39 protein-coding genes and 2 pseudogenes (1 of these 41 cut by a window edge) are annotated in these 45,911 nt (G+C 74.5%); 19 read left to right on the forward strand and 22 right to left on the reverse strand.

Going from position 1 to position 45,911, the window contains the following annotated elements; translation table 11 throughout:
- Nucleotides 1–861, forward strand: partial view of a D-mannonate dehydratase ManD gene (gene manD / locus IF27_RS09720; protein WP_052849027.1) — the 3' portion only. The gene continues 357 nt to the left of window position 1, outside the view; 861 of the gene's 1,218 nt are visible here — the last part of the coding sequence; the start codon falls outside the window, past its left edge; the stop codon is at nucleotides 859–861.
- Nucleotides 862–891: 30 nt separating this feature from the next.
- Here manD and IF27_RS09725 read toward each other — a convergent pair whose 3' ends face one another.
- Nucleotides 892–1,695 carry an IclR family transcriptional regulator gene (locus IF27_RS09725; protein WP_052849028.1) on the reverse strand — a complete coding sequence of 268 codons (804 nt, stop codon included), beginning with the start codon at nucleotides 1,693–1,695 and terminating at the stop codon, nucleotides 892–894.
- A gap of 75 nt (nucleotides 1,696–1,770) precedes the next feature.
- Between IF27_RS09725 and IF27_RS09730 the strand changes: the two genes are divergently transcribed.
- A complete protein-coding gene (locus tag IF27_RS09730; protein ID WP_052849029.1) occupies nucleotides 1,771–2,364 on the forward strand; it encodes a bifunctional 4-hydroxy-2-oxoglutarate aldolase/2-dehydro-3-deoxy-phosphogluconate aldolase in 594 nt (197 codons plus the stop codon).
- Nucleotides 2,364–3,311, forward strand: coding sequence for a sugar kinase (locus tag IF27_RS09735; RefSeq protein ID WP_052849085.1), 948 nt, complete (start codon nucleotides 2,364–2,366; stop codon nucleotides 3,309–3,311). The genes IF27_RS09730 and IF27_RS09735 overlap by 1 nt, the downstream gene beginning before the upstream one ends.
- 10 nt (nucleotides 3,312–3,321) lie before the next feature.
- Here IF27_RS09735 and IF27_RS09740 read toward each other — a convergent pair whose 3' ends face one another.
- Both IF27_RS09740 and IF27_RS09745 read right to left on the reverse strand, forming a co-directional pair.
- On the reverse strand, nucleotides 3,322–4,119 hold the full coding sequence (locus IF27_RS09740; RefSeq protein ID WP_190232886.1) for a HEAT repeat domain-containing protein: 798 nt from the start codon (nucleotides 4,117–4,119) through the stop codon (nucleotides 3,322–3,324).
- Between the two features lie 40 nt (nucleotides 4,120–4,159).
- A complete protein-coding gene (locus IF27_RS09745) occupies nucleotides 4,160–4,696 on the reverse strand; it encodes an AAA family ATPase (protein ID WP_223290980.1) in 537 nt (178 codons plus the stop codon).
- Between the two features lie 241 nt (nucleotides 4,697–4,937).
- On the opposite strand from IF27_RS09745, the gene IF27_RS09750 reads away from it, so the two are divergent.
- Nucleotides 4,938–5,171, forward strand: a complete 234-nt coding sequence (locus IF27_RS09750; protein WP_052849031.1) for a DUF5133 domain-containing protein — start codon at nucleotides 4,938–4,940, stop codon at nucleotides 5,169–5,171.
- Between the two features lie 85 nt (nucleotides 5,172–5,256).
- Here IF27_RS09750 and IF27_RS09755 read toward each other — a convergent pair whose 3' ends face one another.
- Nucleotides 5,257–6,864 (reverse strand): MDR family MFS transporter, encoded by a 1,608-nt coding sequence (locus tag IF27_RS09755; RefSeq protein ID WP_052849032.1) that lies wholly within the window; start codon nucleotides 6,862–6,864, stop codon nucleotides 5,257–5,259.
- 149 nt (nucleotides 6,865–7,013) lie between these two features.
- On the opposite strand from IF27_RS09755, the gene IF27_RS09760 reads away from it, so the two are divergent.
- Together IF27_RS09760 and IF27_RS09765 are read left to right on the forward strand one after the other, a co-directional pair.
- Complete coding sequence (locus tag IF27_RS09760) at nucleotides 7,014–7,604, forward strand: TetR/AcrR family transcriptional regulator (RefSeq protein ID WP_052849033.1); 591 nt, start codon at nucleotides 7,014–7,016, stop codon at nucleotides 7,602–7,604.
- 133 nt (nucleotides 7,605–7,737) lie between these two features.
- On the forward strand, nucleotides 7,738–9,132 hold the full coding sequence (locus IF27_RS09765) for an oxygenase MpaB family protein (protein WP_052849034.1): 1,395 nt from the start codon (nucleotides 7,738–7,740) through the stop codon (nucleotides 9,130–9,132).
- A 10-nt stretch (nucleotides 9,133–9,142) separates the two neighbouring features.
- Here the strand turns inward: IF27_RS09765 and IF27_RS09770 are convergent, their stop codons facing one another.
- On the reverse strand, nucleotides 9,143–9,712 hold the full coding sequence (locus IF27_RS09770; RefSeq protein ID WP_052849035.1) for a maleylpyruvate isomerase N-terminal domain-containing protein: 570 nt from the start codon (nucleotides 9,710–9,712) through the stop codon (nucleotides 9,143–9,145).
- A gap of 56 nt (nucleotides 9,713–9,768) precedes the next feature.
- Entirely contained in the window at nucleotides 9,769–10,284 is a 516-nt protein-coding gene (locus IF27_RS09775) for a hypothetical protein (protein ID WP_338058203.1), read from the reverse strand.
- Nucleotides 10,285–10,390: 106 nt separating this feature from the next.
- On the opposite strand from IF27_RS09775, the gene IF27_RS09780 reads away from it, so the two are divergent.
- Nucleotides 10,391–11,338: a GlxA family transcriptional regulator gene (locus tag IF27_RS09780; protein WP_052849037.1), complete on the forward strand. Its 948-nt coding sequence runs from the start codon at nucleotides 10,391–10,393 to the stop codon at nucleotides 11,336–11,338.
- Nucleotides 11,339–11,480: 142 nt separating this feature from the next.
- Nucleotides 11,481–12,488, forward strand: a complete 1,008-nt coding sequence (gene gap / locus IF27_RS09785) for a type I glyceraldehyde-3-phosphate dehydrogenase (RefSeq protein WP_052849038.1) — start codon at nucleotides 11,481–11,483, stop codon at nucleotides 12,486–12,488.
- Nucleotides 12,489–12,546: 58 nt separating this feature from the next.
- On the opposite strand, the gene IF27_RS09790 is transcribed toward gap, so the two are convergent.
- Entirely contained in the window at nucleotides 12,547–13,689 is a 1,143-nt protein-coding gene (locus tag IF27_RS09790) for a glycerophosphodiester phosphodiesterase (protein ID WP_052849039.1), read from the reverse strand.
- Nucleotides 13,690–13,905: 216 nt separating this feature from the next.
- Between IF27_RS09790 and IF27_RS09795 the strand changes: the two genes are divergently transcribed.
- Entirely contained in the window at nucleotides 13,906–14,838 is a 933-nt protein-coding gene (locus IF27_RS09795) for an S-4TM family putative pore-forming effector (protein WP_223290982.1), read from the forward strand.
- Nucleotides 14,839–14,845: 7 nt separating this feature from the next.
- Here IF27_RS09795 and IF27_RS09800 read toward each other — a convergent pair whose 3' ends face one another.
- The 3 genes from IF27_RS09800 to IF27_RS09810 all read right to left on the reverse strand — a co-directional run bounded on the left by IF27_RS09800 (nucleotide 14,846) and on the right by IF27_RS09810 (nucleotide 22,384).
- The gene (locus IF27_RS09800) at nucleotides 14,846–20,056 is read right to left on the reverse strand and encodes a hypothetical protein (RefSeq protein WP_190232887.1); all 5,211 of its coding nucleotides are present in this window, start codon (nucleotides 20,054–20,056) and stop codon (nucleotides 14,846–14,848) included.
- Complete coding sequence (locus tag IF27_RS31800) at nucleotides 20,053–21,789, reverse strand: hypothetical protein (RefSeq protein WP_052849042.1); 1,737 nt, start codon at nucleotides 21,787–21,789, stop codon at nucleotides 20,053–20,055. Before IF27_RS31800 ends, IF27_RS09800 begins: the two co-directional genes overlap by 4 nt.
- 148 nt (nucleotides 21,790–21,937) lie before the next feature.
- A complete protein-coding gene (locus IF27_RS09810) occupies nucleotides 21,938–22,384 on the reverse strand; it encodes an Lrp/AsnC family transcriptional regulator (RefSeq protein ID WP_052849043.1) in 447 nt (148 codons plus the stop codon).
- Between the two features lie 93 nt (nucleotides 22,385–22,477).
- On the opposite strand from IF27_RS09810, the gene IF27_RS09815 reads away from it, so the two are divergent.
- Genes IF27_RS09815 through IF27_RS09825 form a run of 3 tightly spaced genes read left to right on the forward strand, consistent with a single transcriptional unit; the run spans nucleotide 22,478 to nucleotide 24,350 of the window.
- Complete coding sequence (locus IF27_RS09815) at nucleotides 22,478–23,329, forward strand: LLM class flavin-dependent oxidoreductase (protein WP_052849044.1); 852 nt, start codon at nucleotides 22,478–22,480, stop codon at nucleotides 23,327–23,329.
- Entirely contained in the window at nucleotides 23,326–23,775 is a 450-nt protein-coding gene (locus IF27_RS09820) for a nucleoside deaminase (protein WP_052849045.1), read from the forward strand. The genes IF27_RS09815 and IF27_RS09820 overlap by 4 nt, the downstream gene beginning before the upstream one ends.
- Nucleotides 23,776–23,816: 41 nt before the next feature.
- Nucleotides 23,817–24,350: a DinB family protein gene (locus IF27_RS09825; RefSeq protein WP_052849046.1), complete on the forward strand. Its 534-nt coding sequence runs from the start codon at nucleotides 23,817–23,819 to the stop codon at nucleotides 24,348–24,350.
- 48 nt (nucleotides 24,351–24,398) lie between these two features.
- Here the strand turns inward: IF27_RS09825 and IF27_RS09830 are convergent, their stop codons facing one another.
- Nucleotides 24,399–26,297 (reverse strand): ricin-type beta-trefoil lectin domain protein, encoded by a 1,899-nt coding sequence (locus IF27_RS09830; RefSeq protein WP_052849047.1) that lies wholly within the window; start codon nucleotides 26,295–26,297, stop codon nucleotides 24,399–24,401.
- 580 nt (nucleotides 26,298–26,877) lie between these two features.
- Here IF27_RS09830 and IF27_RS09835 point away from each other — a divergent pair.
- A complete protein-coding gene (locus IF27_RS09835) occupies nucleotides 26,878–27,705 on the forward strand; it encodes an NAD(P)H-binding protein (protein WP_052849048.1) in 828 nt (275 codons plus the stop codon).
- A 106-nt stretch (nucleotides 27,706–27,811) separates the two neighbouring features.
- Here IF27_RS09835 and IF27_RS09840 read toward each other — a convergent pair.
- Together IF27_RS09840 and IF27_RS09845 are read right to left on the reverse strand one after the other, a co-directional pair.
- Nucleotides 27,812–28,996: pseudogene (locus IF27_RS09840) on the reverse strand (glycoside hydrolase family 18 protein); the annotation flags it as partial.
- A gap of 277 nt (nucleotides 28,997–29,273) precedes the next feature.
- Nucleotides 29,274–29,966, reverse strand: a complete 693-nt coding sequence (locus IF27_RS09845) for a VOC family protein (RefSeq protein WP_052849050.1) — start codon at nucleotides 29,964–29,966, stop codon at nucleotides 29,274–29,276.
- Nucleotides 29,967–30,247: 281 nt separating this feature from the next.
- Between IF27_RS09845 and thrS the strand changes: the two genes are divergently transcribed.
- Nucleotides 30,248–31,471: a threonine--tRNA ligase gene (gene thrS / locus IF27_RS09850; RefSeq protein ID WP_052849087.1), complete on the forward strand. Its 1,224-nt coding sequence runs from the start codon at nucleotides 30,248–30,250 to the stop codon at nucleotides 31,469–31,471.
- Between the two features lie 44 nt (nucleotides 31,472–31,515).
- Here the strand turns inward: thrS and IF27_RS31805 are convergent, their stop codons facing one another.
- Nucleotides 31,516–32,895 (reverse strand): sensor histidine kinase, encoded by a 1,380-nt coding sequence (locus IF27_RS31805; RefSeq protein WP_052849051.1) that lies wholly within the window; start codon nucleotides 32,893–32,895, stop codon nucleotides 31,516–31,518.
- Nucleotides 32,892–33,581 carry a response regulator transcription factor gene (locus tag IF27_RS09860; RefSeq protein ID WP_052849052.1) on the reverse strand — a complete coding sequence of 230 codons (690 nt, stop codon included), beginning with the start codon at nucleotides 33,579–33,581 and terminating at the stop codon, nucleotides 32,892–32,894. The genes IF27_RS31805 and IF27_RS09860 overlap by 4 nt, the downstream gene beginning before the upstream one ends.
- 182 nt (nucleotides 33,582–33,763) lie before the next feature.
- On the opposite strand from IF27_RS09860, the gene IF27_RS09865 reads away from it, so the two are divergent.
- The gene (locus IF27_RS09865) at nucleotides 33,764–34,498 is read left to right on the forward strand and encodes an LmeA family phospholipid-binding protein (RefSeq protein ID WP_052849053.1); all 735 of its coding nucleotides are present in this window, start codon (nucleotides 33,764–33,766) and stop codon (nucleotides 34,496–34,498) included.
- Between the two features lie 6 nt (nucleotides 34,499–34,504).
- Here the strand turns inward: IF27_RS09865 and IF27_RS09870 are convergent, their stop codons facing one another.
- From IF27_RS09870 to IF27_RS09880, 3 genes are all read right to left on the reverse strand, one after another.
- A complete protein-coding gene (locus IF27_RS09870) occupies nucleotides 34,505–36,034 on the reverse strand; it encodes a flavin monoamine oxidase family protein (RefSeq protein ID WP_110945732.1) in 1,530 nt (509 codons plus the stop codon).
- 187 nt (nucleotides 36,035–36,221) lie between these two features.
- Nucleotides 36,222–37,037: a CREC-EF hand family protein gene (locus IF27_RS09875; RefSeq protein ID WP_052849055.1), complete on the reverse strand. Its 816-nt coding sequence runs from the start codon at nucleotides 37,035–37,037 to the stop codon at nucleotides 36,222–36,224.
- Entirely contained in the window at nucleotides 37,024–37,572 is a 549-nt protein-coding gene (locus tag IF27_RS09880) for an RNA polymerase sigma factor (RefSeq protein WP_110945721.1), read from the reverse strand. The genes IF27_RS09875 and IF27_RS09880 overlap by 14 nt, the downstream gene beginning before the upstream one ends.
- Before the next feature lie 174 nt (nucleotides 37,573–37,746).
- Between IF27_RS09880 and IF27_RS09885 the strand changes: the two genes are divergently transcribed.
- Nucleotides 37,747–38,139, forward strand: coding sequence for a hypothetical protein (locus tag IF27_RS09885; protein WP_190232888.1), 393 nt, complete (start codon nucleotides 37,747–37,749; stop codon nucleotides 38,137–38,139).
- 63 nt (nucleotides 38,140–38,202) lie between these two features.
- Here IF27_RS09885 and IF27_RS09890 read toward each other — a convergent pair whose 3' ends face one another.
- Nucleotides 38,203–38,712 (reverse strand): hypothetical protein, encoded by a 510-nt coding sequence (locus IF27_RS09890; RefSeq protein WP_190232889.1) that lies wholly within the window; start codon nucleotides 38,710–38,712, stop codon nucleotides 38,203–38,205.
- Nucleotides 38,713–38,871: 159 nt separating this feature from the next.
- Here IF27_RS09890 and IF27_RS09895 point away from each other — a divergent pair, with 159 nt between their 5' ends.
- Nucleotides 38,872–39,615, forward strand: coding sequence for a class I SAM-dependent methyltransferase (locus IF27_RS09895; protein WP_052849059.1), 744 nt, complete (start codon nucleotides 38,872–38,874; stop codon nucleotides 39,613–39,615).
- An 18-nt stretch (nucleotides 39,616–39,633) separates the two neighbouring features.
- On the opposite strand, the gene IF27_RS09900 is transcribed toward IF27_RS09895, so the two are convergent.
- Together IF27_RS09900 and IF27_RS09905 are read right to left on the reverse strand one after the other, a co-directional pair.
- Nucleotides 39,634–39,951 (reverse strand): hypothetical protein, encoded by a 318-nt coding sequence (locus IF27_RS09900; RefSeq protein WP_052849060.1) that lies wholly within the window; start codon nucleotides 39,949–39,951, stop codon nucleotides 39,634–39,636.
- A 132-nt stretch (nucleotides 39,952–40,083) separates the two neighbouring features.
- Nucleotides 40,084–41,097: a multicopper oxidase domain-containing protein gene (locus tag IF27_RS09905; protein WP_052849061.1), complete on the reverse strand. Its 1,014-nt coding sequence runs from the start codon at nucleotides 41,095–41,097 to the stop codon at nucleotides 40,084–40,086.
- Nucleotides 41,098–41,304: 207 nt separating this feature from the next.
- On the opposite strand from IF27_RS09905, the gene IF27_RS09910 reads away from it, so the two are divergent.
- Both IF27_RS09910 and IF27_RS09915 read left to right on the forward strand, forming a co-directional pair.
- Nucleotides 41,305–43,713: a ThuA domain-containing protein gene (locus tag IF27_RS09910; RefSeq protein WP_110945722.1), complete on the forward strand. Its 2,409-nt coding sequence runs from the start codon at nucleotides 41,305–41,307 to the stop codon at nucleotides 43,711–43,713.
- 23 nt (nucleotides 43,714–43,736) lie between these two features.
- Nucleotides 43,737–45,674, forward strand: a complete 1,938-nt coding sequence (locus IF27_RS09915; RefSeq protein WP_052849062.1) for an OmpL47-type beta-barrel domain-containing protein — start codon at nucleotides 43,737–43,739, stop codon at nucleotides 45,672–45,674.
- 139 nt (nucleotides 45,675–45,813) lie between these two features.
- Here the strand turns inward: IF27_RS09915 and IF27_RS09920 are convergent.
- A pseudogene (locus IF27_RS09920) lies at nucleotides 45,814–45,911 on the reverse strand (transglycosylase SLT domain-containing protein); the annotation flags it as partial.

Below are 45,911 nucleotides of genomic sequence, written 5' to 3' on the forward strand. Positions count from 1 at the left end.
TACGGGCACGCCAACGGCGCCGACCTGCCCGAGCTGTTCGACTCCGTACGCGCCCGCCTCGCCGAGGGCTACACGTCGATACGTATACAGACCGGCGTCCCCGGCCTCAAGGCCGTCTACGGCGTCCACAGCCAGGCGGACGCCGCGAACCCGACGCGCCTCGACCAGCGGGTCCGCCCGCACGTGGAGGACTGGGACACCGACGCCTACCTGCGCCACATCCCCGGCGTCTTCGAGGCGGTCAGGAACGAGTTCGGCGCCGAACTTCCCCTCCTCCACGACGCCCACCACCGGCTGACCCCCGTCCAGGCCGCCAGGCTCGGCAAGGACCTCGAACCGTACAAGCTGTTCTGGCTGGAGGACTGCACCCCGGCCGAGAACCAGGACGGGCTGCGCCTCGTCCGCCGCCACACCACCACACCGCTGGCCATCGGCGAGGTGTTCAACACCGTCTTCGACTACCAGACGCTGGTGCAGGAACAGCTCATCGACTACGTGCGCTCCGCCGTCACCCACTTCGGCGGGGTCACGCCGCTGCGCAAGCTCTTCGACTACGCGGCGCAGTACCAGATCAAGAGCGCCGTCCACGGCCCCGAGGACATCTCCCCGGTCGGCATGGCCGCCGCGGTCCATCTCGACCTGGCGGTCCACAACTTCGGCATCCAGGAGTTCTCGGGCCACACCGACCTGACCAACGAGGTCTTCCGGCACGCCTACACGTTCACCGACGGCCACCTCCACCCCGGCGAGGCCCCCGGCATCGGCGTCGAGCTGGACGAGGAACTGGCCGCCGCCCACCCGTACAAGCAGGCGTACCTGCCCGTCAACCGCCTCCAGGACGGTACCGTCCACGACTGGTGACGGCCGCGTGCCGGGGCCGCCGCGCCCGTCTCAGCGCAGCCGCGCCGAGATGGCCGCGGCGGTCTCCCGTACGGTCCCGGCGAGCGCGAGCAGGTCCTCGCGCGGCACGAGGAAGGTCACCGTCGAGACGCTGACCCCGCCGATGACCGCCCCGGCCGCGTCGCGCAGCGGGGCGCCCAGGCAGCGGATCGTCGTCTCGTTCTCCTCGTCGTCCAGGGCGAAGCCGTCCGCCCGCACCCGCGCCAGCTCCCGGCGCAGCGCGCCGCCGTCCGTCAGCGTCCTGGGCGTCCTGGCCGGGAGCCCCGCGCGGCCGAGCAGCGCCGTCAGCTCGTCGTCGCCCAGCTCCGCGAGGACGCACTTCCCGATCGCCGTCGAGTGCAGCGGCATGCGCATGCCGACGTGCGACGCCATCTGCACGGCGTGCGTGCCCGACACCTTGTGCGTGTACGCCGCCCCGTCCCCGCTGCGCAGCGCGGCGTGCACGGTGTGGCCCGTGCGGTCGCGCAGGGCCGTCAGCTCGGACTGGACCAGTTCGTCACCCGCGCCGTCCGCCGTCACCTGCGCGGCCAGGGCCCGCAGCCGGGGGCCCGTCGTGTAGCCGCCGTCGCCGTCCGGCACGAGGAACGCGTCGGCGACCAGCGTGCGCAGGATGCGGTGCGCGCTGGCCTTCGGCACCCCGGCGGACGCGGCGATGGCGCCGAGGCGGTGCGGGCCGCCGGGCGCGGCGGCGGCCTCCAGCAGGCGCAGCGCCTTGGCGGTGGCGTTGCCCGCGTCGGAAGAACGGCCCCCGCGCGCGCCGGTCCCCGGGGCGGTGGCCGTGGCTGCATCCGTCATTGACAGCTCCCCGTGCGCTCGTTAGCGTCTGAAGCGTTTCACTCAACAGAACAGCATTCTACGTAACGGAACGCGATGCCTGCAACCAGCCCCCTCCTCGCCGCCCTCGGCGCCCAACGCCTCCTCCCGGTGCTCCGCTCACCGGACGTCCCGGCCGCCGTCGCCCGCGTCACGGGCCTGGTCGAGGCGGGCTGCCGGGCCGTCGAGCTGACCACGTCCACCCCCGACTGGCACCTCGCCCTCGCCGCCTGCCGCCGCGCGCTCGGCGACGGGCCGCTGCTCGGCGTCGGCACCGTCACCACCGCCGACCAGGCCGCCGCCGCCGTCGAGGCGGGCGCCTCCTTCCTCGTCTCGCCCTACCCGGCCCCCGCCGTCCGCGCGGTCGCCGCCGAGCACGGGACCGTCTTCGTCGAGGGCGGCTTCACGCCCGCCGAGGTCGCCGACGCCGCGAGCCGGGGCCCCGCCAAGGTGTTCCCCGCGCACGTCGGCGGCCCCCGCTTCCTCTCCTCGCTGCGCGCCGTCCTGCCGCACGCCGTCCTCATCCCGACCGGCGGCATCGCCGTCGAGGAGGCCCCCGCCTACCTCGCCGCCGGAGCACTCGCCGTCGGCATCGGCTCCGGCCTGCCCGAGGACCCCGCCGCGCTCGCCGCCGTCTTCGGGGGCGCGTGATGGCCCGCTTCGACGTCGTCCTGATCGGCGAGATCCTCGTCGAGCTGTACTGCGAGGGCCCCCTCGGCGACCGCACGCCCGTGCGGCTCGGCTTCTCGGGCGACACCCTCAACGCCGCCGCCGCCTCCGCGGCGGCCGGGGCCCGTACGGCGGTGCTGACCGCCGTCGCCGACGACCAGCTCGGCGACGCCCTGGTCCGCCGCGTCGCCGACCTCGGCATAGACACCTCGCTGATCCGGCGTGTGCCCGGCAGCAACGGCGCCTACATGCTGCACGGCGACCTCTCGGGCGAGCGCGAGTTCACGTACTGGCGCACCGGCAGCGTCGCCTCCCGTCTCGACGCCCCCGACGTCGAGGCGCACGCGGCCACCCTCCGCGAGGCGGGCGCCCTGGTCGTCACCGGTATCGGCAGCGCCCTGTCGGACACCAGCCGCCGGGCCGTCCTCACCGCCGCGCGCCTCGCGTCCGAGGGCGGCGCCGCCGTCGTCTACGACCCCAACTTCCGCGCCCGCCTCACCACCGAGGAGCGTGCCCGCGCCGCGCTCGCCGAGATCGCGCCGTACTGCGCGCTCGTCACGCCCTCCTGCCCCTCCGACGCCCGCGCGCTGCTCGGCACGGACGACCCGGAGACGGCGGCCCGCGCCGCGCGCGCCCTCGGCGCCGAGGCGGCGGCGGTCACGGTGGGCGCCGACCGCGTGGTCGTCGCCGGCGCCGACGCCGTGGTCACGCTCCCCGTGCCGAGAGTGGCCGAGGCCGTGGACGCCACCGGCGCGGGCGACATCCTCGCAGGGACCACCGCCGCGCGCCTCGCCCTCGGCGACCCGCTGCTCACGGCGATCAGCCTCGGCATCGGCGCGGCCTCGCTGTCCGTCGCGGGCGAGGGCGGCACCGGCCTGATCCCCACCCTCGCCGCCACCCGGGCCGCCGCTCCGACGCCGCCAGGCTGAGGCCGGACGGTCACCGCCGCGCGAACCCGACCGCCTCGCGGACGCCCCGCTCGGGGTCGTCGGCGAGGCGGTCGAGGAGCGCGTCCACCCCGGGCGTGGACCAGTCGGCCACGGCATGGACGAGCGCCGCGCGCACGGCCGCGTCCGGATGACCGGCCAGCGGCGCCAGCCGGTGGAGGGGCCCGCGCCGCCGCAGCCCGAACCAGTACAGCGCGTCACACAGCACGGCCGGATCGCCCGGATCGCCCGCCGCCTCCACCCGCGCGAGCAGCACCTGCGCCGGGGGCGCCGGGCCGTCCAGGGGGTGCAGCAGCCGCTCCCGCAGCCGCCGCGACCCGTACGCGCCGCGCACCCGGCAGCCGTCGCACGTGCAGGGGCGCGTGCCGTGGGCGCCGGGGCGGTAGCGCCAGCCGATCGCCTGGCTCACCGGGCGGACGCGGTGCACCTCCGCCGCACGGACCGCGCGGGGGACGAACACCTCCCAGCCCCGTGGGTCGTCCAGCGCGCCCACCCGCCGCACCGCCTCGCCGGCGGTGACGACCTGGTGCGCGCCCGCGCCGTGGCCCGAGTAGTGGCCGACGCGCACGGGCTCGGCGTCGGGCAGTCGCAGATGCACGGCGACCAGGTTCCCCGGCCCGCCGTGCCGCGACAGCTCGCGCAGCCAGGCATGGGTCAGCGTGTACGACGGCAGCACGGGGAAGCAGTAGACGCCGCGCGCGCCGTCCTGCGCCCAGCTCACCGCGCGTATCCCTGACCGCTTGACACGGGCCACGTTCACGGCGGGCGTGAGATGAACGAACATCGCCATGCGGCAGATGATAGGGGCGCTCCCCGGCCCCGTCCGTACCTCAGATCCCGGCCAGCACCTCGTCCGCCAGATCGGCGACGGGGCGGTGGCCGTCGAGGACCACGCCGTCGTCGCGCAGCCCGTCCGCCGCCCCGGCCCACAGCAGGTTCTGCTCCTTGCACCAGCGGCGGACGAACGCCTCACGCCCCGGGTCGCCCGGCGCCGTCGTCCGCCCGTCGATCCGGCGCTCCAGCTCGGCGGGGGAGACCCGCAGGCAGACGTGCCGCACGTCCACACCCGCCGCGCGCAGCCCCCCGAAGATCTCCCGGCCGTAGGCGGCGTCCACGAGGGTCTGCGCCGCCAGGAGGGGCCTGCCGTACTCCTCCAGGAGGCCGAGGGCGGTCGAGACGACCTGCTTGCGCCACAGCGGCAGGCGCTGGAAGTTGTCCCACGGCACCGGCACGATCTCCCGCAGCAGGTAGCCGGTCTGCTCGGGGTCGTAGACCAGTGCCTCGGGCACCCGTCGGCTCAACTCGCCGACCAGTGTGGTCTTCCCGCTGCCGAAGGCGCCGTTCACCCAGATCATGCGAAGCGTCATCGGCTGAGGGTAACCGCCCGGCCCGCCGCCGCAGGTACGGGTGTGATCCGGCCACCTGCCGTGACGCCTCACCGCCGTCCCGGACCGGCATCACACGGCTCCCATCTGCGCCGACGTGGTTCCGGGCGCACGCCCACGATCCCCGTGGATCGGCTGGAAATGACCGGGCATGCGCAGGGAAAGCGGGGGTAACCGAAGGAGCGCCGCCCCAAGAACTGGTGGCCGCGGAAGGAGAGACCCTGTGTTGATGGCACACCCCGCTGTCCTGCGGAACCTCGTCGAGCAGTACGAGATGCTTCTCGTCCTGCGGGACGGCGCAGCCGACCCGGACGCCGCCCGTCGTCTGGAGGACGTCACCTACACGCTGTGCGTGTCCACCGGCACCAGGGAGGCGGACGCCGCGCTCGCCGCCGCCCGCGCCCAGCTCGCGGCTGTCGCCCCGCCGCCGGGCGCCCCCCTGCTCAGCGGAGCCTGAGCACACACCCCACGTTCCCGCGTCCCCCCACACGGCCGGTCCGCCACCCCACGGCGGACCGGCCGTTCATCCGTCACCCGGAGGGTCAGCCGCGCGGCGGCGCGGCGCTCCCCGTCTCCCGTCCGGCGGACGCGACCGCCACCGGCGCCTCCACGGCCTCCGCCGCCTCCCGCCCCGCCGGGGGCGTGCCCGGCAGGTCCAGGCTGTCCCGCAGCGTCGCCGGGGTGAGGAACAGGACCGCGACCACGCCGATCAGCGCGATGCCCGCCGAGATCAGGAAGATGTGGCCGGTCGCGTCGCCGTACGCGGCGCGGATCACGCCCTGCACGGCCGGTGGCATCCCCGCGACGTCCAGCGTGGACCCGGCGTTCGCGCCGCCCGCCGAGGGGTCGATGCCCAGCTCGCGCAGCCCGCGGGCGATCTTCGTCGCCACCTGGTTGGCCAGCACCGCCCCGAGGATCGAGACGCCCATCGTGCCGCCCAGCGAACGGAAGAACGTGATCGCGCCGCTCGCCGCGCCGATCTCCTGGAGCGGCACCGTGTTCTGCACGACGAGCACGAGGTTCTGCATCGACATGCCGACACCGACGCCGACCGCGAACATCCCGGCGCCCACGAGCACCAGCGACGTCTCGTGGTCGATGGTGGACAGCCCGAGGAAGCCCAGCGTCAGCACGACGACCCCGGCGAGGATGTACGGCTTCACCTTGCCGGTGCGCGACACCATGCGCCCCGCCGTGGCCGAGGACAGCAGGACACCGGCCATCAGCGGGATCGTCAGCAGGCCCGCCTCCGTCGGCGAGTGGCCGCGCCCGATCTGGAAGTACTGGCCGAGGAACACCGCGCCGCCGAACATCGCCATGCCCACCGCCAGGCTCGCGACGATCGCCAGCGCCGGGTCCCTGCGCCGCACGACGTGCATCGGCACCACCGGCTCGCGCACCCGCGTCTCGACGGCCACCGCCGCGCCCAGCAGCACGACGCTGCCGCCGACCATGGCGGCCGTCTGCCAGGAGAGCCAGCCGAAGTCGGTGTCCACGAAGGTGACCCACAGCAGGAGCAGGCTCACCCCCGCCGCGATGAGGATCGCCCCGGCGTAGTCCACGCGCGCCTCCGGACGGCGCACCTCGTCCAGGTGCAGCGTCCGCGACAGCATGACGAGCGCGATCGCCGTGAACGGCACCGCGATGAAGAAGCACCAGCGCCAGCCGAGCCAGGAGATGTCGGTGATCGCGCCGCCCAGCAGCGGGCCGCCGACGGTCGCCACGGCCATGACGCCGCCGAGGTAGCCGTTGTACCGGCCGCGCTCCTTCGGGCTGATCATCGCCGCGATGATCACCTGCACCAGCACCTGGAGGGCGCCGAGCCCGAGGCCCTGGACGGCGCGGAAGGCGATCAGCTGGGCGGTGTTCTGCGCGAACCCGCAGGCCAGCGCCGAGACCGTGAAGATCACGATGGCGATCTGGAGCAGCAGCTTCTTGCTGAACAGGTCGGCCAGCTTCCCCCACACCGGGGTCGAGGCCGTCGAGGCGAGCAGCGTCGCGGTGACCACCCACGTGTACTGGGACTGCGTGCCGTTCAGCGAGCCGATGATCTGCGGCAGGGCCACCGAGACGATCGTGGAGCTGATCATCGCCATGAACAGCACGATGAGCAGGCCGCTCATCGCGCGCAGGACGTGGCGGTGGTCCATCGGCCCGCTTCCGGGGGCCGCTGCCGTGTGTGCGCTCACGCGCACCTCCTGGGGGACGGATGACGGGTGGGACGCCGTCCAGCATAACTGCACACTGGGCATCTTTGCGCACTGGGCAAGATGGTGCCCGGCTGTAGCATCATGGAGCCATGGACACGCCCACGGGACTGCGCGAACGCAAGAAGGCCGCCACGCGGCAGGCCGTGCACGAGGCCGCGCTGCGCCTCACCGTGGAGCACGGGATCGAGAACGTCACGGTCGAGGCCATCGCCGACGCGGCGGGCATCTCGCGCCGCACCTTCTCCAACTACTTCGCCAACAAGGAGGAAGCCCTCCTCTTCGGCGACACCCACCTCACCGCGCTGCTGCTCGCCGCCGTCAGGGAACGGCCCGCGCGCGAGTCCGCCTGGGCCGCCCTGCGCGCCGGGGCCCACGCGGTGTTCCTGGAGCAGGACCACCTCCCGCGCGAACCCGAGTGGGCCGTCCGCACCCGGCTCGCCATGCGCCATCCGTCCCTCCACGCCCGGCAGCTCGCCGCGCGCCTGGCGCTGGAGAACGACCTGGCGGAGGCCGTCGCGGGCCGCCCCGGCACGGAGACCGTACGGCCCCGCGTCATCGCCGCCGTCTTCCTCGCGATGCTCCGGCTGGCCACCGCCGAGTGGATCGAGCTGGAGGGCGGCCGGACGGTCATGGAGATCCTGGACGAACTCCTCGACGAGGCCGCCCGCCCGCTGCTCTGACGCCCCGTCAGCCCTCCCGATCCCGGATTCCCTCGAACGGGTGGTTTGGCCGCGACGCCCGCCGCCGGACGGCCGTCGGGCGCTTGGGTGAGGGCGTGCGCCCCGGGGGCGCGACCGTCTCCTGGAGGTGTCCGTGGCGACCCGTGACCTCACCGACCAGCCGTTCCCGTTCCGCCGCGGCCTCGGCGAGCGCCGCATCGCGCTCGTCGCCTGGCGGTTGCTCGTCCTCCAGGTCGCGCATCCCGCCGTCGCCGCGGGGATGACCGACTGGTCCACCTACCGCGCCCACCCCTGGCGCCGCGTCCGGCACACCATGGACAGCGGACGCCGCCTGTTCTTCGGCGACCAGGACACCCTGCGCCGCGAGATCGCCCGCCTCGAACGCGCCCACCGGCGCATCCACGGCGCCGACACCACGGGCCGCCCCTACACGGCCGAGGATCCCGCCGTGCGCGTCTGGGTCCTGATGACCCTCTACGAAGCGCTCACCGCGATGCGCGCGCTCTCGGGCCACCCCTACACCGCCGCAGAACTCGACGTCCTCTACGCGGAGTTCCGCGCCGCCTGCGCCGCGTTCCAGCTGCCCGACGCGCTGTGGCCGCCGTCGGCCGCCGACGTCCCCGCGTACATGGAACGCACCGTCCGCGAGACCCTGGAGGACGGCCCCGAGCTGCGCCATCTCCTCACCGGCATCCTCCGTGAGGCGCCCCTGCCCTCCGGGCTGCGGCTGCTGCGGCCCGTCTGGCCCGCGCTGCGCGTCGTCATCGCCTCCACCGTCGCCTCGCTCACCGTGGCCGACCTGCCCGCCGCGTTCCGCGAACGCCTCGCGCTCCGGCGGGGCCGCCGCGCCGCCGCGCTGTCCTGGACCGCGCACCGCGTGGCGCGGCACGTCATGACCCGGCTCCCGGACCGCTGGCGCTACCGCGTCCTGCCCTCGGGCGAGGTGCCACGGCCCGCCCGGCCGCCCCGCCACCGCCCCGCCCGCGGGCGCGACCGCCGCCCGGCGCGCCTCGACACGTTCTTCCGCCAGGTCCTCGACCAGACGGGCGACGGCCACCTCGGCCCCGCCGACCTGCGGGCCATGGCCCACAACGTCTGCTGGCCGCTGGAGCTGACCGCCGAACGCGAGGCGGAGGTCCACGCCGCCTTCGACACCTGGTGGCGGCAGATGGCCGCCACCATGGACACGGACGGCGACGGGCGGATCTCCCGCGCTGAGTTCGTGTCGGCCACGCTCCGCGGCATCGACCGCGACCCCGCCTACCTGGCCGACGGGCTGCACGTCGCCGTCCGCGCGATGTTCCGCGCCGCGGACACGGACGGCACGGGCCACCTGTGCGCCGACGAGTACCGCGCCGTCTTCGGCGGCGCCCGCGTCCACCCCGCCGAACTCGGCCAGGGCTTCCGCGAGCTGGACGCCGACGGCGACGGGCGGATCTCCGAGGACGAGTTCGTCCTCGCCTTCACCGACTACTTCTCGGCCCGCGCCGACACCACGGCGGGCAGCCGCATGCTGGGCCGCGCCTAGCCAGGCGACGTCAGTCCTGGCGCGCCGCCTCCCACCTCCACGAGGTCCGGCGGGGGAGGCCGTCGAGCTCTCCCCGGCCGGTGCACCACAGGAGCACCTGCGGGGGGTCCCCGTCAGGGGCGGTGGGGAAGAGCCGGTCGAGCACCGCCGCGCTCAGCGGCGCCGGGGGAAGCCAGTCCACGGCCAGTCCCCGCGTGATGTCGTGGGTGTGCAGCAGGATCTCGGCGACGCCCATCGCCGCGAACCCCGAGGGGTCGCACGGGCCCCAGTGCCAGGCCCGCAGGCCCGGGTCGGCCGTGGCCAGGGCGCTGCCGAGCAGCCGGCCGCAGGCGGTGACGGTCTGGAGCACCTCGGCCGGGGTGGCGGTGGGGCGGACGGTCAGGTCGATGGGGAGGTAGGCGTCGGCGGGCTGCGCCGCCAACTGCCCCGCGTAGGCCAGCAGGTCGTGACCGATGTGGGCCGCCGTCTGCCAGCAGGTCCATTCGAGCGGCCCCGCCGCCACCGTCCAGTCCTCGGCGGTGCGCGGCCCGAGCACCCGCAGCATCTCCGCCACGGCGGCGTCGATGTCCTGATGGTCCATGCGAAGCTCCTCGCGGTCCGTGTCGGGGGAGAGACGTACGGGGTGGGGCGTCGCGCTCAGGTGACCAGCCGCTGCACCAGGCCCCAGGTGAACTCGGCGACGACATGGCCCGTGCCGCCCGCGGCGGTGGGCGCCTCGAACGCCAGGCGCGACCTGCTGGGCGCCGAGCCCTCCATCGGCCGGACGGGCGGGAAGGCGCGGGCGACCTCGGCGATCGTGCACGACCAGGGCGTCACGTCCTCCACCGTGCGCGGCACGGCCGCCCGGCCGCCCGGCGCGCGGACCAACTCCTCGTTCCAGACCGTGCCGTCGGGGGCGGTCATGACCTCGAAGCACAGGTCCCGCCAGAGCGGCAGCGCCCAGCTGTGCGCCTCGACCACCAGGTCGCCGACGCGCCGCCGCGTCGTGGACTCAGGGCGTCCGAGCGCCGAGCGGTACCGCGTCAGCGGTCCTGGACCGCGCCGCGCGTGGGCCATGGCCTGCCAGTGGCGGTTGGCGTCCCGCATGCGGTCGCGCCCCACGCCGAGGGTGCGCAGCGCGTCCTCCACCAGGTGCGGCTGGAAGTCGGCCATCCGGCGCAGCAGGACCAGTTGGAAGTCGAGGGCGTCCACGCCCCGGCATTCTGCCAGGGCGGGACGGTGGCAGGATGCTCACGGGTCCCGAGCCGGAGGAGGGCCGATGAGCCGCCGGAACCACCGTGTCGCCGTCCTGGTGCTCGACGGCGCGAAGCCGCTCGACGTCGGCATCCCCGCCCAGGTCTTCACCCACCGCCCGAGCATGCCCTACGAGGTGCGGGTGTGCGGCGCCGCGCCCGGGCCGGTGACCGGGGGCGACGGCCTCTCCTACCACGTGGCGCAGGGGCTCGACGCGTTCGAGGACGCCGACACCGTCTTCATCCCCGGCTACCGCGCCCCGGCCGACACCGAGCCGCCGTCCGCCGTCGTCGCCGCGCTGCTCGCCGCCCACGCCAGGGGCACGCGGCTCGCCGCCATCTCGACCGGCGCGTTCGCGCTCGCGGCGACCGGCCTGCTCGACGGCAAGCGCGCCACGACGCACTGGCACTACACCCGGGCCCTCGCCGCCCGGCACCCGCTGGTGCGGGTGGACGAGAACGTCCTGTTCGTGGACGAGGGCGACGTGCTCACGTCGGCGGGCGCGGCGTCCGGCATCGACCTGTGCCTCCACCTGGTGCGGCGCGACCACGGGGTCGGGCTCTCGCACCACGTGGCGAGGCGCCTCGTGGCCGCCCCCTACCGCAGCGGCGGGCAGGCGCAGTACGTGCCGCGCAGCGTGCCCGAACCGCTCGGCGACCTCTTCGCGGACACCAGGGAGTGGGCGCTCGCGCACCTCTCCGAGCCGCTGACCCTGGAGACGCTGGCCCGCACCGCACGCGTGTCGGCGCGCACCTTCTCGCGGCGGTTCGTGGAGGACACCGGCTGCACGCCGATGCAGTGGGTGCTCAGGGCGCGGGTTGACCTGGCCCGTGAGCTGCTGGAGCGCACCGACCTGGGCGTCGAGCAGATCGCGGACCGCGTCGGACTCCGCAGCGGCGCCAATCTCCGGCTGCACTTCCAGCGCATCCTGGGCACCTCGCCGACCGAGTACCGGCAGACGTTCTCCGCCTGAACCGGCCCCGGCGCGCCGGGGCGCGATCCTTGCGGCCGGTGGCGCGCCTTCTGGCGTGATACTTGCGCACGCTGTCATCCAGGCCACTGTCCGCCCGTGGCCCGGCAGTCGAGCATGGAGTGAGGAACGAAAGGAGCCGTCCATGACCACCCGCATCGCCATCAACGGATTCGGCCGTATCGGACGCGGCACCCTCCGGGCGCTGCTCGCACGCGGCAGCGACCTGGAGGTCGTCGCCGTCAACGACCTGACCGCCCCCGCGGCCCTGGCGCACCTGCTGGAGTACGACAGCACGCTCGGACGTCTCGCCCAGCCGGTCACCACGGAAGGGGACACGCTCGTGGTCGGCGGACGCCGCATCGCGGTGCTGGCCGAACGGGAGCCCGCCCGCCTCCCCTGGGCGGACCTCGGCGTGGACCTCGTCCTGGAGTCCACCGGCCGCTTCACCTCGGCGGACGCCGCCAAGGCCCACCTCACCGCGGGCGCGGGCCGGGTCCTGGTCAGCGCGCCCTCCGCGGGCGCCGACGTCACCCTCGCCTACGGCGTGAACACCGACGCGTACGACCCGGCCAGGCACCGGATCGTCTCGAACGCCTCCTGCACCACCAACGCCCTGGCCCCGCTGGCCTCCGTGCTGGACGACCTGGCCGGGATCGAGCACGGCTTCATGACCACCGTCCACGCCTACACCCAGGAGCAGAACCTCCAGGACGGGCCCCACCGCGACCCCCGCCGCGCCCGCGCCGCCGCCGTGAACATCGTGCCGACCACCACCGGCGCCGCCAAGGCCATCGGCCTGGTGCTGCCGAAGCTGGACGGCAGGCTGTCGGGCGACTCGATCCGCGTCCCCGTCCCGGTCGGCTCGCTCGTGGAGCTGAACACCACGGTCGCCCGGGACGTCACCCGGGAGGCCGTCCTCGCGGCCTACCGCGCAGCCGCCGACGGCCCCCTCAAGGGCGTCCTGGAGTACTCCGAGGCGCCGCTGGTCTCCAGCGACATCACCGGCCGCCCGGCCTCCGCGGTCTTCGACTCGCCCCTGACGCGCGTCGAGGGACGGCACGTCAAGGTCGTGGCCTGGTACGACAACGAGTGGGGCTTCTCCCACCGCGTCGTGGACACGCTGGAACTGCTGGCCCGCGACACCGCCTGACCCGCCCCGCGACACCGGTGTCCGGGGCACCCGCCCCCGGACACCGGCCCACGCCGCGTCAGCGACCGGCGACCGCCGACCGGTGCCCCCACCCGTCGTGCCGGTCCCGGTACGCCCTGGGGAGCCGCAGACCGCGCTCCGCCATGACGTCGCGCAGCCGGTCCGGGTAGTCGGTGATGATGCCGTCCACCCCGTCGTCGATCAGCTTGTGCATCGTCGCCGCGTCGTTGACGGTCCACGGGACGACGCGCATCCCCGCGGCGTGCGCCTCGTCCACCAGCTCCTCGGTGACGTACGGCACGTAACCCGGGTCGCCCACCTGGCCGTTCTGCGGGTCCCCGTGCACCGGGGAGATCGCCGACGCGCCGAACGAACGCGCCGCGTCCACCAGGCTGCCGTCGAAGTCGTCGATGTCGATCCCCCCGAGCCACGGCGACGCGCCCGGCTGGCCCACCTGGAGGAACTGCTGCCCGTTCGTCAGCGCGACGACGGGCAGGCGCGGCTCGACCTCGCGCATCCGCATCAGCGCGCCCCAGTCGAAGCTCTGGACCGTCACCTGGTCGAGCAGCCGCGCCCGCCTGACCTCGCGCGCCACCACCTGGACGAACTGCTCGCGCGGCGCCGTCTCGTGCGGGGCCGCGGCCTCGACCTTCGTCTCGATGTTCAGCCGCACCCCGCGCGCCCGGTACCGGTCCACGAGCGCGAACACCTCGGTGAGCAGCGGCATCCGCGCCCCGGGGCTGGCCTCCTGCCCGGGGTACTGGGGGAGCGTCTGCGAGCCGCAGTCCAGGGTGCGCACCTGGGCCAGCGACAGGTCCACGATGTACTTGCCGACGTACGGGTACTGCGGGTCGCCGCGGAACGCCGGGCGCGTGTCGCGGCACTTGGCGGCGGCGATCCGCCGGTCGTGCGTGACGACCGCCTTGCCGTCCCGCGTGATCTGCACGTCGAGTTCGAGCGTCGTGACGCCCAGCTCCAGCGCGTTCGCGAAGGACGCCAGCGTGGATTCCACGACGAGCCCGATCCCGCCGCGGTGCGCCTGGAGGTCGAAGCCGCCACGGCCGTGGCCGTGGCCGTGCCCGGTGGCGGACGCGGGCGTCACCCCGGCCGAGGCCGCGAGCGACACGGCGGCGAGCGTGGCCGCCGCGAGCCCGTACAGGCGCGCGCGCAGGGAGCGGGTGGTCCGGGAGGAGCGGGGCATGGGACGCCTCTCTGTCGGGAGGAGGGCGGAGACGCGCACGAATATGCGGGCCGACGGTGGACGGCGGCGGCTCCTGGCGCGTTCACGCGATGACGGCCGGATGACGATTCGACACGCCCGCCGTCCCGCACCGGCGGCGGCGCGCAGGAGTAGCCGCCGGAACGGGTGGACACAAAGGGGGTGAGGGGCCCGCTCACCGCCGCGCGCCCTTCGCCGATGTGCGGGGAAGGGCGGGGAAGTACGGGGGGAACGCCGGTGGCCGGGGACATATTGAGCCGTCAGAACGAGTCCGGGATGCTCACGCTGCTGCGTGCCGCGTCCACCTCGCACCGGCAGGCGCAGCGGCTCGCGGGGCTGCATCTCACCGCGTCCGCGCTGCTGGCGGGCGGGGCGATCCTCGCCCTGCTGGTGCCGTCCACGAACAGCACCGTCAGTCTGCTCGGCGCGCTGTGGGCGGTGGTCTACACACTGTGGGCGGGGGAGTGGTCCACGAGCGCGTTCCGCCGGGCGGCGGTGCTCCAGGAGGCTTTCGACACCGAGCTGTTCGGCCTGCCGTGGAACCGTGCCGTCGCGGGCGACCAGCCGGAGCCGCAGGAGATCAGCCGCCTCGCCCGCCTGTACAAGGGCGACGAGTCGCGGCTGCGCGACTACTACGAGATCGACGCCCTGCCGCACCCGCTGGACGTGCTCGCCTGCCAGCTCCAGAACCTCGGCTGGGGCACGCGGGTGCGCCGCCGGTACGCGAACGCGATCCAGTGGGGCCTGGTGGTCTGGTGCGCGACCGGCGTGCTGGTGGGCGTCACGGCGGGCCTGAGCGTGTCGGACGTGCTGACGGCGTGGTTCGTCCCGTCGCTCGGCCTGCTGCTGCTCGGCGTCGATACCTTCCGCGCGCAGCGCGACACGACGCAGGCCCGGGAGCGGGCGCACCGCGAACTGTCCGACCGCATCGAGGCGTACGTCGCGGACGGTTCCCGCCCGGCCAGGCACGCGGAACTGCTCGACCTGTCGCGGCAGGTGCAGGACGTGCTGCTCCAGACCCGGCTGGCCCACGTGCGGGTGCCCAACTGGTTCTTCAACCGCTTCCACGGCGCCGACCGCGCCGATTTCGCGGCTGCCCTGGCCGACCTCCACCGGCGCACCGGCGTGTGACCCGCCGTCAGGCCGCCTCGCCGTCCGGCTCCCGCGCCGCCGCCCGCAGCCGGTCGAGGACGTCGGGCTCCACGCCGAGGCCCGCGCCGAACGGGTCGGCGCGGTGGGCCTCGTCCACCAGTGCCACGACCGTGCGGGCCAGTTCCGGCCCTTCGGGATCGCCGGGACGCGCCGTCAGCCAGGCGTCCACCCGCTCGGCGATCTCGCGCTTCTGCCAGGGGCTCGGACGCCGCTCCACGACGAGCCGCACGGCGGTGGGCAGCGAGCCGCGCGTGCCGTTGCGGACGCCCGACGGCTCGGCGCCGAGCCAGTCCACCAGGTCGTCCACCATCCGCTCCTCCCAGGTGCGGTGTCCGAGCCGCAGCCTCAGACGCCGGGGCCGGGCGAACATGGCCGCGGCGAGGTAGGGGGAGGACGCCAGCTCGTGGTGGTGGTTCCACCAGCCGCGCGCGTGCTCCATGACGTCCCGCTCCTGCTGCTCGTCCAGGTCGTCCCGTTCGAGCAGGGCCTGCATGAGGATGCCCGGATGCCGCTCGTAGTGGTGGTCGGCGACCAGCGACAGCGCGTCCTCCCTCGCCTGGGCGCCCGCCTGCCCGGTGACGGCCGGGCAGCGCAGCAGGCCGCTCAGGAGCTGCACCTTCCGCTGCCAGGGCGGCCCCTCCCGCAGCAGCCCCCACGCGAAGGCGGCGGCCCGGTCGTCGCCCGGGGGCGTCACCGGCAGGAGCACGGACAGGACCGGCGCCGCCTTGGCCACGCCGGGGCCGGTGGCCAGCCAGGCGGTGGCCGCGTCGATCGCGTCGTGCCGCGTCTGCGCGTCGGCGCCGTCGCGCAGGAGCAGCCTCGCGGCCAGGGAACCGGCCTCCGGGTGCTCGGGGAACGCGGCCAGCCAGACGCGCGCGGCGGCGCACACCCGGGCGAACTCCTTGGTCCCCGCCCTGATCTCCTTGCGCCGCACGAGCCCCTTCAGGGCGTAACCGGCCTGCTCCGTGCCCGCCAGCGCGTCCAGCCAGGGCAGCGCGAAGGCGACGACCCGCGCGACGAAGTCCGCCGGGAGGCTCCGGGGGCCGAGCAGCGACTGGAGCAGCATGCCGCGCTGGCCGCTCAGGGCGGTGTTGACCAGCAGCAACCAGGCGTGGTCGAGCAGCAGTTCGGTCTGCTCGGGGTCGGGCTGCCGCTCCAGGGCCGCGCGGAGCATCGGGAGGTGGACGTTGAGCGCGGCGGGGGAGACCGACCGGGCGCCCTGCAGGCGGTCGAGCAGCGCCAGGACGTGGGTGACGGCCGCCGCGAGCTGTTCGGGCTCCGGCGCCTGCCGCTTGAACGCCAGCAGCAGCCAGCGGGCCACGTGGACGTCCGTCGCGTGCCCGAAGTGGGCGTCGAGCCAGCTCAGCGTGTGCCCGTAGGCGGCCCGCGCCTCGTCCCCCTTCAGGCCGTCCACCCGCAGCAGCTTCTGGAGCACGACGGTGGCGTCCACCTGTCCGCCGTGCGCCTTCAGCCACTTCAGCGAGGTGCCCACCGCCTCGGCGGCGAGCGAGGGCTCCTGGTCCGACACGTCGAGCACGGCGCTGAGGGCGGGGAACGCCTTCTTCATCCCGGCGTACTTCCGCACCCAGACCAGCATCGCCTGGGCCAGTTCCCGCGCGGCCGGGGTGCGGCGGGTCAGGCGCAGCACCTTGGCGACGGTGTCGGGGGTGACGTCCTCCCGTTCCCAGTGCTGGAGCCACGTGACGGTCACCGCGGCGATGCGGGGACGCAGGGCGTCGGGTATCAGCTCAAGATCCAGCTCGGGATCCGTGTCGGCCGCGTGGTCCGTGTGGGCGTACATCAGGTCGGTCAGCACCCAGATCGCGGGCCGCCGCCGCCAGTGGGCCTCCAGCCAGTCCACCGCCAGCGCGGCGGCCGTCCGGCGGCGCGCCGCCGTGCCGCGCGCGTCCAGCCACACGCCGGACAGGACGTGCGCCGCGTGCGGGTGACCGCCGTTGGCGGCGAGCCAGGCGTCCGCCGTCGCCATGACCGCGCGGTGCTCGGCGGCGGGCAGTTCCTGGCGTACCAGCAGCCACTTGAGCACCTCGTTGGACGAGGGGGCCAGCGGGTGGCGCGCCAGGTGCGCCGTCGCCATGCCCAGGGCCTCGTCCAGGACCCGTTCCTCCGTGTCGCGCCGCGAGAGCAGCACGGCGAGCAGGGGCGCGTTGGTCTCCGCCCCCGGCTCCTCGCGCAGCTCCGCCAGCGCCCGCGCGGCCAGCGGACCCGTGCGCCCAGGGTCGGTGCCGTGCTGGACGAGCGCCGCCGCGAGCACGTGGTTGGGCCGTACGTCCGGGTTGGCGCGCAGGAACCTGTCCGCCAGGGCGAGCGCGCGGTCCCTGACCGTGCCGCGCGTCTCGTGGCGGCGCAGCAGCCAGCGCAGGACGGGGGCCGCCACCTGCTCCTCGGCGTGCCGCTCCAGCCATCCGAGTGCCAGGCCGATGATCCGCGAGCGGTCCTCGTTGCGGTCCTCGTACAGCGCCCGGGCCAGCAGCGTCGGATCGACGCGCGACGCGGTGGCCCGCTCGAACCAGGGACCGGCCAGGTCGCTCCAGTGCACGTAGGTGAGGTTGTGCCACGGGCGCGTGTAGAGCAGGAACTCAAGGACGCTGCCCCCGCCCGGGTCGGCCGCGGCCAGGGTCAGCCCCAGCGTCCTGACGTGCTTCTCGAGCCACAGCCCGGCCTGCTCGTCGAACCGCTCACGCGTCCTCGTGTCCGCGACCGGGTACCAACGCGCCACCGAGGCCGCCGTGTTGGCGATGGCACCGGCGTCCCCGCCCACCGCGTCGAGGACCTGGTCGAGCCCGGGGCCCTCGCCGCCGCGACGGGTCGCGTACGCCAGGAACACGTCGCACGCCAGCGGGTGCGGGACGGCCAGCACGTCGTCCGCGGACGCCCCGGCGGGGCTCAGCAGGCCGATCTCGCGCAGGCACCGCACGATCTCCGCGCCCCCGCGCGGCGCGGCCAGCTCCAGGGCGGACGCCGTCCCGTGCAGCGCGGCGTCCGCGACGGCGGCGAGGCGTGCCTCCGGCAGCGGAGCCGCCGCGAGGACGGCGGCCATGGGCAGCAGCACGAGCCGCCCGCCCGCCGCGTCCTCGCACGGTGCGCCCTGGAGCACCCGGTGCACCGCCTCTGGCAGCGGCTCCGCCACGAGCGCGGACACGCCGCCCTCCGGGCCCGCCTCCCCTGCGGCGCGCTCCAGCAGCCCTGACCACATCGCCGCCGCGCCGGGCGCGAGCGGCGCGGCGGGATCGTTGCCCAGCAGGGCCTGGAGGGCGCTGCCGCCCAGCGCCTCCATCGCACGCGGCGCCGTCGCCCGCAGGACCGCGCGCAGCAACGGCCGCCGGTGCTCGGGCGCGTACGGCAGGATCTTCTCGACGGGCAGCAGCGCCGCGGCGCCCCTGCTCTGCTGTGAGTTCCAGTGCGAGCCCTGCCGGGAGGTCGCCAGCACGGCGACGGGCCTGCCCCGGTACGCCAGTTCCACCAGGGCGTCGTGCAGCCCCGGCAGGTCGAGCCCGGGGAAGCGGTCGAGCCCGTCGATGACGAGCAGCGCCGTGCGGGACGCGGCGGGCGCGGCGCCGTCCTGCGGGGCGGCGTCCCGGTCGAGCGCCTCCGCCAGCTCCCCGACGACCATGTCGGTGGACACCGGCAGCAGTTCGGCGGGGCCGCCGTCGATCCCGCCGAGGAACAGGACGGGACCGCCCGCGCGCTCGGCCCGTTCCGCCACCTCAAGGCACCAGCGTGACCTGCCCGTCCCCGGCGGGCTCAGCAGGACCACGCCCAGCGGCAGCTGGTCGCCCTCCGGCCTGGGGACGAACTCCTCGGGCGTGAGGGTGGCCTTGCGGGTGAAGAACGGCAGCTCGTCGGGCAGCAGCGCCCGGCCGCGCACGGACGCCACGACCTCGGCCCGGGTGCGCAGCAGCGGCGCCGACGTCCGGCGGTCGCGGTCCTCCGCCGCCGTGCGCGGCCCCACGACGGGTATCGCCCCCTCCGCCGGTGGCGTGGGGAGGAGGGCGCCCGGCTCCCGCGCCGCCGCCTCCCGCAGCGCGGCGCGCGCCGCGTGGGCGGCGAGCCGCGAGTACCACCAGCGGGCACGCTCCCCCGCGGCCTCGTACGAGGTGTGCACCAGCGCCCCGGCCACCACCGACCACAGGTACTGCGCCCGCCACACGGCCCGGTCGCCCGGGAGCTCCGCCTCGCACGCCGCGTCCACCGCCCGGATCGCGTCCACCACACCGGCACCGATACCGGGACCGGCCGGATGCCGCGGATCGACGACGACGTCGATGAGCGCCCGCGCCTCACCCGCGCCGATCCCCGGGTCGGCGACGCGCCGCGCCGCCAGGGCGAGGACCAGCGCCGCCGTGTCGCGGCTGAGCGGGACGTCCTGCGCGTAGTGGGCCAGGTCGATCAGCCAGTGGTGGCCCGGCAGGGGACGGCCCAGGCGCTGGGCCACCAGCACGTTCTCCAGGTGCAGGTCCCCGTGCGTCCGCCCGGTGAAGCAGTCGAGCGCGATCCCGCCGACCGGGTTGCCCGGCGCGGTGATCAGCGCGGGGTTCGGCAGGATGACGTCCGGCTCGTCCTCGTCCCTGATCCACGGGCCCGCGCCCACGTCCGCCATGAGGACCTCGCCCGCCCACGCGCGCGCCGAGCGGCCCGGCTCCATGGCCGAGCGCAGCTCGGCGGTCAGGAACTCCCCGACCGTGGTGCTCCGCAGGGCGCGGTCGGGGTTCCACGACGCGAGCAGCGACGTCACCAACTCCCCGCAAGGAACGGCCAGTTCCCCGTTCAGCGCCGCGCCGAGCGGCATGACCTCCGCCGCGGCGGGCGGCAGCCGCTGGAACATCACCCGGCGGCCGTCGTCCGGCAGGTCGTAGGGCGGGTACGCCTGCGCCACGACGTGCGCCTCGGTGAACTCCGGCGCGTCGGCGTACGCCTCGTCGTGCCGGTCGGTCTCCCGGGTGTCGGGCCCGGCGGGCAGGACCTTCACGACGATCCGCTCGTCGCCCCGGTCGGCGTGACCGAGCACCACCAGGCCCAGCAGGGCGCCGCTGTGCCCGTAGCGCCGCCACGGCTCCGCCTGCGCCCGTACCGTGACACCCCGCCCCACCCAGTACGCGCGCAGCCCGGCGGCGACCGGGGCGTCGAACAGGTCGTCGAGGCCGTCGCGCGGGTCCGCCGCCGCGCCCTGCGGGCTCACGCGGGGTTCCCCCGTCCGCCGCCGCCTGACCGGCGGGCGCGGCGCGCCACGTCCCTGTCCCGGCTCCCGCGCCACTCCGCGACCACCTCGGCGAGCGCCCGCGCGTCCGGGTGCTCCTCGCCCACCGCGGCGCACCGGCGCGCGTGCAGCTCCGCCAGGTGCGTGATGGCCGTGTCGAACTCGCCCGCGTTGTGCTCCGCCTGCGCCAGCGAACGGAGCGCGGCCAGCGTCACGGGATGCCGCGGGCCCCGGCGCTCCTCCTCCCGCAGCCACGTCTCCCGCAGCGCGCCGAGCGCGCCCGCCCGGTCGTCCGCCGCTTCGAGGGCGAACGCGAGGCTGCGGCGGAGCGCGGTGGCCTCCGCGTTGTCCGGGCCGTGCTCGGCCGTCCACGTCGCCAGGGCCTTGCGCAGACCGCCCGCGGCCTCCGCCGGGCGCCCTGCGGCGACGAGAGCGGTGGCCAGGCGGCGGTGCAGGGCCAGCACCTGGGGCGAGTTGGCGTCCTGGATCCGCGTGGCCGCGGCGATGAGGAGGCGGAACTCCCTCGCCCCGGCCGCCGGATCGCCCGCGCGGATGTGGATGTCCGCCAGCCGGGCGCGTAACGCGAGGACGTGCGGGTGCGAGGAGTCGGAGTGCTCCAGCTGCGTGTCCAGGGCCGCCGCGACGGTCGCGGCTGCGGCCCGGTGGTCACCGGCGGCCTCCTGCCAGTGCGCCAGGCGCCGCCTGACCGCGTACAGCAGGGCGGGCGCGGGCTGTGCGGCGGCCAGCAGGACGTCCACGAGGTCCGTCAGCTCGTCGGCCGCCGCGCCCCGGTCCCCGGCCTGGCCCAGGGCCTCGGCCAGGTGCGTCCGCGCGGTGACGACCGGCGGCGCGTCGGGGGCGAGACCGGCCTGCCAGCGGGCGATCATGCCCCGGAACGCGGCGACGACGCCGGGGGAGGTGGCGCACTCCTGCGCCATGCGGCCCATGGCCTTCAGCGCGTCGGCCGCGCCGGGCGGCGCGTCGGCCAGCAGCTCCAGCCGCGGCGGCCCCGTCAACGCCTCGTACGCCGGGCCTGGGGCCCCGGCGATCCGGGCCCGCAGCAGCTCGGCCTGCCCGCGCGCGGCGGACGCGCGGGCCGCGTCGGGGGCGGCGTCGTACCCCTCGGCCAGCAGCCCCCACTGCTCGACGGCCCCCGCCAGGTCGCCCGCCGCCTCCAGCGAGTGCGCCAGCCTGCGGCGGGTCGCCAGGACCTGCCGACCGGCGGGCGCCGCCTCACCGGCCGTCGCGTCGTCCGCGGTGAGCCAGGCGAGGACGGCGCGCAGCTCCGCCACGGCGCCGCGCGCGTCACCCGTGCTGCCCCGCAGGTCCGCGATGCGCGACCGCGTGTCGAACAGCGCCTTCCGGTCGGGCCGCTCCGCGGCGAGTTGCAGCGCCAGCAGCTCCTCCATCGTCGCCAGCGCCTGGTCCGCCCGGCCGTCCGCGACCTGCCAATGGACCAGCCGCGCGCGGGCCTTGACCGCACGGGCGCCCGCCGCGCCGCCGCCCCGCGTCTCGACGTCCAGGACCTCGCGCAGCTCCGCCACCGCCCGCCACGCCGCCCCCGCCTGGCCCAGGGCGTCCGCGCGGCGTACGCGCGCCGCGAGCGTCCTGGCGTGTTCCGGGCCGTGCGCCCGGGCCGCCTCCGTCACCGCCAGGTCGTGAGCGGACGGACCGTCCGCGCCCCCCGGCGTGTCCGACAGATGGGTATCGGCCATCCCGCGCCCCCTTCGCCCTGATGCGCGCCCCCGCGCACTGCACGTGATACCCCTCGCAAGCGCGCCGTACGCGGACGGTCGGTATCGATGGGGGAGCGGTCGGGGCACGGCGCGGCACGGCGTGATCCGGCCGCCGCCCGGGCGGCCTTCAGGGGCGGGCGGGCCCCCGGTACGGGAGGGTCTGGCTGTAGACGATGTTGGTCGTGGTGCTGCCGAATCCGGCCAGCTCGTCCACCACCTTCTCCAGGTGCGCCATCGAGGTGGCGGCGACCTTCAGCACGTAGCAGTCGTCGCCCGTGGTGCGCAGGCACTCCAGGATCTCGGCGCGCTCGCCCAGCAGCGCGTGCAGCGGCTGGTGGCGGCTGCCCGGGTACTTCAGCCTGACCACCGCAAGCACCGGGTAGCCGACCCGCGTCAGGTCGAGCTGCGCCCGGTAGCCCGTGATCACCCCGAGCGCCTCCAGCCGCCGCACCCGCTCGGTCACCGCCGAGGCGCTCAGGCGCACCCGCTTCCCCAGCTCGGTCAGCGGCACACGGCCGTCCCGTTGCAGCTCCGCCAGGATCGTCCAGTCCGTCGGATCGAGAGTCTCGGCCATCCGTCCAAAATACCGGCAGATCCCTCCCCTGATCCCCGCGATGCCGTGGAGAATCCCTTCAGCCCCGCCACGCGCCCCGGATACATTCACCTGGTGCGAATCGGAGTGAACATCCCCAACTTCGGGCCGGGCACCGACCCCGGCGTCCTGCGCGACTGGGCGCGGCGCGTGGAGGGCCACGGGTTCGACCTGCTGACCCTCTCCGACCACGTCGTGCTGACGCCGGACGTCACCGAGCAGTACTCGGCGCCGTTCTACGAGCCCTTCACCACCCTCGCCTGGATGGCCGGGATCACCGAGCGGATCCGGCTCGGCACCACCGTCGTGATCCTGCCCTACCGCCACCCGCTGCTGGTCGCCCGGATGGCGGCCAACCTCAGCGACCTCAGCGGCGGCAGGCTCGTCCTCGGCGTCGCCGCGGGCTGGGCACGGCAGGAGTTCGAAGCGCTCGGCGTCCCCTTCGCCGAGCGCGGCAGGCTGTCGGACGACGCCCTGCGCACGATCCGCGCCGCCTGGGCCGACCAGGACGACTACCGCGCCGGGGACATCCCCGTCTGGGTCGGCGGCAACAGCGAGGCGGGACTGCGCCGCGCCATCCGCCTCGGCGACGCCTGGCACCCGCTGCGCAACACCCCCGACTGGCTCGACACCGCCGCCGAGCGGATGCGCACGACCGCCCGGGAACTGGGACGTCCCGCCCCCGCCTTCGCCCCCCGCATCGCCCTGCGCCTCACCGAGGAACCGGTCACGGGGCCCGACCGCCTGGCCGGTGAGGGCACCATCGAGCAGATCGTGGCCGACCTCGAACGGCTGCGGAAGCTCGACCCCGACACCGTGCTCCTCGACCCGTTCAACGGCGGGCCCGACGAGACCCTGCACCCCGAGGCGGCGTGGCGTGCCGTCGCCGAGGTCGCCCACCACCTTCCTGCACTGGAGCGTCCATGACACCGCAGACCCCCGAGGCCGTCACCGCAGCCGACGAGCCGTACCTGCGCCGCGCCGTCGAACTCGCCGCGCTGGCGCGCGAGGGCGGCGACCCGCCGTTCGGCTCGCTGCTGGTCGGCCCGGACGGCGAGATCCTGGCCGAGGCCCACAACACGACGGTCAGCGAGAAGGACATCTCCCTGCACCCCGAACTCAAGCTGGCCGTCTGGGCGGGCCGCGAGCTGGACCCCGACGCCGCCGCCCGCACCACGATGTACACGAGCTGCCAGCCGTGCGGCATGTGCGCAGGCGCGATCGAGCGGTCCTTCCTCGGCCGGGTCGTCTTCGCCCTGTCCACCGAGCAGCTGCTCACCCTCAAGCCCCCGACCCAGCCCCCCGCGCTCCGCCTGGCGGGCCCCGCGCTGCGCGACGAGGCGGGCGCCGTCGTCGAGGGCTACTACCGCTGACGGCTTCCGAGCCCGATCCGCGGCGCGGGTAGGGTGCGGCGATGACGAGAAGCGAGCGGCTGGCGGACCAGCTGGACCGGCACTGGCGCAAGAACGTGCGGCCACGGCTCCACGGTCTCGCCGACGACGAGTACTTCTGGGAGCCGGTGCGCGGCTGCTGGAGCGTCCGCCCGGTGGGCTCCGGGAGGTGGGCGATGGACTTCGCGTCCCCCGCCCCGGAGCCCGCGCCCGTGACCACGATCGCCTGGCGGCTCGCGCACCTCGTCGTCTCGTGCCTGGGCTACCGCGTCGGATGGCACTTCGGTGGCCAGGACATCGACTCCGCGTCCTTCCCCTACGCGGGGACCGCCGACGAGGCGCTCGCCCAGCTCGACGCCATGTACGAAAGATGGGACGCCGGGGTCCGCCGGCTCTCGGACGCCGACCTGGACGCTCCGCCCGCCGTGGGCCCCGAGCAGTTCCCCATGGAGGGCATCGTCCTGCACGTCAACAGGGAGCTGATCCACCACGGCGCCGAGATCTGCCTGCTGCGCGACCTCCACCGCTGGCAGGACGGCGCACGACACCCCAGGTGACCGCCCCTTCCCCCCGGGACGGATCGCCCGGGGGGAAGGGGGCCTCACTCACGCGTTGTAGGTCCACTTCTGGTTGGACGCGCCCGTGCAGGTCCAGATCTGCGCACGGGTGCCGTCAGCCGACGAATTGCCTGTCACGTCCAGGCACTTGTCAGCCGCCGAGTTGACCACGTCCCGCGTGGCCGCGTTGTACGACCACTGCTGCGCCCCTGTGCCGTTGCACGTGTAGAGCTGTAGTTGCGCCCCGTTCGCCGTCGAACCCGCGCTCACGTCCAGGCACTTGCCGAACGCGCGGATCGTGCCGTCCGTGCCGATCGTCCAGCGCTGCGCCTCCGAGCCGTTGCAGGAGTAGAGCTGGACGGGGGTGCCGTCCGCCGTCGAGGCACCCGCCACGTCGAGGCACTTCCCGGCCAGGCCGGTGAACGTGCCGCCGCCCGACGGGCCGCCGCCGTCGCCCGCCTGCGACCCCGACCAGGTGAAGGTCGCCGTCGTGCGGGCGGGGAGCGTGTAGGTGAAGGACTGGTTGCCCCAGTTGACGCGCACCGACTGCGACGAGGTGCCGCCGTTGTGCGCGATCAGTGCCTTCGTGCCGTTGCTGTTGCGCCACGCGACGTTCTGCACCGTGCCGTTGGCGGTCGAGTCGATGCGCTGCGCGCCCGGCTGCACGAACTTCGTGAGGTGACCGGTCGTGTAGTACTCGATCGTGTAGTCCACCTGACCGGCGCGCGGGCCGCCCTCCTGGACGGTGATCAGGCCGGTGCAGGTGCCGCAACCGCCGTTGTGCGGGCCCATGTTCTGGTTGAGCGCGAGGCTCCACTTGACCACACTGCCGCTCCAGTTGCGGGTGTAGTTGACGATGTCGTTCAGGTCCTCGTTGTGCTGGTTGCCGACCCACGTGCCGCCCGAGTGCTCGGTGCTGAACTGCGGGACGTTCGGGTACTGGTTGTGGACCTGCGTGCCGACGCTCGGGCTGCCGCCGTACCCGTGCCACGCGACGCCGCCGAACAACGGGTCGTTGCGGATGGCCGGGTCGGCGAGGATGGCCTGGCCGATCTGCCCCCAGTCACCGTAGTTCCAGTCGTGGATCAGGACCTTGGTGGTGATCCCGGCCGCCCGGAACGCCGGGTACAGGAAGTTCTTGGTGAACTCGGTGAGGCCCGAGGCGTTCCAGCTCATCCCCGGGTAGTTCATCGCGGTGGGGTTGCCCGCCTGGCAGCAGTTGGGCTCGTTCTGCACCGAGATGTACTCCACCGGGATACCGGCGGACTGGTAGCTCTGCACGTACCTGACCAGGTACTGGGCGTACGTCGGGTAGTGCTCCCAACGCAGCCAGCCCATCTGGTCCATGCGGCCGTTGTCCTTCATCCAGCCGGGCGCGCTCCACGGCACGCCCTTCACCCGCAGCGCCGGGTTGAGCTGCTGGGCCTGGCCCGTGAGCAGCCGGACGTTGGTGTCGTAGCCGTTGGCGCCGAAGTCGTTCAGGTCGCAGCAGGTGTCGTCGAGCGACACGTTCCCCGGGCGCGACAGGTCGGAGGCGCCGATCGGGTTGCGCACGAACGACAGGCCGATGCCGTCGGTCGGGGAGAACAGCCTGCGCATCACCTCGTCGCGGGTGGCCGCGCTGATCGCGCCGCCGCGCAGCAGGTGCGCCGTGGTGTCGGTGATGGAGGCGCCGCCGCCCTCGAAGGACTGGTAGCGGGTGTTCTCGTTGACGGTGATGGTGTGGTTGGCGGAGCCGCCCGCCGGGCCGAAGGCGAGGGGCGTCTGCTGCTGGAGGCCGCGGGTGACGTTGCGTCCGCCCGAGTCCGAGGTGGTGGTCAGCCAGACGTCCACGCGTTCCCCGGCGGCGGCGGCGCTCGGGGCCATGCCGGGGGCGATCAGGAGCATGGCGAGGGCGAGCAGCACCGCGCCGAGCGCGGCGAGCGGGTGCCGCCGGGGGAGGGACATGGGGGCCGGTCTCAAGGCGTCCTGCCTCTCTGGTGTCTCCCGTCCCGTCTCCCCGCGACGGCGGGCAGCACGGCCTCCGTCCGGTGGCGAACAGTGCGCGATGCGTTCGCGAAGTGTCCTCGGGAGAACGGCGGAGGGGGACGGGGGGCTGGGATGCGGGGGCGCGGGCGGCCCCCGCCGCTTTCCTTCAGGCGTGATTCAAGGCGCGAGACATGCCCGCGTCAAGCCTCCCGGCATCCGGAACAAGGGCTTACTGCCTGACAGATGGCGGGTCTGCGCGTTCTCTTGACGGCCATGCCGCGCGGGCTCTAGCCTCCTGGGAAGGAAAGGTCCAGACCACAGCGTGCGGCGGCGCGCTGCGCCTCACCCTTCCGCTCACCGGTGCTGTCGCACAGGTGCGTATTTGCTTATGGAAAGGTTCTGTCCGAGGTGGCGTCGCGGGGGCGCCGCCGCAGGACGGCGCCCGGCGCGCGGCGCCGGGCCACGGCGCGGGAAAACGCTTTGACGCGGCCCGCCCACCACGGTGAGGGTGCACCCGTACCTGCCACCCAGGGGGCCGGTGGCGGCCCCGAGGAGCCACGTGATCATCGTCTCCGCCGCATCAGGCGCACTCGGAGGGCTGGTCATCGACCGGCTCCTCACCCGTCTTCCCGCCGCCGAGGTCGTCGCGGCCGTCCGCGACCCGTCCGGCGCCCCGCAGCTCGCGGCGCGCGGCGTCACCCTCAGGCGCGGCGACTACGACGACGCCGACAGCCTCCGCACCGCCTTCGCGGGCGCGGACCGGCTGCTCCTCATCTCCTCACCTGAGCTCGACCCGGAGCGCCGCACCCGCCACCACCTGACGGCCGTGGACGCCGCCCGCGCCGCCGGCGTCGGCTCGGTCGTCTACACGAGCTTCCTCGGCTCCGACGCCCCACGCCCCGGCGTGCCCGACGCCCACCACGCCACCGAGCAGGCCCTGCACGACAGCGGCCTGCCCCGCACCGTGCTGCGCCACCCCTTCTACAGCGAGGCGTACCTCGACGCGCCGCTCCTGCGCGCGGCCGTCGCCGCGGGCGAGCTGATCGACGGCACCGGCGGGCGCGGCCTCAACACCGCGCTGCGCGCCGACCTGGCCGAGGCCGCCGCCGTCGTCCTCACCGAGGAGGGACACCTCGGCCGCGCCTACGACTTCACCGGCGAGCCGTGGACCCTGCCGGAGCTCGCCCTGACCCTCTCGCGCGTCAGCGGCACGCCCGTCGCGCGCGTCGAGCGGGACGAGCCCGCGCCTGGGCCGCGCGGCTGGCTCGACGGCCTCGTCCGCTCCGGCGCGCTGGAGCGGCGCACCGGCGACCTGCGGGCGGTCCTGGGCCGCCCGGCGACAGGCCTGGAGGAGGCCGTCACCCGCGCCCTGGGCGCTGCTTCCTGAACGGCCGTGCGCCCGGCGGTCGTTCGACGCCGGGCGCACGGTCACGGATGCCGGGCGTCCGGGAGGCGGCGGACGGTGCCGCCCCCCGGACGCGGTTCCTGACGGGTCAGTTCAGGCCGTCGTGGATGGCGCCCACCAGGTCGCCGTCCGCGCTGTCGCCCGAGAACTCCCAGAAGAACGCGCCACCGAGGTTCTCGGCCTTCGCGTACTCCATCTTCCCCAGCACCGTCTGCGGGGTGTCGTAGCTCCACCACTGGTTGCCGCAGTGCGCGTACGCCGTACCCGCCACGGTCCCGGTCGCCGGGCAGGCGGTCTCCAGCACGCGGTAGTCCTCGATACCGGCCTCGTACGTGCCCGGCGCCGCGCCGGTCGCCGTGCCGCCCGGCGCGCTCTGCGTCACGCCCGTCCAGCCCCGGCCGTAGAAGCCGATGCCGAGCAGGAGCTTGGACGAGGGCACGCCCTGACCGAGCAGCGCCTCGACGGCCGCGTCGCTCGTGAAGCCGTCCTGCGGGATGCCGTCGTACGTCGTCAGCGGCGAGTGCGGCGCGGTCGGCCCGGTCGCCGCCCACGCGCCGAAGAAGTCGTACGTCATCACCGCCAGGTAGTCGGCGTACTCGGCGCCATAGGCGTAGTCCACCGCCGCGATCTTGCCGCCGTCCGACGCGTCCGCCGTGATGGCGGCGGTCACCAGCTGGTCGCCGAACTCGGACCTGAACGCCTGCATCATGTCGCCGAAGACCTGCGGACCGCTGGTGTCGCAGGTCAGGCCGCAGCCGTTCGGGTACTCCCAGTCCAGGTCGATGCCGTCGAACACCCCGGCCCAGCGCGGATCGTTGACGAGGTCGTGACAGGACTGCGCGAACGCCTCGGGGTTCTGCATGGCCTCGGTGAAGCCGCCGGACCACGACCAGCCGCCGAAGGACCACAGCACCTTGATGTGCGGGTAGCGCTCCTTCAGCTGGAGCAGCTGGTTGAAGTTGCCGCGCAGCGGCTGGTCCCAGGTGTCGGCGACACCGCTCACGCTCTCGGCGGCGGAGTAGGTGCGCTCGTAGGCGGCGTACGCGTCGCCCACGGTGCACTCACCGTTCACGACGTTGCCGAACGCGTAGTTGATGTGGGTGATCTGCTCGGCCGAGCCGGAGTCCACGATGTCCTTGACGTGGTAACCCCGGTCGTAGACGCCCCATTCGGCGAAATAACCCAGGTTCACCTGGCCCGCGGCGGGCTGGGGCGCCGCCGTCTCCGTACCGGCCTGGGCCGGGGTGGAGAGGGCGGCCAACGCGGAGGCGGGCAGGACAAGCGCCGCCAGGAACGTGATCAGGCGCCGCGCGCGGCGCGGCCGTCCGGTCTGCCCGGACGAGGAGGATGATCGCAAGGAAGTACTCCCTGAATCGGTGGGACGAGCTGTGGGGGAGCCGCGCCGTCCACCTGAGCGCGGTGGGGGGATGCTTTGTCATGTTGCGCTCATCACGGCTGCCGCGAGCGTAGAATGGTCTGGACCACGGGTCAAGAGGTCTGTACCACAGCAGGATCGGCCCCCCGGCCCGGCAACTCCCGCCCGGCGCCCGTCAGTCCCCCCTTCCCTGCCACGTCGTGACACACGCCTCGTTGCCCTCCGCGTCGGCCAGCACCCAGAAGGCGGGCGCGCGCGCCGCGGACAGCAGACGGCCCCCTGCGGCGAGCGCGGCGTCGATCCGCCCGGCCGCCTCGTCGTGCGGCACACACACGTCGATGTGGAACCGGTTGCGCTGCGGACGCGGCGCGTCCATCTGCTGGAACCACATCGCCGGGCCCTCCCCGACCGGATCGACGAGCGGGTCCTCTGGGCCCTCCGCCCCCGCCTCGCCCACGTACCCGAGCACCGCGCGCCAGAACGGCCGGACCGCCCCGATGTCGAGCGCGTCGATCGCTATCTCCAGCTGCTGCACCGACCGCGCCGCGCCCGTCCCGACCTCGGGCACCGTCGTCCACCCCGCCTCACGCAGCGCCCCTGAGACCGCCAGCGCGAGCGTGACGTCCCGCGCCGTCAGCACGCCGCGCGCGAACGTCTGCACCGTGAGGACGACCCGCTCCGCCCGCACGTCCACCCGCAGATGCCCGTCCGCGTCCTCCCCGCACACCGCCGCCGCGTCCGCCGCCGCCCGTATCCCCTCGGCCAGCGACCCCACCCGCACGGACGCGCGCAGCGCCCCGAGCAGATACCGCCACCCCTCGCCGCTCACGGCGTCCGAGGTTTCCCGCCGTCCCCATGTCCTGTCCATGCGGGCCATCCTGGCAGCCGCCACTGACAATTCCCCTGGTCCGCCGTCGAGCCTCCGCCGTCACGCCGCGAAACGCCCATGCGCCCGCGCCCCGGCCGGTGTTACGGTCCTGCCATGAAGCGCATCGGGATGACGACGACGCCGGAGACCGTCCCGGCGCGCTGACCGAAGTCCACCAGTGAAGCCCCGGGGCGAGTGCCCCGGGGCTTCGCCGTGCGGTCACTCGCCTCACCGTTCCGCGAGGAGACCCCATGCACGACCACCCCATGCACGACCACCCCATGCACGACCATCACAGGCTCGGCCGCGAACTCGACCTGTTCGACACCGACCCCCTGCTCGGTGCGGGCCTGCCGTTCTGGCTCCCGGACGGCGCCGCCGTCCGCCACGCCCTGGAGGAGTACATCAGGACCGAGGAACGGCGCGCCGGATACCGGCACGTGTACTCGCCCGTCCTCGGCAAGCGCGAGCTGTACGAGATCTCAGGACACTGGTCCCACTACAGCGGCGACATGTTCCCCCCGATGACCCTCGGCGCGGAACAGATGCTCCTGCGCCCCAGCATGTGCCCGCACCACGCCGTCATCTACCGTTCGCGGCCCCGCAGCCACCGCGACCTGCCCCTGCGCCTGGCCGAACTGGGCGGCATGTACCGCTCCGAACCCTCCGGCGTCCTCGGCGGCCTGTCCCGCGTCCGGTCCATCCACCTCAACGACGGCCACGTCTTCTGCGCCCCGGAACAGGCCGCCGACGAGGCCGCCGCCGCCCTCGCCATGATCCACCGCGCCCACGCCGCGTCAGGCATCACCGCCGCCCGCCACCGCCTCTCCCTCCCCGGCCCAGGCGGGAAGTACGCCGCCTCCCCCGAGGCGTGGGAGCGGGCCGCCGCCCTGCTGGCCGACGTCCTCGACGCGTCGGGCACCGCCTACGACGAGGCGCCGGGCGAGGCCGCTTTCTACGGCCCGAAGATCGACGTCCAGGTCGAGGACGCCGCCGGACGCGAGTTCACCCTCTCCACCGTGCAGATCGACTTCCACCAGCCGGAGAGGTTCGGCCTCACCTACACCGGCCCCGACGGCGCGAAGCACCGCCCGGTCATGGTGCACCGCAGCGTCGTCGGCAGCATGGAGCGGGCCGTCGCGCACCTCATCGAGCGGCACGGCGGCGCGTTCCCCGGCTGGCTCGCGCCCGTCCAGCTCGCCGTCCTGCCGGTCTCCGACACCGAACTGCCGTACGCCGAGGCCCTCGCACGGCGCGCCACCGCCCTCGGCCTGCGCGCCGAGACCCTGGCACCCGGACGCGGCAGCCTCGGCGCGCGCGTCCGACAGGCGCGGCTGGTGCCGTACGTCGCCGTCACCGGAGCCGCCGAGGCCGCCGACGGCAGCCTCTCGCTGCGCCTGCGCGACGGACGCCGCCCCGGCCCGCTGCCCGCCGCCGACGCGCTGGCCCGCATCGGCGCGCTCGTCGCGGCGCACGGCACCGCGCTGTGGGACGACGCCGCCTGATCGGGCCCCGGGACCGGTGGTACGCGCCCGCACCCCGACGCGTACTACCGGTCCGCCGCGGCCCCCGGCAGCGTCACCGTGAACCGCGCCCCACCCTCCGGCGCGTCGCCCCGCGCCGTGATCGTCCCGCCCAGCCGCGTCGCCAGCCGCCACGCGATCGCCAGCCCCAGCCCACTCCCGCCCGGCCGCACGTCCCGGTACCGCGCGTGCAGCGCGCCCCGCACGAACGCGACCTCCGCGTCCTCCTCCGTCAACCCCGGCCCCCCGTCCCGCACCTCCACGCACCACGCGCCACCCGCCTCGTACAGCGCCAGGACGAGCGGACGGCCCGCGGGCGTGACCCGCAGCGCGTTCCCCGCCAGCCCGTCGATCAGCTGACGGACCCGCGCGCCGTCCGTCACGAGCACCACGGGACACCCCGGCCGCTCCACCCGGAAGTCCAGCCCCCGCTCCGCGCAGCGCCGCCCCCACACCCGCGCCGCGTCCCCGACCAGCGCGTCCAGATCGACGGCCACCAGGTCCAGCCCGAAGTCGTCCGCGTCCATGCGCGCGAGGTCCAGCAGATCGTTCACGAGCCGGTCCAGCCGCCGCGTCTCCGCCAGCAGCGTCCGCCCCGCCGCCGGGACCTCCCCCTCCGCCACCACCCCGTCCGCCAGCGCCTCCGCGTACCCCCGCACCGTCGTCAGCGGCGTCCGCAGCTCGTGCGACACGGACAGCAGGAAGTCGTGCTGCCGCCCCTCGCTGCGCGCCAGCGCCGCGTCCAGCGCCTCCAGCGCCTCCGCCAGCTCCGTCAACTCCGCAGGCCCGCCCGCCGGGACGCGCAGCCCCCGCTCGCCCGCCGCCAGCCGGTGCGCCGTCCCCGCCGCGACGACGATCGGCCGCGCGAGCCGCCGCGCCATGAGCGCCCCCGCGCCCGCCGCCCCCAGCAGCCCCGCCGCCAGCGGCAGCACCAGCGCGGCCCGCATCCGGTCCGTCGCCCCGTCCACCTCCGTGAACGGCTGCGTCAACACCACCGCCCCCCGCTCCCCGCCGTCCCCTGAAGGGTGCCCCGCGAGCAGGACCCGCTGCCCGTCCAGCTCGGCCGTCGTCGCGACGGCCTCCCCGTCGAGCAGCCGCCGACGCGTCCCCTCCCCGACCGCCCCGGCCGCCGGTCCCGTGACCTCCCCCGAAGGCGACACCACCGCGAGGCGGCTCCCGTCCGACCCGGCGATCCGCCGCTCACGGTCCAGCAGCAGGCCCGAGACGGCAGGCGTCCTGCTCAGCACCTCGGCCCGGCGCGCCAACTGCTCCCGCTCCAGCGCCTCCGTCGTGCCGCCTACCACCCGCCAGGCCGACAGACCGGTGAGCGCGATCGCCACGGCCGCCACCACCAGCGTGAGCAGCACGACCGCCCGCGTCAGCGAGCCGCGCCCGCGCGCCGTCACGACCGCGCGGAGCCGGTCGCGCTGTACCCGACGCCGCGCACCGTGCGGATCGGGCTCGCGTCCCCCAGCTTGGCGCGCAGCTGCGACACGTACACGTCCACCACCCGGCCGCCCCGGTAGTCCGCGTACCCCCACACCTGCGACAGCAGCTGCTCGCGCGTGAACACCTGCTCGGGATGCCGCAGCAGGTGCGCCAGCAGGTTGAACTCCGTCGCCGTGACCTCGACCGGCCGCCCGTCCCGCAGCAGCGTCCGCCGCACCGGGTCCAGCGTGATGCGCCCCACCGTGCGCAGCCGCTCACCCGGCGGCCCTGCCGCCCGCCGCAGCACCGTCTTGACGCGCGCCACCAGCTCGCGCGGCGAGAACGGCTTCGTCACGTAGTCGTCCGCGCCCAGTTCGAGCCCCAGCACCCGGTCGGTCTCCTCGTCCCGCGCCGTCACCAGCAGCACGGGCGTCCAGTCCCCGTCCTCCCGCAGCCTGCGCAGCACCTCCGCGCCGTCGAGACCCGGCAGCCCGATGTCCAGCACGACCGCCGAGGGCCGCAGCCTGCGGATCGCCGCCAGCCCGGCCGGGCCGTCACCCTCCACATGCACACCGAAGCCCTCACGCGTCAGGTAGAGCCGCTGGAGGTCGGTGATGTGCCGCTCGTCCTCCACGATCAGCACAAGGCCCTTCGCCCCGTCCACGGCACCTCCTCGTCGGCCGCCTCGATGCTACGACCGCCACCACCCCGCCGTTCGGCACCGCGGCGCGCCCTTACCTTCCCCGAACAATCGGCGAACACGATCCAGGCATCCGCACCCCAGGCTGGCAGCCGCTCCGCCGCCCCGTTCCCACCCACGAGACCCCACCCACGAGGACCGCCGCCATGACCCCAGCCGCCGCCACCCCGCACGCCCCGGCGCGCCGCCCCCGCCGCCGCACGGTCCGGGTGACCGCCGTCGTCCTCGCCGCGCTCCTGCTGCTCGCCACCGGCGCCGAGGTCCTCGCCCGCACCGTGCTCCACCGCCGGATCGCCGAGGCGGCGGAACGTTCCCTCGGCGACGGCGCCGACGTCAGCACGGGCGGCCTCGCCCTCGCCGCCGCTGTCACCGGCCGCCTCCCGTACATCGAGGTCAGCGGCGACGCCGCGACCGTCGGCCGGCTCGGCGGCGTCCGGGTCCAGGCACGCGCCGAGGACGTCCGCGCCGCGGGCCCCGGCGCCACCGCGGCCCGTACCCACGCCGAGGTGACCGTCCCCACCGCGGCGATCGGCCGGGCGGCCCGGTCGGGCGACCGTGGCCTGCCGGTCGGCGACGTCACGGCCGACCCGGCCGCCGGGACCCTGACCGTCGCCCTCGGCGACGGCGGCCTCGGCCACGTCACGCTGCGCCCCGTCCTGCGCGACGGACGCGTGTCCACCGAGGTCGCGGGCGCCGAGGTGCTCGGCATCCCCCTGCCCGCCGGGACGACCGACCGCATCGCGGACAGCATCGGCGACCTCGGCGGCGACGGCGCCTACCCCCTGGGCCTGCGCCCCACGACGGTCGGCGTCACCGACGAGGGGATCCACGTCGTCCTGGACGGCGGACCCACCCGCCTCGAAACCCCGGGCGGCGCATGACGCACCTCAGGCCAGCACCCGCGCGTGCAGCTGCGTCACGACCTTCCGCGCCGAGGCGAACGCCCCGTGCTGCCAGGCGATCGCATGGCTGAGATGGTCACCGGCGAAGTACACCCGCCCCGCAGGTTCGTTCAGCGCCGCGAACACCGGCGCGTCGGGCCCGCCCCGCAGGCTGTGCCACGCCGCCTCCACGTGCGGGGTCTGCCGCCAGTGGTGCGAGAACGACGACGCCAGCTCCGTACGGTAGACGTCCCCGTGGATGCGCACCCCGTGCGCGACCGCCCGCGCCTCCCGCTCACGCGGCGTCAGCGCCCCGTACGCGTCCGCCGCCGCCCCCGTGTTGTAGTAGCCCACGACGACGCCCCGCTCCCCGAGGAAGCCGTGCGACGGGTACCAGATGTGCGCCAGGTCGAGATCCGTCTCCGTGATGCCGCCGTAGATCCCGTGCCCGGTCTCCCACCACCGGCTGCGGTACTCCAGGCCGATCTTCCCCGCCGACGACGGCACGCACGCCTCCAGCGCCGTCTGCACCGCCGCGCCCAGGTTGTGCCCCGTGCGCGCCAGGATGTTGGGCGGCAGCGCCGCGACGCAGTAGTCCGCCGTGACGCGGCGCGTACGGCCGCCAGAACGGTAGGTCACGCTCACGCCGTCCGCGCTGCCCGTGATGTCCGTGACCTGCGCGCCCGTCCTGATCCTCCGCCCGCCGACCGCCCGCGCCAGCGCCTCCGGTATGCGGTCCATGCCCCCCACCGGCTGGAACATCAGCATCGCCTGGTCGTACCCCAGCTCGAACGAGAGGTACCGGCCCACGCCCGACGCGAACACCTCCGACACGTCCGGCACGTCCCCCAGTACCGTGCCCGGCGTGCCCGCCGCGCCGGGGTCCTCCGCGTAGCCCCGCCGCCCGCCGCCCGTGTAGCGCCAGCCGTCCGTACGGCCGCCGATGGAGCCGAAGCCGCGCAGGAACGTCAGCAGCCGCTCCCGGTCGTCCGCCGTCAGCGCCGCGTCCAGGGCGCCCTGGTCGGTCGCCTTCGCCAGCAACTCGGAGACGTACCCGTACACGTCCGCCTTCGCCGTGCGGTGGCGGACGGGCGCCGTCATGCCCGCCGCCGCGTTGAAGACGTACGCGTCGGCGTTGGCGTTGGTGAACACCTCCACCGGCACGCCCAGTTCGCGGCAGTAGTCCATCGTCAGCATCCACTGCGCGATCCGCGCCGGGCCCGCGTTCAGGTACTGGCCCCGGGAGAAGCGGGCGGTCTGGCGCTGGCCGAGCGTGTCGGTGGTCGTGTCGCCGCCGCGTACGGTGAAGTTGCGCCCTCCGGTGCGCTCCCGCGCCTCCAGGACCGTGACGTCGTAGCCCGCCTTGCCGAGTTCGTACGCGGTGGTGAGCCCGGCGATTCCCCCGCCGACGACCACGACGCTGGCCGCCGCCCTGCCGGTGAGCGAGAAGTCGCCCGGGCTCGGCGCCCGGTAGGCGGGCACCTCCGCCGCCCGCGCGGTGGGCGCGAGCCCCAGCGCGCCCATGGTCGCGAGCATCGTGCCCGCCCCGCCGGTGACGCCCACCGCCCGCAGGAACGCACGCCGGTCCGTGCCGAAGTTCTGGCCCATCTGCCGATTCCCCTTTCGCCGGTACCGCCGGGGATGCTGGCAGCGGAACGTTTCCTCCGGCCCGGAGGCGGCATTGCGAGATCGTTTCGCCTCGGGCGGGGCGCGCCTCCGGCCGTCAGCGGATGGACTCCCAGGTGAACTCGACGTACGGCTCCGCGTCCTCCACCGGCTCCCCCTCCTCGCCGGGACTCGGCATCTCGGGCAGGGCCCACGCGGTGATCTCCTTGCGGGACTCCGTGTACAGGACGCTGCCCACGCACTCCCCCTCCGTGTCGCTCGACAGCACGGCCGACCACCCGGACAACCCGTGGCGCGCCTGGAGTTCGTCCACGACGCCCTGGAGTTCCGCCATCGGCAGGCACCCGTCCTGGCGGAAGGACGCGTCGAGCGCGATGCGGAACGCGGCCAGGTCCCGCTGCTCCGGCGTCACCCCGAGGTAGGGCGCCGCCCCCTCCTCGGCGCACACACCGGCGGCGCCCGGGTAGACGATCACCGTGCCGGACGCGTCCACGCACGGCGTGAGCTGCACGTCGTCCGCCAACTCGGCGCCCACCGAGGGCAGGAGCGTGCGGCAGGTGTCCACGGGATCGGAGGAGACCGCGTTGAACTCGGAGTAGACGCCCCGCGCGGGGTCGTACCGGTCGCCCTCCACCGGGTCGAGCCCTCCGCCGGGCGCCACGCAGCCGATCACCGTCGAGTCCACCACCGTGCTGTCGTCCGTGACCAGCACCACGGCCGCCGTCGCGGTGCCCATCGACAGCATGACGGCGGCGGGCAGCACGACCAGCCGCCGCAGCCGTCCGCGCCGCGCGTCACGGCGCGCGCGTGTCAGGATGCGCAGCGCTTCGGGACCTTCGGGGTCGGGCGGCGTGGCGCCGTTCGCGGGGTCGGCCGCGCGCAGGAGCGCGTCGATCTGCTCATCGCTGTGCATGGGTCAGTTCTCCTGTGGAATAAGGGGTGTCGCGGCTCTCGCCGCCCTGCGGGGCGAGGCGCGGACGCAGCCGCTCCCTCGCCCGGTGCAGGCGGGTCGAGACGGCGCCGGGGGATATGCCGAGGACGGTGGCGATGTCGGCGTGCGCCAGGTCGTCCCAGTACGCGAGCAGCAGCACCTCGCGGTCGGCGGGGGCGAGTTCGGCCAGCGCCGCGCCGATGTCGGGATCGTTCGACGGCTGCGCGGCCGGGCCGCGGTCGGCCCGCTCGGCCGCACGCCGCAGCAGCCGGAACCACCGCCGCTGCGCGCGTGCCTGGTTCGCCAGCACGTTGCGTGCCACGCCCAGGAGCCACAGGGCCGCCCCGTGGTCCTCGTCCGGCAGGTCACGCCGACGCCGCCAGGCGACCGCGTACACCTCGGACACCACGTCGTGGACGGCCGTCGGGTCGGTCCGGCGCACGCAGTAGGCCGTCACCCGTCGATAGGTCGCCCGGAACAGCCGGTCGAATCGATCAGCCTCTTCGTCTGATGCCATACCCGGTCATGTCCGACGGCCCCGCTTTCCCTTACACGTCTTTGGGAGGAACTTCCCCTGATTCCCGCGGCGCCGGGGTGACGCCGGTGGTCGGAGTCTGACAGGGCCCGCGGGCCGCCGCGTCGCGGGGAGATTCCGGCGGCGTTGTCAGTGCGGCTCCCTATGCTCCGGGGTGTGAACGATCACCCGCTGACGCGCGCCGAGTTGACGGCCGGGTCCGACGAACCTGCCGGGGCCGCCCTCCGCAGCGTCCACGGCGGCGCCCGGACGGTCCGTGACCCGGAGGGCGACGTCCTCCTCCTGGGCGGCGCCCCGGACGGACGGCACACCGGCTCGTCGGACTTCGACGGTCATCAGGTTGACGGGTACCGGTGGGAGCGGGAGGGCGCCGGGCATCCCCGCGACGTCCGTCCCGACGGAAGCGCCTGGTGCGGCGCCGACCTGCTGCGCCCCGTGTCCCGGGTCGCCTACCCCGCCGCGTTCGCCGAGGAGACGTGGCTCGGCGACGGTACGTGGACGACGACCAGCGGCCGAGCGGGCATACCCGGCGCGCGGTTGCGCCGCTGACGCCTCGCCCCCGAGGAGTCCGGCCCACCCGCAGGGTGAGCGGGGAGCCGCGCCACGGCGCGCTCAGGCGTTCTCGTACTCCAGCGACTCGAAGGCGCGGCGCACCAGCGCGTCCGTCGCCCCCGGCCGGTCCACCGCGAGGTCGTGCAGATCCGCGAGCAGCCACAGCGTGAACCCCAGCGCGGCGGCCTCCTGCGGCGGTATCGGCCCGAGGCGGTCGCGCCAGGCCACCACGTCCTGCCCGAGCACGGCCGCCGTGAGCGCGCCCGCGACCATCGGCACGTGCGCCACGTCGAGCGTGTCGAACGCCCGCAGCCTGCCCAGCACGGCGGGCACCAGGCCGCCGAGCGGGTCCCTGTCCTCGGCGTCCTCCGCCAGGACGGCCGTCAGCACCCCCACGAGGAACGCGGCCCCGCGGTACACCTCGTCCCGCCCGTACGCCGCGACGGCCGCCTCGATGCGCCGCCGCGCGCGCCGCCGTTCCTCCGGGGTCGTGGAGTCGTCCAGGACACGGTAGGAGTCCCACGCCGCCCGCACCGCGGCGTCCGCCACGACGCCCTCGCCACTGCTCATGGCGAGACCGTAGTACGTCCCGCGCCCCCGCACGGCACTTCCCGGAAATGCCGGTGCCGGGCCTGCCCGCCGCGCCGCCTATGATCGTGCGCCGGACGCCGGGACCGCCGCCGGCGGCGTCCGCGGCGAGCGGCGACCGGCGGCGCGGATACGGACGACATGACGCTCCCCGGCCCGCCCGAACGGCTCTACGGCGACCTGGCCCCCTGGTGGCCGCTGATCTCCCCCGTCGAGGTGTACGAGGAGGACGCGGTCCTCGCCGCCGAGCTGTTCGCGCTCGCGGCCCGCCCCGTCCGCGACGTGCTCGAACTGGGCAGCGGGGGAGGGCACACGGCGTACCATCTCGCCCCGCGCCACACCCTGACGCTCGTGGACCTCTCGCCCGGCATGCTCGACCTCTCGCGCCGCCTCCTCCCCGACGCCACCCACGTGGCGGGCGACATGCGCGACGTGCGGCTCGGCCGGACGTTCGACGGCGTCCTGGTCCACGACGCCATCGACTACATGACCACCGCCGATGACCTGTCCGCCGTCTTCCGCACCGCGTTCGCCCACCTGCGCCCCGGAGGCGTCGCGGTCTTCTTCCCCGACCACGTCGCCGACACGTTCGAGCCCGGCACCGACTGCGGCGGCAGCGACGCGGACGACGGCAGCGGCGTCAGGTACCTGGAGTGGAGCCTGCCCGCCGCGCCCGGCACGACGACCGTCCGCACCGACTACACGTTCACCATCCGGGAGACGGACGGCAGCGTCCGCACCGTCCACGAGACGCACGTCACCGGCCTGTTCGCGGTCGCCGAGTGGCAACGGCTCCTCGCGGCGGCCGGGTTCGCCGTCACCACCGCGCAGGAGGACGGCGGCCACGGCCGGACGCTGTTCGCCGCCCTCCGCCAGCCGTCCTGACTCCCGCGCCCGCCGGGCTCACCGCGGTACGCCCCACACCCGCGGCGCCGCCGCCGCGACGGCCCCCGCGTCCGGCGCGCGCCGCTCCGCGTGCCACACGGCGGTGAGCGGCACGCCGAACGGGAACTCGACGGCCGTCCCGTCCTCCAGCGAGACCACGACGTGGGTGTCCGGCCCGGCCGGGTGGTCGTCGAGCCACTGCACGTGCTCGACGACGGCCGTCAGCCGCCCGTCGGGCCCGACCAGCCGGTAGCCCTCGTCCACGTCCTGCGACTCCACGGGCAGCAGCGCGGGAAGCCGCCGCGCGGCCCGCTCGTCGCGGTAGTAGGCCGTCATGCGGCCACGGTAGCGGCGTGCGGCGCCGCCGCTGAGGTGCGCGCATCCCGGGACCGGCCGTGTGCGCGCGTGGGCTCGCGCGGCACGCGGGTTCGCGCCGGTCCCGGGATGCCCGCCGGTGGCGGTGTTGGCTCAGTGGTGGCTGCCCCCGGACGCCGCGCCCGCCTGGCCCGTCCCGCCGTGCGGCATCGGGCCGCCGGGGACGTTGCCGTTGCGGTCGGTGACGGTGAAGATCCCGGCCATGCCCATGTCCGAGTGGCTCTGGACATGGCAGTGGTACATCCAGTGCCCCGGCCCGACGTTCTCCCCGGCTATCACCTGGAAGCCGAACGAGTCGGCGGGGCCGGTGATCTTGTTGTCGATGACGCGGCTGGGGTCGTTCTCGCCGGTGAGGATGCCCGTCCTGTTGTCCGCCCAGCGGTGCCCGTGCATGTGGAACGTGTGGTAGAACTCGCCGTGCGTGATCATGATGACCTCGACGCGCTCACCGGCCGTCGCCGTGAAGTGGGGGGCGTCGTCGGCGGCCCGGTTGTTGATCGTCATGTCGTTGAAGACGATGGTGAACTGCTTGTCAGGCAGGACGTCACCGCGCCGCCTGACCACCAGCGGGCCGTAGAGCCCCTGCCGCAGCCCGCCCGTGCCGTGGTCCGTGCCGACGACGTGGTCGTGGTAGTGCCAGTAACCCGCGCTGCCCGCGCGCCAGGTGCCGTCGCCGCGGCGGCCCGGCGCGTGCGTGTTCCACGTGTACGTGCGGGTGCCGCCTGGCTCGACGATGCTGTCGGTCATGCGCGTGCCGTCGTTGTCGATCGTGTAGTCCACGCCGTGGACGTGCAGACTGACCTCCACGTCCAGCGTGTTGACCAGGTCGATCACGAGGGTGTCGCCCTCGTACATCTCCAGCAGCGGTCCCGGCACGCTGGCCTCGCCGGGGGCCAGGCCGTAGCCCAGCAGCCCGCCGGGCAGTTCCTCGGCGTACAGGGTGATGCGCCTGACTTCGGCCGCCGCCGTGTCCGCGGCCTGCTCCGCGGTGGTGTCCGCCGCCTGCCGTGAGGCGAGCAGGCCAGGCGCGGCCAGCGCGGCGGGTGCGGTGAGCGCGGCGGCGGCGCCACCGGCGAAGGAGCGGCGGGAGAATCCGGGGTACCGCATGCGAGGCGTCCTCCTCGGTATCGGTCTTCGGTCTTCGGTCGTCCAGCGGGTATCGGCGTCGATGGCGCATCATGATATGGGCACGACAAGGCTTTGCCCACTGTGTGGACAAAGTTTTTTCGGTTCCGTCCATAGTCATTGGCGATACGGCGAAAGCCGTCTACCTTCCTGGGCGTCGCTGCTGTCACCTGAGAGGGCGGACGAGCCATGAAACGCAAGCCGCAGGTATTGGCAGTCGCAGGGACGCTGCTGATCACCCTGCTGGGCGGAGCCCCCGGAGCCGCGGGGGACTCCCCGTCGGCCAGGGACGCCGACCCCCAACCGGGCGGAAGGAACGCCCGTGTCCTGGTCTTCCACGGCCCCGACGCACCCGCCGAGCGCACGCAGGCGGGCATCCAGGCCGTCGAGATCCTCGGCGCCGAAGGCCCCCGCGCCGAACGGTTCCAGGTCGAGGCCACCGACGACCCGGCGGTCTTCGACCCGCTGGGCCTGCGCGACTACAACGCGATCGTCCTGCTCTCCACCGAGGGAGCGGAACTGAACGACCGCCAGGAGTCCGCGCTGGAGAACTACGTGCGCTCGGGCGGCGGATTCGTCGGCGTCCACGACGCGGCACGCGCCCTCCCCGACTCCGAGTGGTTCACCGGCCTGGTCGGCGCCCGCCCTGCGGGCGAGCCGGGCGCGCCGGAGAACGGCGTGGTCGAGGTCGGCGACCGCGCCCACCCCGCCACCGCGGGGCTGCCGCTGGAATGGAGCCGCCGGGACGTCTGGTTCGACTGGGAGGACAACCCGAGCGGCGAGGTCCACACCGTCGCCCGCCTGCGGGAACGCGGCCCGGGCGCCGCCGACGGCGGCTGGGACCACCCCGTCTCCTGGTGCCGCGACTACGACGGCGGCCGGTCGTTCTACACCGGCATGGGCGGCACCCCCGGCACGTTCACGGAGAACAACTTCCGCAAGCACCTGCGCGGCGCCCTCCTGTGGACGGCCCGCCTGACCCGCGCCGACTGCCAGGCCACCATCACCGGCAACTACGAGGCCGAGCGCGTCACCGCGCCCAACGCGCCCGACACCCTCGATCAGATCGGCGAGCCGCACGGCCTGGACATCGCCGACGACGGCCGCGTGTTCTACATCGGCCGCGGCGGACGCTGGGGAGGCGCCCCCGTCGTCACCGACTGGAACGACCCGGCCGTGGGCCTCGGCCCCGGGACCGTCCACGTCTACGACCCGGAGTCAGACGAGGTCAGCACGGCCGCGACCCTGGAGGTCTTCGGCAACAAGGGCGGCGGCCCCGAGCTGGTCAAGAACGAGGAAGGGCTCCTCGGCATCGCCCTCGACCCAGGCTTCGCCGACAACGGCTGGGTCTACCTCCATTGGAGCCCCCACGACCGCATCGACCGCGAGAACCGCATCGGCGAACGCCGCATCTCCCGCTTCACGTTCGACGAGGCCACCGGCACCCTCGACCTCGCCTCCGAAGCGGTCCTGCTGACCTGGCCGGTGCAGATCCACAGCTGCTGCCACGCGGGCGGCGGCATGGACTTCGACTCCGAGGGCAACCTCTACATCGCCACGGGCGACAACAACTCCTCCGGCTTCTCCGACGGTTACTCGGGCAACAACCCCGAACCCGCCTTCGCCGGGGTCTCGTTCGCCGACGCCCGCCGCACCGCGGGCAACACGAACAACCTCAACGGCAAGATCCTCCGCATCCACCCCGAGGACGACGGCACCTACACCGTCCCCGAAGGGAACCTCTTCACCGGCGAGGAGGAGGGCGGCGGGAAGACACGCGCCGAGATCTACGTGATGGGCGTGCGCAACCCCGCCCGTATCGCCGTCGATCCGGTCACCGACTGGCTGTACGCGGGCTGGGTCGGCCCCGACGCCGGGGAGCCGAGCACCACCTGGGGCCCGGCGAAGTACGACACGTTCGCCGTCATCACCGAGGCGGGGAACCGCGGCTGGCCCTACTGCATGGGCAACAACCAGCCCTACCGCGACCGCAACCTCCCCGACCCCGACCAGCCCCTCGGCTGGTACGACTGCGCCGCGCCCCGCAACGACTCGCCGAACAACGACGGCCTGGTCGAACTGCCGCCCGTCTCACCGAACAACATCTGGTACTCACCCCAGGGCGGCGCCCCCGACTACCCGCGCGACGCCGACGGCATCCCCACCTACCGGCCCGAGGACCAGCGCCTGCTGCTCCCCTGGCTCACCGGCGGCGGCCAGGCCACGATGAACGGCCCGCTGTACCGCCACGACGAGGGCTCGGACAGCACGGTCGCCTGGCCCGCGTACTGGGACGGCAAGTGGTTCGTCGGCGACTTCTACGACGGCACCCAGCCCCGGCACGCCGTCGTGATGGACCCGGGCTCCGCGCCGGGCGGCGGCCTGCCCGTCCACGCCGAGAGCCTCGACGCCATCATCCCGGTCGGCGACGGCGGCATCCGCAACCTCATGGACTGGAAGTTCGCCCCGGACGGCTCGCTCTACCTCCTGGACTACGGCGGCGGCTTCTTCAACGCCGACGCACGCTCCGCGCTGTGGCGCGTGACGTACCAGGGCGGTCCCGCGACCCCGGCGCCCGCCGATCTGGCCCGACCGTGACGACGAGAAGGAGGAGACGAACGATGAGGAGTCCTACGGCCCGCACCGCCGCACCACGGCGCGTGACGGTCGTGCTGCTCGCCCTCACCATGGCCGCCCTCGCCCTGGTGGCCCTGCCCGCGCAGGCCCGCGAGACGGGGTCAGTCCGGGCGGCCGCACAGGAACTGCTGTGGACCGCGGGGAACGGCATCACCGCCTACACCTCCGCGCCCACCACGGCCGTCGCCGGCGAGACGACGATCGTGTTCGAGAACAGCGCGGCCACCGGCAACACCACGGGCATGCCGCACACCCTGACGTTCGACACGTCCGACCCCGACTACAACAACGACGTGTCCGTCAACATCCTGGCGAACCCGAACGACGCCCAGGGCGGACGCCACGAGGTCAGCGTCACCCTCACCCCCGGCACGTACCGCTACTTCTGCGCCATCCCCGGCCACGGCACCATGACGGGCACCTTCACCGTCACCGAGGGCGGAGGCGGCGAGGACACCACGGCGCCCGAGGTCACGGCGTCCGTGGAGGGCGAGCAGGACGAGGCGGGCGCCTACCTCGGCAGCGCCACGGTGTCCCTGTCCGCGACGGACGAGGGCACCGGCGTCGCGGGCATCGAGTACGCCGTGGACGGCGGCGACGCCACCGCCTACGAGTCGCCCGTCGTGCTCGACGAACCGGGCGAGCACACCGTCGCCTTCAGCGCCACCGACAACGCGGGCAACGTCTCCGAGGAGCAGTCCGTGACCGTCGAGGTCGTGGAACCCTCCGGCGGTGACACGACGGCGCCGGAGGTCACGGCGTCCGTCGAGGGCGAGCAGAACGCGGACGGCGCCTACGTCACCATGGCGACGGTCTCCCTGTCGGCCACGGACGAGGGCTCGGGCGTCGCCGACGTCGAGTACGCCGTGAACGGGGGCGACTTCGCTCCGTACACGGAACCGGTGATGGTCCACGCCGTCGGCGAGCACACCCTCACCTACCGGGCGACGGACAACGCGGGCAACTCCTCGGAGGCGGACAGCGTCACCTTCGACGTCGTCGCCGACGACCCGGGCGAGCCCCAGCACGACTGCCCCGAGTCCGACGACCGCCCGCTCGTCGTGGTCGGCGACCGCGTGACGCAGGTGCCGAACCGCGCCGACGCGCACGGCTGCACCGTCAACGAGCGCATCGAGGACGAGCGCGGCTGGTCCTCGCACGCCCTGTTCGTCACCCACGTCCGCGAGGTCACCACCGCCCTCTTCCAGGAAGCCGTCATCGACGGTGAGGGCAGGCGCGCGATCCGTAACGCCGCCGAACGCTCCGACGTCGGCCAGCCCGGCAACCGCGAGGGCTACGAGCGGATCTTCACCGGCACCGCGCAGTCCCTGGACCGCTGGGGCCACGTCGGCGGCGGCGCGTTCGAGGTGAACGGCGACGGCTCCATGACCAGCAGCACCACCGCCGAGGGCATGGGCCTGCTGTGGTTCCCCGAGGTGCGCTACGAGGACTTCTCGCTGCGCCTGAAGTTCCGCGACGACTCGACCGGTTCAGGATCGGCCAACAGCGGCGTGTTCATCCGGTTCCCCCGCGTGCACAACCACCCGCTGGAGTCGCGCCCCGAATGGGTCGCCATCGAGTACGGGCACGAGATCCAGATCCTCGACGGCGCCGCCGGGGACCAGTACAAGACGGGCTCGGTGTACGGGTTCGACCTGGTGACCCGCGCGCAGGCGATGCCGGTGCCGCGTGGCGTCTGGAGCGACCTGGAGATCCGGGTCGTGGACCAGAACGTCCGCGTCTACCGCGACGGGCTGCTCATCAACGAGTTCGAGAACACGCCGGGGCAGCTCTTCTCCCCGCCGCGCTCGGACGACCCGGGCACGGACGGGCGGCAGAACGCGTCCGGGTACATCGGGCTCCAGACGCACGGCACGTCGGACACGGTGTCGTTCCGCGACATCCGCGTCCGCACGCTGTGACGCCCGCACCGTAACCGAAAGCGCCCGATCGGCCACGATGTGTGGTCGGGCCTGGGTGCGGCGCCCCATGCAGAAGCCCTGCCCCCCGCAGCGTGGCGGGGGGCAGGGCTTCGTGTGCGTGGGGTCCTGGTCGTTCTCGTCAGTAGGCGCTGTTGACGTTGTCCATGGAGCCGTAGCGGTCGGCGGCGTAGTTGGCGGCGGCGGTGATGTTGGCGACGGGGTCGTAGGGGTCGGTGC

Origin of the sequence: Streptomyces avicenniae, assembly GCF_000719135.1 — a bacterium.
In the GTDB taxonomy this organism is placed as follows: domain Bacteria; phylum Actinomycetota; class Actinomycetes; order Streptomycetales; family Streptomycetaceae; genus Streptomyces; species Streptomyces avicenniae.

What these genes read in the sequence shown, in the direction of transcription:
- IF27_RS09875 (WP_052849055.1), bottom strand. Translation starts at nt 37,037, where the DNA reads ATGCACAGCGATGAGCAGATCGACGCGCTCCTGCGCGCGGCCGACCCC.
- IF27_RS09760 (WP_052849033.1), top strand. Translation starts at nt 7,014, where the DNA reads ATGGACACGCCCACGGGACTGCGCGAACGCAAGAAGGCCGCCACGCGG.
- IF27_RS09890 (WP_190232889.1), bottom strand. Translation starts at nt 38,712, where the DNA reads ATGAGCAGTGGCGAGGGCGTCGTGGCGGACGCCGCGGTGCGGGCGGCG.
- thrS (WP_052849087.1), top strand. Translation starts at nt 30,248, where the DNA reads ATGCACGACCATCACAGGCTCGGCCGCGAACTCGACCTGTTCGACACC.
- IF27_RS09730 (WP_052849029.1), top strand. Translation starts at nt 1,771, where the DNA reads ATGCCTGCAACCAGCCCCCTCCTCGCCGCCCTCGGCGCCCAACGCCTC.
- IF27_RS09905 (WP_052849061.1), bottom strand. Translation starts at nt 41,097, where the DNA reads ATGCGGTACCCCGGATTCTCCCGCCGCTCCTTCGCCGGTGGCGCCGCC.
- IF27_RS09775 (WP_338058203.1), bottom strand. Translation starts at nt 10,284, where the DNA reads ATGGCCGACTTCCAGCCGCACCTGGTGGAGGACGCGCTGCGCACCCTC.
- IF27_RS09725 (WP_052849028.1), bottom strand. Translation starts at nt 1,695, where the DNA reads ATGACGGATGCAGCCACGGCCACCGCCCCGGGGACCGGCGCGCGCGGG.
- gap (WP_052849038.1), top strand. Translation starts at nt 11,481, where the DNA reads ATGACCACCCGCATCGCCATCAACGGATTCGGCCGTATCGGACGCGGC.
- IF27_RS09755 (WP_052849032.1), bottom strand. Translation starts at nt 6,864, where the DNA reads ATGGACCACCGCCACGTCCTGCGCGCGATGAGCGGCCTGCTCATCGTG.
- IF27_RS09870 (WP_110945732.1), bottom strand. Translation starts at nt 36,034, where the DNA reads ATGCTCGCGACCATGGGCGCGCTGGGGCTCGCGCCCACCGCGCGGGCG.
- IF27_RS09825 (WP_052849046.1), top strand. Translation starts at nt 23,817, where the DNA reads ATGACGAGAAGCGAGCGGCTGGCGGACCAGCTGGACCGGCACTGGCGC.
- IF27_RS31800 (WP_052849042.1), bottom strand. Translation starts at nt 21,789, where the DNA reads ATGGCCGATACCCATCTGTCGGACACGCCGGGGGGCGCGGACGGTCCG.
- IF27_RS09790 (WP_052849039.1), bottom strand. Translation starts at nt 13,689, where the DNA reads ATGCCCCGCTCCTCCCGGACCACCCGCTCCCTGCGCGCGCGCCTGTAC.
- IF27_RS09740 (WP_190232886.1), bottom strand. Translation starts at nt 4,119, where the DNA reads ATGGCGATGTTCGTTCATCTCACGCCCGCCGTGAACGTGGCCCGTGTC.
- IF27_RS09745 (WP_223290980.1), bottom strand. Translation starts at nt 4,696, where the DNA reads ATGACGCTTCGCATGATCTGGGTGAACGGCGCCTTCGGCAGCGGGAAG.
- IF27_RS09910 (WP_110945722.1), top strand. Translation starts at nt 41,305, where the DNA reads ATGAAACGCAAGCCGCAGGTATTGGCAGTCGCAGGGACGCTGCTGATC.
- IF27_RS09865 (WP_052849053.1), top strand. Translation starts at nt 33,764, where the DNA reads ATGACCCCAGCCGCCGCCACCCCGCACGCCCCGGCGCGCCGCCCCCGC.
- IF27_RS09820 (WP_052849045.1), top strand. Translation starts at nt 23,326, where the DNA reads ATGACACCGCAGACCCCCGAGGCCGTCACCGCAGCCGACGAGCCGTAC.
- IF27_RS09810 (WP_052849043.1), bottom strand. Translation starts at nt 22,384, where the DNA reads ATGGCCGAGACTCTCGATCCGACGGACTGGACGATCCTGGCGGAGCTG.
- IF27_RS09900 (WP_052849060.1), bottom strand. Translation starts at nt 39,951, where the DNA reads ATGACGGCCTACTACCGCGACGAGCGGGCCGCGCGGCGGCTTCCCGCG.
- IF27_RS09880 (WP_110945721.1), bottom strand. Translation starts at nt 37,572, where the DNA reads ATGGCATCAGACGAAGAGGCTGATCGATTCGACCGGCTGTTCCGGGCG.
- IF27_RS09895 (WP_052849059.1), top strand. Translation starts at nt 38,872, where the DNA reads ATGACGCTCCCCGGCCCGCCCGAACGGCTCTACGGCGACCTGGCCCCC.
- IF27_RS09780 (WP_052849037.1), top strand. Translation starts at nt 10,391, where the DNA reads ATGAGCCGCCGGAACCACCGTGTCGCCGTCCTGGTGCTCGACGGCGCG.
- IF27_RS09735 (WP_052849085.1), top strand. Translation starts at nt 2,364, where the DNA reads ATGGCCCGCTTCGACGTCGTCCTGATCGGCGAGATCCTCGTCGAGCTG.
- IF27_RS09770 (WP_052849035.1), bottom strand. Translation starts at nt 9,712, where the DNA reads ATGGACCATCAGGACATCGACGCCGCCGTGGCGGAGATGCTGCGGGTG.
- IF27_RS09795 (WP_223290982.1), top strand. Translation starts at nt 13,906, where the DNA reads ATGTGCGGGGAAGGGCGGGGAAGTACGGGGGGAACGCCGGTGGCCGGG.
- IF27_RS09830 (WP_052849047.1), bottom strand. Translation starts at nt 26,297, where the DNA reads ATGTCCCTCCCCCGGCGGCACCCGCTCGCCGCGCTCGGCGCGGTGCTG.
- IF27_RS09845 (WP_052849050.1), bottom strand. Translation starts at nt 29,966, where the DNA reads ATGGACAGGACATGGGGACGGCGGGAAACCTCGGACGCCGTGAGCGGC.
- IF27_RS09915 (WP_052849062.1), top strand. Translation starts at nt 43,737, where the DNA reads ATGAGGAGTCCTACGGCCCGCACCGCCGCACCACGGCGCGTGACGGTC.